General features: G+C 72.0%; 43 protein-coding genes (1 of these 43 running past the window's edge). 19 read left to right on the plus strand and 24 right to left on the minus strand.

What is annotated here, in order from left to right; genetic code table 11:
• Positions 1 to 234 precede the first annotated feature (234 nt).
• Positions 235 to 2,388, minus strand: coding sequence for a DUF6049 family protein (locus IE317_RS38035; RefSeq protein WP_191316216.1), 2,154 nt, complete (start codon positions 2,386 to 2,388; stop codon positions 235 to 237).
• The gene (locus tag IE317_RS38040; RefSeq protein ID WP_191316217.1) at positions 2,385 to 2,939 is read right to left on the minus strand and encodes an NUDIX hydrolase; all 555 of its coding nucleotides are present in this window, start codon (positions 2,937 to 2,939) and stop codon (positions 2,385 to 2,387) included. Before IE317_RS38040 ends, IE317_RS38035 begins: the two co-directional genes overlap by 4 nt.
• 101 nt (positions 2,940 to 3,040) lie before the next feature.
• On the opposite strand from IE317_RS38040, the gene IE317_RS38045 reads away from it, so the two are divergent.
• The 3 genes from IE317_RS38045 to IE317_RS38055 are packed head-to-tail and all read left to right on the plus strand — an operon-like array spanning position 3,041 to position 6,652.
• On the plus strand, positions 3,041 to 4,477 hold the full coding sequence (locus tag IE317_RS38045; RefSeq protein ID WP_191316218.1) for a CCA tRNA nucleotidyltransferase: 1,437 nt from the start codon (positions 3,041 to 3,043) through the stop codon (positions 4,475 to 4,477).
• Positions 4,478 to 4,480: 3 nt separating this feature from the next.
• Positions 4,481 to 5,788 (plus strand): sensor histidine kinase, encoded by a 1,308-nt coding sequence (locus tag IE317_RS38050; protein WP_191316219.1) that lies wholly within the window; start codon positions 4,481 to 4,483, stop codon positions 5,786 to 5,788.
• Positions 5,789 to 5,800: 12 nt separating this feature from the next.
• The gene (locus IE317_RS38055) at positions 5,801 to 6,652 is read left to right on the plus strand and encodes a class I SAM-dependent methyltransferase (protein WP_191316220.1); all 852 of its coding nucleotides are present in this window, start codon (positions 5,801 to 5,803) and stop codon (positions 6,650 to 6,652) included.
• Here the strand turns inward: IE317_RS38055 and IE317_RS38060 are convergent.
• The 9 genes from IE317_RS38060 to IE317_RS38100 all read right to left on the minus strand — a co-directional run bounded on the left by IE317_RS38060 (position 6,639) and on the right by IE317_RS38100 (position 25,476).
• Positions 6,639 to 8,546, minus strand: coding sequence for a TNT domain-containing protein (locus tag IE317_RS38060; protein ID WP_191316221.1), 1,908 nt, complete (start codon positions 8,544 to 8,546; stop codon positions 6,639 to 6,641). The genes IE317_RS38055 and IE317_RS38060 overlap by 14 nt on opposite strands.
• Positions 8,547 to 8,580: 34 nt before the next feature.
• Positions 8,581 to 11,622, minus strand: coding sequence for an ADP-ribosylglycohydrolase family protein (locus IE317_RS38065; protein WP_191316222.1), 3,042 nt, complete (start codon positions 11,620 to 11,622; stop codon positions 8,581 to 8,583).
• A 16-nt stretch (positions 11,623 to 11,638) separates the two neighbouring features.
• Positions 11,639 to 13,882: an ADP-ribosylglycohydrolase family protein gene (locus IE317_RS38070; RefSeq protein WP_191316223.1), complete on the minus strand. Its 2,244-nt coding sequence runs from the start codon at positions 13,880 to 13,882 to the stop codon at positions 11,639 to 11,641.
• Positions 13,883 to 15,298, minus strand: coding sequence for a TNT domain-containing protein (locus tag IE317_RS38075; protein WP_229903135.1), 1,416 nt, complete (start codon positions 15,296 to 15,298; stop codon positions 13,883 to 13,885).
• Positions 15,295 to 15,732 carry a hypothetical protein gene (locus IE317_RS38080; protein WP_191316225.1) on the minus strand — a complete coding sequence of 146 codons (438 nt, stop codon included), beginning with the start codon at positions 15,730 to 15,732 and terminating at the stop codon, positions 15,295 to 15,297. The genes IE317_RS38075 and IE317_RS38080 overlap by 4 nt, the downstream gene beginning before the upstream one ends.
• Positions 15,729 to 23,171, minus strand: coding sequence for a WXG100-like domain-containing protein (locus tag IE317_RS44895; protein ID WP_444859554.1), 7,443 nt, complete (start codon positions 23,169 to 23,171; stop codon positions 15,729 to 15,731). The genes IE317_RS38080 and IE317_RS44895 overlap by 4 nt, the downstream gene beginning before the upstream one ends.
• A gap of 9 nt (positions 23,172 to 23,180) precedes the next feature.
• Positions 23,181 to 23,504 (minus strand): WXG100 family type VII secretion target, encoded by a 324-nt coding sequence (locus tag IE317_RS38090; RefSeq protein WP_191316226.1) that lies wholly within the window; start codon positions 23,502 to 23,504, stop codon positions 23,181 to 23,183.
• The gene (locus tag IE317_RS38095; protein ID WP_191316227.1) at positions 23,504 to 24,040 is read right to left on the minus strand and encodes a YbaB/EbfC family nucleoid-associated protein; all 537 of its coding nucleotides are present in this window, start codon (positions 24,038 to 24,040) and stop codon (positions 23,504 to 23,506) included. Before IE317_RS38095 ends, IE317_RS38090 begins: the two co-directional genes overlap by 1 nt.
• Positions 24,041 to 24,183: 143 nt before the next feature.
• Positions 24,184 to 25,476, minus strand: a complete 1,293-nt coding sequence (locus IE317_RS38100) for an MFS transporter (protein WP_191316228.1) — start codon at positions 25,474 to 25,476, stop codon at positions 24,184 to 24,186.
• 222 nt (positions 25,477 to 25,698) lie between these two features.
• On the opposite strand from IE317_RS38100, the gene IE317_RS38105 reads away from it, so the two are divergent.
• On the plus strand, positions 25,699 to 26,280 hold the full coding sequence (locus IE317_RS38105) for a YqgE/AlgH family protein (RefSeq protein ID WP_191316229.1): 582 nt from the start codon (positions 25,699 to 25,701) through the stop codon (positions 26,278 to 26,280).
• A gap of 163 nt (positions 26,281 to 26,443) precedes the next feature.
• On the opposite strand, the gene IE317_RS38110 is transcribed toward IE317_RS38105, so the two are convergent.
• Positions 26,444 to 26,863 (minus strand): SdpI family protein, encoded by a 420-nt coding sequence (locus IE317_RS38110; RefSeq protein ID WP_191316230.1) that lies wholly within the window; start codon positions 26,861 to 26,863, stop codon positions 26,444 to 26,446.
• 66 nt (positions 26,864 to 26,929) lie between these two features.
• On the opposite strand from IE317_RS38110, the gene IE317_RS38115 reads away from it, so the two are divergent.
• The 3 genes from IE317_RS38115 to IE317_RS38125 all read left to right on the plus strand — a co-directional run bounded on the left by IE317_RS38115 (position 26,930) and on the right by IE317_RS38125 (position 31,952).
• Positions 26,930 to 28,090: an esterase-like activity of phytase family protein gene (locus tag IE317_RS38115; RefSeq protein ID WP_191316231.1), complete on the plus strand. Its 1,161-nt coding sequence runs from the start codon at positions 26,930 to 26,932 to the stop codon at positions 28,088 to 28,090.
• 193 nt (positions 28,091 to 28,283) lie between these two features.
• Complete coding sequence (gene leuS, locus IE317_RS38120) at positions 28,284 to 31,124, plus strand: leucine--tRNA ligase (RefSeq protein WP_191316232.1); 2,841 nt, start codon at positions 28,284 to 28,286, stop codon at positions 31,122 to 31,124.
• A gap of 90 nt (positions 31,125 to 31,214) precedes the next feature.
• On the plus strand, positions 31,215 to 31,952 hold the full coding sequence (locus IE317_RS38125; RefSeq protein ID WP_191316233.1) for an SDR family oxidoreductase: 738 nt from the start codon (positions 31,215 to 31,217) through the stop codon (positions 31,950 to 31,952).
• Here IE317_RS38125 and IE317_RS38130 read toward each other — a convergent pair.
• The 5 genes from IE317_RS38130 to IE317_RS38150 form a co-directional block, all read right to left on the minus strand.
• A complete protein-coding gene (locus tag IE317_RS38130; protein ID WP_191316234.1) occupies positions 31,949 to 32,686 on the minus strand; it encodes a TetR/AcrR family transcriptional regulator in 738 nt (245 codons plus the stop codon). The two genes, IE317_RS38125 and IE317_RS38130, sit on opposite strands and share 4 nt — an antisense overlap.
• Positions 32,687 to 32,758: 72 nt before the next feature.
• Positions 32,759 to 33,370 carry a DUF3558 domain-containing protein gene (locus IE317_RS38135; RefSeq protein ID WP_191316235.1) on the minus strand — a complete coding sequence of 204 codons (612 nt, stop codon included), beginning with the start codon at positions 33,368 to 33,370 and terminating at the stop codon, positions 32,759 to 32,761.
• A complete protein-coding gene (locus IE317_RS38140) occupies positions 33,367 to 33,768 on the minus strand; it encodes a hypothetical protein (RefSeq protein WP_191316236.1) in 402 nt (133 codons plus the stop codon). Before IE317_RS38140 ends, IE317_RS38135 begins: the two co-directional genes overlap by 4 nt.
• Positions 33,765 to 34,508 carry an ESX secretion-associated protein EspG gene (locus IE317_RS38145; RefSeq protein ID WP_191316237.1) on the minus strand — a complete coding sequence of 248 codons (744 nt, stop codon included), beginning with the start codon at positions 34,506 to 34,508 and terminating at the stop codon, positions 33,765 to 33,767. Before IE317_RS38145 ends, IE317_RS38140 begins: the two co-directional genes overlap by 4 nt.
• Positions 34,505 to 35,917, minus strand: a complete 1,413-nt coding sequence (locus IE317_RS38150) for a hypothetical protein (RefSeq protein WP_191316238.1) — start codon at positions 35,915 to 35,917, stop codon at positions 34,505 to 34,507. Before IE317_RS38150 ends, IE317_RS38145 begins: the two co-directional genes overlap by 4 nt.
• Before the next feature lie 165 nt (positions 35,918 to 36,082).
• Between IE317_RS38150 and IE317_RS38155 the strand changes: the two genes are divergently transcribed.
• The 8 genes from IE317_RS38155 to IE317_RS38190 all read left to right on the plus strand — a co-directional run bounded on the left by IE317_RS38155 (position 36,083) and on the right by IE317_RS38190 (position 44,390).
• Positions 36,083 to 36,598, plus strand: a complete 516-nt coding sequence (locus IE317_RS38155; protein ID WP_191316239.1) for a YbaB/EbfC family nucleoid-associated protein — start codon at positions 36,083 to 36,085, stop codon at positions 36,596 to 36,598.
• A gap of 25 nt (positions 36,599 to 36,623) precedes the next feature.
• Entirely contained in the window at positions 36,624 to 36,947 is a 324-nt protein-coding gene (locus tag IE317_RS38160; protein ID WP_191316240.1) for a hypothetical protein, read from the plus strand.
• Positions 36,940 to 37,914, plus strand: coding sequence for a hypothetical protein (locus IE317_RS38165; RefSeq protein WP_191316241.1), 975 nt, complete (start codon positions 36,940 to 36,942; stop codon positions 37,912 to 37,914). The genes IE317_RS38160 and IE317_RS38165 overlap by 8 nt, the downstream gene beginning before the upstream one ends.
• A gap of 7 nt (positions 37,915 to 37,921) precedes the next feature.
• Complete coding sequence (locus IE317_RS38170) at positions 37,922 to 38,977, plus strand: hypothetical protein (protein ID WP_191316242.1); 1,056 nt, start codon at positions 37,922 to 37,924, stop codon at positions 38,975 to 38,977.
• A 326-nt stretch (positions 38,978 to 39,303) separates the two neighbouring features.
• A complete protein-coding gene (locus IE317_RS38175; RefSeq protein ID WP_191316243.1) occupies positions 39,304 to 40,173 on the plus strand; it encodes a ribokinase in 870 nt (289 codons plus the stop codon).
• Between the two features lie 28 nt (positions 40,174 to 40,201).
• Positions 40,202 to 40,939, plus strand: coding sequence for a hypothetical protein (locus tag IE317_RS38180; protein ID WP_191316244.1), 738 nt, complete (start codon positions 40,202 to 40,204; stop codon positions 40,937 to 40,939).
• On the plus strand, positions 40,932 to 42,578 hold the full coding sequence (gene ptsP, locus IE317_RS38185) for a phosphoenolpyruvate--protein phosphotransferase (RefSeq protein WP_191316245.1): 1,647 nt from the start codon (positions 40,932 to 40,934) through the stop codon (positions 42,576 to 42,578). Before IE317_RS38180 ends, ptsP begins: the two co-directional genes overlap by 8 nt.
• Positions 42,579 to 42,989: 411 nt before the next feature.
• Positions 42,990 to 44,390 (plus strand): MFS transporter, encoded by a 1,401-nt coding sequence (locus IE317_RS38190; RefSeq protein ID WP_191316246.1) that lies wholly within the window; start codon positions 42,990 to 42,992, stop codon positions 44,388 to 44,390.
• Between the two features lie 73 nt (positions 44,391 to 44,463).
• Here IE317_RS38190 and IE317_RS38195 read toward each other — a convergent pair whose 3' ends face one another.
• A complete protein-coding gene (locus IE317_RS38195) occupies positions 44,464 to 45,126 on the minus strand; it encodes a DUF1707 SHOCT-like domain-containing protein (RefSeq protein WP_191316247.1) in 663 nt (220 codons plus the stop codon).
• A 273-nt stretch (positions 45,127 to 45,399) separates the two neighbouring features.
• Between IE317_RS38195 and IE317_RS38200 the strand changes: the two genes are divergently transcribed.
• A complete protein-coding gene (locus tag IE317_RS38200) occupies positions 45,400 to 46,215 on the plus strand; it encodes a hypothetical protein (protein ID WP_229903137.1) in 816 nt (271 codons plus the stop codon).
• Positions 46,216 to 46,218: 3 nt separating this feature from the next.
• Here IE317_RS38200 and IE317_RS38205 read toward each other — a convergent pair whose 3' ends face one another.
• The 3 genes from IE317_RS38205 to IE317_RS38215 are packed head-to-tail and all read right to left on the minus strand — an operon-like array spanning position 46,219 to position 49,258.
• Positions 46,219 to 46,887 carry a response regulator gene (locus IE317_RS38205; protein WP_191316248.1) on the minus strand — a complete coding sequence of 223 codons (669 nt, stop codon included), beginning with the start codon at positions 46,885 to 46,887 and terminating at the stop codon, positions 46,219 to 46,221.
• On the minus strand, positions 46,884 to 48,020 hold the full coding sequence (gene macS / locus IE317_RS38210; RefSeq protein ID WP_191316249.1) for a MacS family sensor histidine kinase: 1,137 nt from the start codon (positions 48,018 to 48,020) through the stop codon (positions 46,884 to 46,886). The genes IE317_RS38205 and macS overlap by 4 nt, the downstream gene beginning before the upstream one ends.
• Positions 48,017 to 49,258: an AI-2E family transporter gene (locus tag IE317_RS38215; protein WP_229903138.1), complete on the minus strand. Its 1,242-nt coding sequence runs from the start codon at positions 49,256 to 49,258 to the stop codon at positions 48,017 to 48,019. The genes macS and IE317_RS38215 overlap by 4 nt, the downstream gene beginning before the upstream one ends.
• A gap of 225 nt (positions 49,259 to 49,483) precedes the next feature.
• Between IE317_RS38215 and IE317_RS38220 the strand changes: the two genes are divergently transcribed.
• Positions 49,484 to 50,464 (plus strand): hypothetical protein, encoded by a 981-nt coding sequence (locus IE317_RS38220; RefSeq protein WP_191316251.1) that lies wholly within the window; start codon positions 49,484 to 49,486, stop codon positions 50,462 to 50,464.
• Between the two features lie 208 nt (positions 50,465 to 50,672).
• Positions 50,673 to 54,302, plus strand: coding sequence for a PE-PGRS family protein (locus IE317_RS38225; RefSeq protein ID WP_229903139.1), 3,630 nt, complete (start codon positions 50,673 to 50,675; stop codon positions 54,300 to 54,302).
• Between the two features lie 229 nt (positions 54,303 to 54,531).
• Here IE317_RS38225 and IE317_RS38230 read toward each other — a convergent pair whose 3' ends face one another.
• Together IE317_RS38230 and IE317_RS38235 are read right to left on the minus strand one after the other, a co-directional pair.
• Complete coding sequence (locus IE317_RS38230) at positions 54,532 to 55,302, minus strand: dioxygenase family protein (protein WP_191316252.1); 771 nt, start codon at positions 55,300 to 55,302, stop codon at positions 54,532 to 54,534.
• Between the two features lie 67 nt (positions 55,303 to 55,369).
• On the minus strand, positions 55,370 to 55,762 hold the full coding sequence (locus IE317_RS38235; RefSeq protein ID WP_191316253.1) for a MarR family winged helix-turn-helix transcriptional regulator: 393 nt from the start codon (positions 55,760 to 55,762) through the stop codon (positions 55,370 to 55,372).
• 66 nt (positions 55,763 to 55,828) lie between these two features.
• Here IE317_RS38235 and IE317_RS38240 point away from each other — a divergent pair, with 66 nt between their 5' ends.
• Positions 55,829 to 56,281, plus strand: coding sequence for a MarR family winged helix-turn-helix transcriptional regulator (locus IE317_RS38240; protein WP_191316254.1), 453 nt, complete (start codon positions 55,829 to 55,831; stop codon positions 56,279 to 56,281).
• Here the strand turns inward: IE317_RS38240 and dnaB are convergent.
• Positions 56,278 to 57,671: the 3' portion of a replicative DNA helicase gene (gene dnaB / locus IE317_RS38245; protein WP_191316255.1), read on the minus strand. 16 nt of this gene lie beyond the right edge of the window; the window shows 1,394 of its 1,410 coding nt (coding positions 17-1,410); its start codon lies beyond the right edge, outside the window; the stop codon is at positions 56,278 to 56,280. The genes IE317_RS38240 and dnaB overlap by 4 nt on opposite strands.

Below are 57,671 nucleotides of genomic sequence, written 5' to 3' on the forward strand. Positions count from 1 at the left end.
GGCGGCGGCTGCTGGCGGCGGACCGGCTGCGACGTGCGCGGCGGCCCGTCGCCCCGTTGCGGTGGCGGGGGTCCTTCGCGCCGAGGACGGCCCGCACGCTCGGGTGGTAAGCCCGGCTCTCTCTCCAACGCGTGCCCAATCCTCGGTGCTCGACTCCGGTGCCGCGGCCCGGTGCCGCGCACGTGCGGACCAAGGGTAATCGCGAACCGCCCGGAACACTCAAAGGCCGAGCGATCAGGCCACCACGTCCCGGCCCGCGCGGGCGTCCTTAACCCGCCGGTAGATGCGCCGGGAGGCGAGCAGAAGCAGGGCCACACCTGCGGCGACGGTCGCGATGATGGTGATCGCGCCGTACTCCGTCGACGTCAGTTCGAACCGCGCGGATGACCCGAGCGGGGTACCGGTGGGCGTGCGCAACGACACATCGACGCTGAACCGGCCGGCCCGCAGCGCCTCCACCGGGAGGAAGTAGTTCTTGCCGCCGCTGGCCGGGAAAAACCGGTCCTGGGCGTCCGTCGGGCGCAGGCCGGTGTTGTTGTCCAGTGCGAACCGGGCGTTGATCCCGACCGGCAGGTCGTTGCTGACGTACACCGGCAGCGGCGAGTTGCCGGACGCCAGCGCGATGGTCTGCTTCGGCTGCGAGACGGTCACCCGCCCGCTGATCGCCGTCAGCTCGGCCTGGGCGTTCGTGGTCGCGGCGTCCGCCGGCAGGCCCCGCCACGCCGTGGAGGCGCCGCGCAGCTCCGCCAGCCGGACCGGCTCGACGACGTCCTCCGGCTTCACCCGTTTGGTCGGGTCGAGCTGCATCGCCGACGCCAGCCCGGTGGCCTTGACGTCGAGGTCGGCCAGCGTCGAGACGACGCCGGCGTCGACGCCCGCGGCCGGGTTCGCCCCGCTGTCGCCGACGGAACCGGACGCCTCGGGGGTGGCGGCGAGCAGCGTGGGAAGCCCGGTCGCGGTGACCACGCCGGCGCTTAGGAACTCGCCGACCTGCTGCAGGTACGTCGTGAACTCCTCGGCCGAGGCGTCCCAGCGCCGCGGCGGCGCGACCAGCAGGTGGTCCGGCCGCTGCTGCCCGGCGGCCTGGCCCAGCCCGGCGCGGAAGGCGAGCGCCCCGAGACCGTTCTGGCTCGCGACCGCCCGCTCGGTCGTCGCGGGCACGGTGACCGAGCCGGGCACGGACGGGACGCCGGTCATCGCGGCGGAGATCAGCGAGTCGGTCGGCTGCAGGCGAACCGCGCTGCCCTGCACGGTGACGCCGCCGCCGGCCGCGGCGGGCGCGAGCTTGCCCGCGTCGGTGAGCAGGGTCCGCACGCCCGCGTCGGTCAGCGCGGTGAGCACCGACGTGCTGGGCGTGCCGTCCGGCCAGAGCACGCCGGTCTGCGGGGTGACGTCGGTCAGCTCCTGGATGGTCGCGGCGCCGGTGGCCGCCCGGGTGACCAGGCTGGTGTCGCCGGGCCGGATGCGGGTGAGCGCGTCCAGGTCGGCGTCGGCGAACGGCAGCGCCACCACGCAGCGGCCGCCGACCAGCGCGCGGACCTCGGTCAGCCACGTCTTCGCGGCCTCGGCGCCCTTGCCGTCGATGTTCCCCGTCTCCGTGTGGACGAGGTAGCCGCGGGTCATCGCGTCGACCGTGGCGAGCAGGTCCGGGTCGAGCGCGAAGCACATCGACTTCGCGAGGTTGGCGTTGTTCCTCACGGCCGACGCCGCCGAGGTGACCAGCGCGTTCAGCCGGCCGTCCCCGCTGATCTCGCCGGCCAGCCGGTCGTCGGCCAGCACGATCGGGTTCCCGTACGGCGCCGCGTAGACGTGCGGAACGTTGCCGGTCAGCGGCCAGAGCAGGGTCATGCTCGGCGCGCCGCTCCGGCTGGGGGCCTGCTTGCCCGGCGGGGTCAGCACCGGCATCAGCATGCTGACCGCGCCGAGCCGCGCGGGGCCGCCGAACTCGGGGGTGCCGTTGACGTTGACCAGCAGCGGGTAGACACCGGGGCGGCTGAACCGCTCCGCCCGTGCCCCGGTCAGCGGCACGGTGATGGTCAGCGGCGCGCTCTGGCCCGGCTCCAGCACGTCGGCGATGGAGGTGAAGTCGGTCAGCGGGGTGTCCTTGACCACCGCGCCGGCCAGCACGTCGCCGATCCCGCGATCGGTGGTCGCCCGGTCCGCGACCTGCAGCCGGACCTGCGGCTTGGTGATCCGGCGGTCGCCGGTGTTGGTCACCGTGCCGGTGACGGTCAGCGCCGTCGTCGAACTCGTGATCACCCGCGGGCCGAGCCCGGCCAGGTCGACGCGCAGGCGCGCGCCCTCCTGCGCCTGGGCCACCGAGGCGCCGGCGAGGGCCGGGACGGCCAGGAAGAGGACGGACAGGAAGGCTGCGGCGAACCGCTTCACTCGGGGGCTCCCTCAGGGGCGTGCTCGTCTCGTCCGTGGACGTCCGGGCGCGCGAAAAGTTCCTTGTACAGCTGACTGGCCTTCCGGACGAGCTTGCGCTCGTCGGAGTAGGCGAGCTTGGTCTCCAGCTCGGCCAGCGGGACCCAGGCCACCTCGGTGACCTCGACGTCTTCGTCGGAGAGCTCACCGCCGAGCGCTTCGAGCAGGAAGTGGTGCACGGTCTTGTGGATGCGCCGCTTCTCGGCCACGAACCAGTAGTCGATGGTGCCCAGCGGCCGCATGACGCGCGCGGAGATGCCGGTTTCCTCCTTCACCTCGCGCACGGCCGTCTGTTCCACCGTCTCACCGTCCTCGATGTGGCCCTTGGGCAGCGACCACAGCAGTCTGCCGTGCCGGTCGAGCCGGCCGATCAGCACCGCCTGTTCGCGCTCCGCGTCCACCACGAGGCCACCGGCCGACGTCTCGTCGACCGTGGTCAGGCGCCTGCCGCGCTGGCGCCTGCGCCGCCTGCGCGGCTTCGAGGCGCCGGGACGGCCGGCTGATCCAGACATGCTGCGATGCTAGAGCAAACGGTTGCCCCGGTAGGCTGGCTTCCCGTGTCCGTGTCCGGCGGTGCCTGGAGCTATCGCACCTGGAACGTAGTGGGATTTTCGTGAACGACGTGGTCGACAAGCAGGTGGTGGAGCTGATGCAGGTCTCCCCACTGGCGGAGGAACTGGCGGAACGGTTCGCCAGGGCGGGGCACCGCCTCTACCTCGTGGGCGGCAGCGTGCGCGACGCGCTGCTCGGCCGGGCCTCCGGCGACCTCGACTTCACCACCGACGCGCGGCCGGACCGGGTGCTGAAGATCGTCAGCGGCTGGGGTGACGCGGTCTGGGACGTCGGGATCGCCTTCGGCACGGTCGGCGTGACGAAGAAGGGCATGCAGCTCGAGATCACGACCTTCCGCGCGGACAGCTACGACCGCGTCGGCCGCAACCCCGAGGTCACCTTCGGCGACAGCATCGAGGGCGACCTCCTGCGCCGCGACTTCACGGTCAACGCGATGGCCGTCGAGCTGGCGTCGAAGACGTTCATCGACCCGCACGACGGGTTGAGCGCCCTGCGGGAGCGGGTCCTGGACACCCCGGCGACCCCGCAGGAGTCGTTCGCCGACGACCCGCTGCGGATGCTGCGCGCCGCCCGGTTCGCCGCCCAGCTGGACTTCACCGCCGCGCCGCGGGTGGTCGACGCGATGACGTCGATGGCGGAGGAGATCGACCGGATCACCGCCGAGCGGGTGCAGGCCGAGCTGTCGAAGCTGCTGCTGGCGGCCGACCCGCGGCCCGGCCTGGAGCTGCTGGTCGGCACCGGGCTGGCCGACCGGGTGCTGCCCGAGGTGCCCGGCATGCGGCTGGCCATCGACGAGCACCACCAGCACAAGGACGTCTACCAGCACTCGCTGACCGTGCTCGCCCAGGCGATCGAGCTGGAGAAGACGCACGAGCCGACGTCGGAACCGGATCTCGTCCTGCGGCTGGCGGCGCTGCTGCACGACGTCGGCAAGCCGGCGACCCGGGAGTTCCAGCCGGGCGGCGGCGTCAGCTTCCACCACCACGAGGTGGTCGGCGCGCGGATGGCCCGCAAACGTTTGCGGGCGCTGAAGTTCTCCAAGGAGATCGTCGACGACGTCTCGCAGCTCGTGTTCCTCCACCTGCGGTTCCACGGCTACGGCAAGGGCGAGTGGACGGACTCGGCGGTGCGCCGGTACGTCACCGACGCCGGCCCCCTGCTGACCCGGCTGCACAAGCTGGTCCGCGCCGACTGCACCACCCGGAACCGCCGGAAGGCGGCCGCGCTGCAGGCGACCTACGACGACCTCGAAGCCCGGATCGCCGCGCTCAAGGCCAAGGAGGACCTCGACCGCGTGCGGCCGGACCTCAACGGCGAGCAGATCATGGAGCTGCTGGGCCTCAAGCCGGGTCCGGACGTCGGCAAGGCGTGGAAGTTCCTCAAGGAGCTGCGCCTGGACCGCGGTCCCCTGGAGCACGACGAAGCGGTCGCCGAGCTGAAGAAGTGGGCCGCGGAAAACGGCGTCGGGGACGCGTGAGCCGTGGCGGGCGGGGGCAGCTTCCTGGTGGCGCTGCTGCGGCGCGGCGCCCCCGCGATCGCCACCGCCACGAGTGAGCTGCCCGACGAGATCGCCGACCCGGCGCCGATGCACGCGCTGCGGCGCATCTCCCGGATGTCGGGGCCGATCGACCCGACCGAGCGCGACAGCCTGCTGCTGCGCGCGACGCGGTACGTCGTGCTCATCCCGCTGGCGTACCGGCTGCTCGCGGTGCCGGGCCAGTTCGGCGTCTACGTCCTCCAGCACGGCACGGCCGGGCTGCTACCGGTCGGGGTGTTCACGCTGCTGTCGGTGGCCCTGAACGTCATCGGCCTCCGCTGGATGTTCCGCTCGGCGCCGTTCCGCGGCCGGGACGCCGGGAAGCTCCTCGCCGTCGACCTGGCCTTCACGGTGCTGTCGCCGCTGCTCGTCGCGCTGACCGTGCCGGCGCCGGTGTACTTCGACGCGCTCGCGGTCACCAGCGTCCACCTCTACGGCGAGATCGGGCTGCTGACGCTGGCGCTGGGCCTGCCGAGCGGCGTGGTGTTCGGCTTGCTGAGCTTCCCGCTGCGGATGCTGGCGAACTGGCTCAACACCGGCCGGTTCCTGGCCGGGGCCGCCTTCTCGACGTACTCCGTGCTGCTCGCGGAGCTGTTCCTGGCCACCGCCGCGCTGGTGCTGACCGGCCTCGGCACGCGCCTGGCGCTGGCCTACGGCACCCGCAACGGGCGGCTCGCCGAGCGCGCCCAGCAGCACCGGAGGCTGCACGACACCGTGCTGCAGACCCTGGAAGCCATGGCGCTGTCCGCGCCCGGCAACGCCGAGGAACGGCTGGTGGAGATCCAGCGGCTGGCGCGGGCGCAGGCGATGGAGATCCGGCACACGATCGAGTCGGCCGCGTCCGAGCGGGCCGAGGCCGGCGCGCGGCCGCTGGGCGAGAAGCTCGCCGCGCTGGCCGCCGAGATGGCCCGCGACGGCCTGCGCGCCCAGCTTGTGGTGGCCGAGCTGGACGACGACACGCTCTCGGAGGTCCGCCAGATCGCCATCCGCGACGCCGTGCGCGAGGCGATGCGGAACACGATGAAGCACTCCGGCACCGATCGGGTCGTCGTGCGCGTCGAGGAGCGTGACGGCGGCATCGCGGTGATCACCCGCGACCACGGCAGCGGGTTCAGCGCCGCCGATCACCCGGCCGGGTTCGGCATCAGCGAGTCGATCACCGCCCGGCTGGCCGAGGTCGGCGGGACCTCGCTGGTCGAGTCGGGACTCGCCGGGGGAGGCACGCGAGTGACGTTGTGGGTCCCGTTCTGATATCTCCTGACCATGACCTCGATCGAGCTGCTCGCCGACGCCCTCGCCGCCTACCGCTCCGGCGACCGCGACCAGGCTGCCGAATTCGCCGCCCAGGCCGGGCGCGCCGGCTCCACCCTGGCCGACGAACTGCGGGCCCACCTCGCCGGAGAAGGCTCGGCGCCGGTGTACGACCAGCCGAGCGCCTTCACGGCCTTCATCCGCGGCGGCGGCAACGTCGAGCTGTACCGGGCCCTGAGCGCCGAGCTCGCCGCCCGGTACGACGCCGCGAAGCCCGAGTCGCTGCTCGACCTGGGCTGCGGTGACGGCCTCGCCGTGGTGCCCGCGCTGGACCAGGCCTCGCACCTCCCGCCGCGGATCGACCTGGTCGAACCGTCGGCCGCGCTGCTCGAGGGCGTCCACGAGCGGGTGCCGTCGGCGCAGTGCTGGCAGTCGACGGCCCAGGACTTCCTGGCCCGCGACGACCTCGGCTGGGACTTCGTGCAGTCGACGTTCGCCCTGCAGTCCATCGAGCCGGAGCAGCGCGCGGAGGTGCTGCGGACGCTGCAGCCGCGCACCGGGACGCTGGTGCTCGCCGAGTTCGACGTCCCCGAGTTCGAAGAAGGCTCGCCGGAGCACCTGCGCTCGCTCGTCGAGCGCTACGAGCGGGGCGTGGCCGAGTACGGCGAAGACGCCACGCTGGTCGCGCAGGGCTTCCTGCTGCCGGTGCTGCTCGGGATCGTCTCCGGGCAGCAGCGGACGAACTGGGAGCACCCGGCCGCGGTCTGGGCGGAGCAGCTGACGACGGCGGGCTTCACCGAGGTCGACGTGACCCCGCTCGCCGACTACTGGTGGTCGCCCGCCGTCCTGATCACTGCCTGCTGAGCGAGCCCGTCTCCAGGTGCTGGGCGAGCGGCCGGGGCAGCAGGTAGGCGACCGCGCCGCCGGGCAGCCCGCCCCACGGCGCCGCCACGCCGGTCAGCACGCGGATCGCGCGCTGCACCCGGTACAGCCGCTTCTCGCGGGCGCGTTCGAACGCCAGCGCCGTCTCGGCGAACCGCGAGCCGTCGGCGTGCACCAGGTTGCCGGTCTCGTTGCCGAACCGGACCAGCGTGGTGCCCGGAGCGAGGGTGATCAGGCGCTTGCCGCGGTAGAAGTTCAACGGCGGTTCGCCGCGCATCGGCAGGATCGGCCAGTCGGCGGGCAGGTCGGACTCCTCCGCCGGGCGCGGCGGCAGCATCAGCAGCACGCCGAGGAGGAACCGGGCCGCGTCGCCGAGCGAGCCGAACGCCACCGGCTCGTCGGACGGCGGCCGTGAAACCTCCCAGCCGTTCTCGGCGCGGCGCAGCGTCCAGACGCCCTCGGCCGGGATCTCGTTCGCGCCGATCCGGTAGGCCGCCGCGGGTACGCCGTGCTCGGCGAGCCGCTGCTGGAGCAGCTCCAGGGTCTCCGCGCCGCGCAGGGTCCGCACCGGCTCACCGCGGGCGACGCGGGTGAGCGCGCGCTCGTCCGGCAGGTCGGCGGTCGTCTGCGGTGGCCGCGGCTGGCCGAGGACCTCCGCTTCGGCCGTGGCGCGGACGAGCTCGGGGACGAACGGCGGCCGGAAGCCGGCGGCGCGGGCGTGCTCGACCAGCTCCGGCTCCGGCGGCACGCCGTACTTGCGCAGGTAGTGCGGCACGGCGGCGGGCCAGATCCAGGTGCCGTCGGTGTGGAAGGCGTTCGGCACGTCGGGCTTCGCGCCCGGGCCGCCGAAGATGTCCGGCAGCGGCGCGGGCCGGTGCAGCGCCACCGGCGCCCGGAACAGGTAGTCGAGCAGGCCACGGACCTGGTCCGGCGGCACCGGCGGCCGGTTGACCACCGGGCGCTCGCCCTCGGCGTGCGCATCGGCCACCCGCGCGTGCCGGAAGACGACGTCCAGCGGCAGTCCCGCCTTCGCCGTCAGCCACGCCGGCAGGTGCTTCGGCGTCCGCGGGAAGGTCGCCAGCTCCAGCTCGTAGGCGGCGGTCGACGGGCGGCCGCCGTCGTTGGGCGGCACCCGCCAGTCCGGCTCGCGGTCGGCGTCGAAGTCGAAGTCGAACTGCGACTGGGCGTCCAGGGTGAACGTGCCCTGGAACCAGGTGCCGGCCTCGGGCTCGAACATCGCCGCCCGCAGCCGCGCGAAGAGCCCGCCGAGCCGGGGCACCGCGGGCAGCGACACCGACACCGGGCCGTCCTCGTCGCCCACCGCGCGGACCTCGATCTCGGCGTAGTCGCCGACCTGCCGGAACTGCGCGCCGACCCGCGTCCAGCCGCCGGGCACCGTGTGCAGCAGCGTCCGGCCGATGGCGCGCAGCAGCGCGTTCTGGTCGCCGGTGCCCGGCTGCGGCCGCGCTTCCGACGTCTCGGTGAAGTCCAGGCGCGTCTGCCACAGCGCGGTGACCTGCTTGGCCGGCACGGTGACCGAGAAGTCGGTCAGGCCCAGCTGCGCCGCGCGGACGGCGTCGTCGCGGACCCAGCGCAGGGTCAGCTCCGGCCGGTCGCCCGGCGCGACCTCGAAGACCTCGCCGTCGTACTCGGCGAAGGTCCGCAGCGTGAACGTCGACGGCACTTCGCTCGCCGGGACCACCTTCGCCGGCCGTCCCTCGAATTCCTTGTCGAAGCCCTCCGGCGCCTCTTCCTCCGGCAGCACGGACAGCAGCACCGTGCCGTCCGTGGTCGACCGCTGCGCGCGGTAGGTCCCCTCACCCCACGTCGCATACAGGCCGTCCGGGCGTTCGGCCACCTCAACCCGGTAACGCACGTTTGTCCTCCCCGTCCCCAGTGACCACAGAAACCTAGTCGACCGGGTACCGAGCGAACCACCGGTCGTCGCCCGGCGCATCCGGGCCGAACTCGGTGAGCGCGTCGTCCGCCAGTCCGACGATGACTTCGCGGAGTTCCAGCCGGTCCAGCCAGCTTTCCCGCAGGGCTTCCTCGCCGTACATCGCGCCGACGAGGTTGCCGCAGACCGAACCGGTCGAGTCGCTGTCGCCGCTGTGGTTGACCGCCGCGAGCAACGCCGAGTCGGCGTCGGTGGTGGTCAGCGCGACGTACACCGACATCGACAACGCCGTCTCGCCGACGTTGCCCTGCCCGAGCCGTTCCAGCTTCTCCGGCGTCGGCGGGCCGTCCATCGCCAGGGCCGCGTCGAGTGCCGCGCTCTGCTCTTCGTGCGCCGGGTGCTTCACGAGCTCGGCCCGCGCGGTCGCGACCGCGTCGAGCAGCGGCTTTCCGTGCAGCAGCTCGTGCACGATCACCGCGAAGCACCCGGACGACAGATACCCGCTCGGGTGGCCGTGGGTCAGCGCCGCACTTTCGGCGCCGAGCCGGAACACCTCGGCGAGGTCGTCCGACCACAGCGCGATCGGCGCCGCGCGCATCACGCCGCCGCAGCCCTTCGAGTTGTTCACCGGACGGTCGATGGTGCCCCGGACGCCCGAGCGGCCGTACGCCTCCAGCTCGCCGAAGCAGGTCAACCCGGGTGCGCGGCGGCTGAACAACTCCTGGTGGGTGATCAGCCAGCCGTCCGGCTCCTCGGCGTCCGACTGCGGCCCGCGGGCCCGGTCCCACGGAACGCCCTGGGTGTGCAGCCAGCGCTGGTAGGCCAGCTGCAGCGAGTGGACGACGTCCGCGGACCCGGTCTTCCGCTGCTGGGCATGGGCCCTGATCAGCGCTTCGAGCGTGAAGAGGGTCATCTGCGTGTCGTCGGTGATCCGGCCGACGCCGCCGTACGCGGGGATGAAGTCGGTGATGCCGTCCGGTCCGGCGATCTCGCGGATCCGGGCGATCGAGTCGAACTCCGTCTTCGCGCCCAGCGCGTCGCCGATCGCCCCGGCCAGCAGGCTGCCCCGCAGTCGCGATCGCAAGTTCGGTCCCTTCGGTTCCGGGGTGAAGCGGCCGCTCGGGTACCGGCGCTCCCAGCGGGCGTGTTCCGCGGTCTCCGTCCGGAGGCCGTTGCGGTTGAAGTACCAGAAGACGTCACTCGCGACGTCGTCGAGCAGGCCGAGGTCGGGCAGCGAGGTCACCCACGGTAGGCCGGGGACGCCGACCCGGGCGCCGACCAGCGCACCCGCGATCGCGCCGGCCACCGGACCGGACCGCGCGGCGAGCCGGATCGCCGCCTCCGGGTGGTGGCCGCGCTTGGCCGCGGCGAACAGCGCGCGGCCGAGCACCGACCGGACGCTGCGGCCGTCGCCGATGGACTCCAGCTGCGTGACGTCGTCGGCGTCGCGGTCCGCGCGCAAAGCCAGCGTCGACGCCGCCAGGTCGCCGCCCACCTCGTGCAGGCGGAGGTGCACCGGCAGCGCGAACGTGTCCCGCGTCAGCAGCGCCTGGAACAGGGAAATCAGCAGCTCGACGCCCTCGGTGACCTCGGCGCCGGCCGCGCTGCCGACCAGCTCGCGGGCGACTTCCTTCGCGTACCGCTCGCCGTCGACGTCCGCCACGGCGACCGCGCTCGCCGGGGTCGCGGCCAGCGCGGTGGCCAGCAGCGCGGAGAACTCCGCGGGCGCCGGGCCGGCGTGCCGGGTCGCGACGGCGAGCCAGCCGACCGGGTCCGGTTCGGGCAGCGTCGCCGGGACTTCGCCGGTCGGCACCGGCGGCAGGCCGCGCAGCACGATGCCGGTGTGGAACAGCAGGTGCCGCGTCAGGCCACCCAGTGGCAGCGGGCCGGCCGGGTCGGCGCCGCCGCCCAGGGCGTCACCGATCGCGAAGCCGACGTACGCGCCGACGATCCGATGCCACGCGAAGCGGTCGGGCGGTGTCCCGAAGCGGGAGAACTTCCCGAACGTCCACGGCACCGGCCGCGGCCGCGCGTCTTCGTCGACGTGCGCGATCAGGCCGTTCGCGGCCAGGTCGGCGGGCCATTCCGGGGCCTGGCCGGCCCGGCGCCGGACGCCGTTGCGGTACTGCCACGCGAACCCGCGCAGGTACCGGACGCATTCCTCCGGCGTCAGCTCGAAGTGCTGGTCACGCGCGTGGTCCAGGGCGTACCGCAGGTGCCGGGCCGGCAGGTCGGGCGGCTCGACGCCGAACTCCGCGACCAGCGCGGGCAGCGCCTCGGTGACCTCGGGCCCGGCTTCCGGCGCGGGCTCTTCCACGATGGGGCGGCGCTCGCCGGTCGTGCCCAGCTCGGCGGCGCTGAGGCTGCGGACCAGCCCGGTGCCGGGGTCGAGCGTCAGTCCCGACGACGCCGGCAGGTCCCGGACCGGCACGCGCCACCGGCGGGGGTAGCGCCCGGGCACCTTCGCCGACGAGCTGTAAGCGATGACTTCGCGCTCGTTCTTGCCGGGGACCGGCCGCAGCAGCGGCTCGCCGTTGTCGAGCAGCGGCACGAGGACTTCGCAGTCCAGCAGGGCGCGGACGAACTCGGCGCGGCTGATCCAGTTCGCGGCCAGGTAGTTCAGCAGCTTCTCGGCGTCGGTCTCCGGCGCCGGGAAGCCGCGCCAAAGCGGGCCGGCGGTGTACTGCTCGTTGACCCGGTACTCGCCGTTCGCCCTGGTCCAGCCGCGGACGGCCCGCACCGGGAGGTCCAGCTCGGGGAACGCCTTCTCGTCGAACTCGGGGTCGACGTCCGGCCGCCACTCGGCCTCGGCGGGCGTGCTCGCCATCGCCGCCTGGTCGAAGGTGATCTCGCCGTCGTCCGGCACGAACACCACCGGGGCGGGGAACAGCCCGGCGCCGATGTCGGTGCCGTCCAGGTAGGCGGCCGCGTTGACCGTGAAGCGCCAGCCGTCCGGGCGGCGCGCGGTGAACTCCGGCCGGATCCGCAGCCGGTCGCCGCCGGGCCGCGTGCGCAGCCACTCCCGCGCGCGAGCGGCGGCTTCCTCTTCGTCCATTCTCCCCATCCTCGCGCTAATGCCGCGGGTACCGCTCGATCCAGACGTCGCCGAGCGCGCTCAGCGCCGAGTGCCGGTCGAAGTGCCAGTAGGCGTCCGATGCGACGTTTTCGACCAGGTACCGCAGTTCCAGCTGGTCGACCCACTTCTGCGGCAGCCCGGGGATCCCGGTGCGCGCGCCGAGCAGGGCACCGGCGATCGCCCCGGTGAGCGCGCTGCGGCCGGAGTGGTTGACGGCGCGAAGCAGCGCCTGCTCCGGGTAGTTCTCGAAGCCCGACAACGCGGCGAAGGCGCGTCCGAGCACCGAGAGCGTCGTCTTGCCGTCGCCGATCAGCTCGGGCATCCGCAGGTCGGGCAGCCCGTGCTCGCCGAAGAACGGCACCGACTCGGCGACCGTGTCGGCGATCGCCGTCCACTCCGGGCCCTGCTGGAACTGGTTGTCCGGGTTGAGCACCTCGCGGGTGGTGTTCCAGATCGGGAAGCTGAACGCCTCCTTGGTCAGCGCGTGCTCGAACAGCCAGGTCAGGTAGGTCGCACTGGCCAGATCCTGCTCGTCGGGGTGGGTGACGCCGGCCAGTTCGCGCACCGCCTGCCGCGCACCGCCGCTGAACCCGCTGCCGGGACCGGCCATGGTCAGCGCGGCGGGCAACGCGGGGATCAGCGCGGCCGGGCCGCTCATCGGCGGCGCGCCGGCCACGCCGGTCGCGAGCTGGTGGTAGGCGTTGAGCTCGGCGTCGTCGATGTCACGCCGGGCGTGCAGGTCCGGGACCTGCACGAGCCAGCCGTCCGGGGCGTCCATCGGCGCCCCCTGGGTCCGCAGCCAGCGCTGCAGCGCCCCGCGGACGACGTCGGGGAAGAGCTGCTCGGCTTCGCGGGATTCGGGCCGCTCGCGGTGCGGGCTGCGGATGACGGCCTCGGTGTAGAAGAGCAGCCGCTGCGTCAGGGAGCCGATCCGGCCCGGCTGGTCGAACGCCGGGATCAGGTCGGTGACGCCTTCGATGCCGAACTTCGCGTGGATGTCGTGCAGCATCATCCGGTCGACGGCCGCGCCGAGCGCCTCGCCGAGCGCGAAGCCGACGTACGCGCCCGTGACCCGCTGCCAGCCGTAGCGGAACCCGTCGAGGTCCCGCTCGAAGTACTTGCCGAACGTGTCGAGCCGCGGCACCGTGCGGCCGGCGTTGTCGTACGCCGGGGCCAGGCCGTTCGCGCGCAGGTCGTTGGGCTTGCTGCGCGGCGGCTCCGGCATGTTGAGCCGCTTCAGCCAGGACTCGCCGAGGATCGTCTTCGCGCACTCCTCGGCCGTCAGCTCGAAGCCGCGCCGGCGCGCCTTCTCGGCCGCCAGGAGCGGCGGCTTCACCGGGTCCGGCAGGCCCATCCGGGACGCGGTTTCGGTGGCGACCCGGATCAGGTCCTCCTCCGCCTCCGGGCAGCGGCCGTGCACGTCGATGCGCGGTTCGTGCCGGGGAAACCGCTTGACGATCTCCGCGAGCTCGCCGCTGGAGACGTCCTCGATGGTCGTCGGACCGCCGTTGATCACCAGGTTCGGCGGGTGCTCGAACTCGGCCAGCGTGGCGACGTCGACCTTCCACCAGCCGTGCTCGCGCGCGGGCAGGTGCCGGGTCGAGCTGAACACCTTGAGCTCGTTGCGCTCTTCGGCGAAGTAGAACCGGTCGGTCTTGCCGGTCTCCAGGTCGAGCGGGACGTACACCTCGCACCGGATCAGCCCGATGAGCAGCAGCTCCCGGGTCAGCCAGCCGACGCTGCCGAACGACAGCAGCGTCTCCAGGGTGTTCTCCGGCTTCGGGTAGCCGCGGCGGATCGGCCCCGCCTTGTACTCGGGGTTCTCCCGCTCTTCGCCGGTCTGGTTGCCCTCGGCGTCGACCTTCACCCAGCCCGCGACGGCCTGCAGCGGCACGCCCAGCTCACCGAGCCCGGCCTTCACGTACTCGGGGTCGACGACCTCGCGCCAGTTCTCCTGGCCGGGGAACGCCACCGGCACCGACAGCCCGCCGGGGTGCGGGTGCGCCTGCCGCAGCTCGCCGTCCGGCTCGCGGACGACGACCGACGGCGGCGGGAAGATCTCCTTCTCCGGCCGGCCCTCGTCGAGGAACGCGATGGTGTTGTAGGGCACCGACCAGCCCTCGGGGATGCGCAGCACCTTCTCGGTGTCCACCCGCAGGCCCGCGGGGCCGGAGACGTCCGGACCGTGCACCGCGCGCAGCCACTGGCCGACCTTGGCAATCGCTTCCGCCGCTTCCACCTACTCGATCCTCTCCAGGCTTCCGTCGGACTCGTGCTCGGCGATCGGCTTCGGCAGCACGAAGGCCACCGCGCCACCCGGCAGGTTCGCCCACGGAACCGTGATGCCGGTGATCACGTGCAACGGGCGTCTGAGCCGGTAGCTCCGCCGCACCCGCTCGCGTTCGAGCGGCAGCGACGTCGTGGCGAACCGTACCTCCCCGTGGTGGACGAGGTTGCCCGGTTCCTCGCCGAAGCGCAGGACGACCGTACCCGCCACCAGCCTGGTGATGCGCTTGTTGCGGAGCAGGGTGAGGGGAGGCTCACCCGGCGCCGGGTGCACCGGCCAGTCGTCGAGCTCCTTGGCGGTTTCCAGCGGTGTTTCGTGCCCGGCGGTCATCCGGGCCGGGTGCAGCAGCAACGCGCCCAGCAGCTGCTGCGCGGCGTCTTCGAGCCGGGCGAAGTACTGGGGTTCGCGCGGTTTCCCGCCGGCGTGCGCGGCGACTTCCCAGCCGTCGGGCGTGTAGTTGAGGCACCAGGCGCCGTCGGCGCGCTCGCCGACCCGGTACGCCTCCGGCCACACCCCGTGCTCGCCGAGCCGTTGCACCAGCACGATCAGCAGCTCTTCGTCGGCGAGCCGCGGGTCCGGCGTGGTCTCCAGCTCGGCCGCGACATCCCCGGCGGTCTTCTTCACGTCGGCGCGACCCGGCTTCGGCCGCGGCTTGCCCAGCAGGTCCGCCTCGGCGGTCCGCCGGACCAGCGGCTCGACGTACGGCGGCTGGAAGTGGTGGCGGCGGATGTGCGCGACCAGGTCCGGCTCCGGCGGCACGCCGTGCTTGGCGAGCAGCAGCGGGACGGCGTCGGACCAGATCCACGTGCCGTCGGTGTGGAAGCGCTCGTCGCCGGTTTCGTGCACGACGGCCTCGCGCTCGAGGTACTGCAGCACGAGCGGCACCTCGGTGTCGGTCAGCGGTGGCCGTTCGACGTCCGGGCCGCCGACGTCCGCGTGCCGGAACACCAGACCCAGCGGCAACTGCGCACGCAGTCGCCACCAGTCCGGGATGTGCTCGTCGGCCCGCGGGAACGCGGCGAGCTCCTCCGGGTACGCGGCCGGCTCGGGCGGGGTGGTCCAGAGCGGATCGTCGTCGAGCGCGAAGTCGAAGTCGAAGCTGCCGTCGGGGTTCAGGGTGAACCGCGCCTGCAGCCAGGTGCCGCGGCCCTCGGCGTACATCCCGGCCCGCAGTTCGGTGAAGAGGGCGGTCAGCTCGGCCGGCGTCGCCGTGTTGTGGCCCGCGGTTTCGGTGTGCCGGCCGAGCTGCCGGAAGTCGGCGACGGCCGGGGCGGCGGCGTCGGCCCGGTGCTCGCGCACGAGCTTTCCCAGCCGCACCAGGAGGGTGCGCTGCTCGTCGGGCGAAAGTCGATGTTCCACGTGAATCATTGCGCCAACGTCGAGGTGTAGCTGAAGGTCGGCGGCTCGCCGGCGTCGAGACGCGCGAACTCGTCCTCCCACATCCGGAAAGTGCGCCGGTACAGGGAAACCTTGAGTGCGGCCTCTTCGCGGCTGAGCGGCCGCCCCTCCTCGCGGGCGACCGAGTGCATGGCGCTGATCGTGTCGTAGAGGGCGAAGATCGGTCCCCCGCCGCGGAGGTACTCCCGCCGCAGGTCCTCGGTCCGGATGACGAACTGCTGCTCGGTCAGCGCGCCGATGTCCCCGGCCTGCGCGAAGAGGACGTCGTCGATCTTGTCGTTGTCCTCGACGAACCGGCCCGTCCGCCAGTTCAGGATGTAACCGGCCAGCCCGCCGTCGGCCGTCTTGTCGAGCCGGTACGGGCTGTCGTGGTGCCGGAAGTACGCCGGCGTCTCGATCGTCATTGCTCCGGCCTCTTGTTCAGCGCTTCCCAGAACTTCTCCCGCTCCCGCTTGAGCAGGGCGTTGATCAGGGCCTGCTCTTCCGCGGTGTACGGCCGCGCCCGCTTCTTCCCGGTCTCGGGATCGGGCCCGGGTCCTTCGTCGACGGCCCGGGCCTTGATGTCCCGGCGCACCTCGTAGAGCGCGTGGTCGTAGGCGGAAACCGCGTCGACCGCCTTGAGGTGCAACCGGAACTCGGCGACGTGCCCGTCGATGCGGACCTTCATCTGCAGGTCGCTGTACCCGGCGGGCTGCGGCTTCACGAACCGGTCCTCGAACTCGACGATCTCGATGTCGTCGCGCGCCCGGATCTTTTCCAGGGCGGCGTAGAGCATCTCGATCTTGTCGAAGCGGACGATGCCGCCGGCGATGTCGGTCAGCCGTGACGGGTCACCGCCGTAGTTGGACTCGATCTTGTCCTCGGCGCGGCCCCGGCCCTTGAGCGTCTTGCGCAGATCCGGCTCGCCTTCGGTCTCGGCGGCGATGTCCGGCACGACCTCGCGCAGCTTCGCCATCGCGACCTCCGCGCGTTCGTAGACGCCGTCCAGGTACTTCTTGAACTCCGTCGCGTTGCCGAGGTGTTCCCGCGGGTAGGGCGGCTGGCGGCGGTCGGCGTCCTCGTACCGGGCGTTGTCCGCGGTCGCTTCCTCGGACACCCGGCGTTCGGTCTCGCCCAGCTCGATGTGCTGGGGTTCGGCCGGGATCTCCTCCGGGAGCGTGCCGTGCTCGCGCTGCTCGTGGACGTCCCGCAGCGAGTCCTCGAAGATCCGCACGGCCTCGTCGTGCGCGAGCAGGTTGCCCAGCGCGAGCGGGCGCCGGGCCAGCGAGTCGGCGATGTAGGCGTTGGCCTCGTCGCTCAGCAGCCGGACCAGCTCGGGCCGGGTCGGCAGCTGCGCTTCGAGGTAGTCCTTGAGCGGGCCCAGGTCGTGGGCGCGGCCGAGCTCGTCCTTGGCTTCGACGTGCGCGTTGGCCAGGTCCGGGTGCGCCAGCGCGGCCTGGAGGTCCTCGCGGCCGAGGAAGCGGTCCGGCTCCGCGGCGCCGTAGCCGCCGTGCGTCTCATGGGGGCTGTGCCCGGTCTGGAGGTGCACCTCCTCCGGCGTCCCGATGTGCATCAGCTTGACGCTGGTCGCCGGCTGCGGCAGGTGCATGAGGTCGCCGGACTGCGGGTCGATGAACGCGACCCCTTCGCGGGTGTGCACGACCATCGCCACGTGCCCGTACTCGACGCCGTTCGGGCCCGGGTACTTCACCGCGACCACGGCGTGGTGGTCGACCGGCATGCCCCGCATCTCGCGGATGACGTCGTCGTAGTTGCCGCGCTCGGAGAACGTCTCGCCGAACCGGCCCTCGAGGTGTTCGAGGGTGCCGCGGCTGCCCATTTCGTGCGGCAGGATCGGCTCGGCCGTCAGGTCGCCGCCGCGCAGCCGGTCCAGATAGGCCTCGGGACCGCGCGTGCAGTTCGTCATGTACCCGTTCTCGAACGCGCCCGGCTGGTGGAAGCCCGGGTTGACGTCGCGCAGGTGCGGGTGGCGGTCGTGCACGTAGGCCGCGCGCTCGGACGGCGTCGTCCCGCCGGCGTGGATGGCGGGTTCGTCGGGCGGGTGGGTGGCCCGGGCCAGCCGCGAGTAGTCGTGCACCGACACCGGGGGCGGCGGCGGTTCCGCGGGAGCGTCGTGGACGTCGTGGACTTCCTGGACCGACGGCTGCTGCGGGGCGACGTGCTCCGGTTCGCCGAGGCCGCCGAGCCGTTCCATGATCGCGGCCTGCTTGCGGCGTTCGAACTCGGCGGCGTTGTGGTCGTTCTCGGCACGGCGCTCGGCCATCTTCTCCCGCGCGGCCTCGGGCTCGAGGTAGCGCGGGTGGCCGGGCCCGATCTCCTCGGCCACGATGACCCACTTGCGGCGGCCGTCCGGCGTCATCTCCAGCCGCTTTTCGTGGACCAGCAGCTGGGTCCCGGGCGGCGACAGGGATTCGCGCTCGCCCGGGTTCTCGGCGAGCTTCGAGATGTCGCGCAGGTTGTCCGACCGGACGTGCAGCTCGATGTCGTCGCCGAACTTCGAGGTCGAGAACTCGTCGGTCTTGATCGACGCACTGGAGAACGCGGGCTCGACGACCACCGAGCCCGGCTCGTACGGCTTGGCGACCAGGTCGGCCAGGTGCGGATCACCGCCGACGTCGTAGGCGCGGATGGTCTCGCCGGACTCCGGCACGATCTGGTTGAGGCCGTCGACGATCGCGCGGGTGTTCTGCTGGGCGAGGTCGAAACCGGGGTGGCCGGGGCCGCGGCGCAGTGCCTCGTTGACGTCGTAGGCGTACTCGCCGCGGGTGTAGCCGTGCAGCGCGACGGCACCCTCGTCGGTCACCGGCAGCCCCGCGGCGTCCCGGCGGGCCAGCGCGCGATCGTGGATTTGCTGGTAGATGTCCTCGTCGCCGACCGCCCGGCGGATGCTCTCGTGGTCGGCCGGGGTCCCGCGGTGCTCGCGGTCGAAGAGGTAGCCCTCGTCGTGCGGGATGCGCTCGGACGGCGGGTTGAGCCGGTCGCTGATCGGCGCGCTTTCGACGAGGTGGTGCGCCTCGCCGCCGCCGAGCGGCAGGGTGTGGATGCCGGTGGCGTCGTGCGGCAGCTCGGCGAGCCGCCCGCTGACGGGATCGGCGAACAGCACCCCGTGCTCGGTGTGCACGGCGGCGATGAGCCGCGACTCCCCGCCCGGCGTCTCGAAGGCCACGGCCGTCCGCGCGCCGACCGGACGTTCGCCGAGGTCACGGGCGACGTCGTCGAAACTCCCGCGGCTGTCCCACTGCCCACCGAGGCTCTGTTGCCGGGCCGGCCCGGCCACGACGTCCTCACCGTTCATCCGCCGATCGAAGGCGATCATCGATTCGGCGGCGTTGGTGCGGTAGCCGTTCTCGAGGGCCTCCGGGCTGTAGTGGTTGCGGGTGTTGACCCCGGCGAGCTCGGGTACGGCGTCCCGCACCAGGCGAGCGTGCTGCTGCGGCGTCTCGACGGACCCGGCGTGCAGCACGGGCTGCCCACCGGCAACGAGCGGCTCGGCAAGCTGCGACCAGCCACCGTCCGGCTCCCCGGTGGCCGGCGGCCGCCGTTCGGGCAGCGGTTCGGCGCCCGGCGGGTCGAAGGCGTTGAGCTTGCCGGCCAGATCACCGCTCGGTTTGTATTCGGGGTGCTCGGCGTAGAACTGCTCGAGCTCTGCATCGGCTTCACGCTGACGGCTCGCTTCCTCAGCGCGTTCTTCGGCCCGGCGTTGCTCGATGGCGTCGCGCGCATCGGTATCCCCGAGGTGCCCCGGCTCTCCGGGAGCGATTTCTTCGGCGTGCACGATGTAGTGCGGCTCGCCGGGCACGCGCGGATCGGCGTTGGGGTGCCCCGGACCTTCTTCGATGCCGGTGATCTTGAACTGCGACCCGGGCTTGAAGAGGACTTCGCGTTCGTCCGGGATGCTCGCCAGGTCCTCGACGTCTCGTCCGGTCTTGGACTGGATCCGCATCTCGACTTCCCCGGGGAACTTGCTCCGCGGGTGCAGGGCGTCGACCTTCGACGAGCTGAGGAACGACGGTTCGGTGATGTGCGCACCGTCGTGGAACCGCGCGAGGAAGGCCTGCAGCCGCGCGAGATCCCCCTTGAAGTCGACCCGCCGCGAAACAACCCCTTCGTGCGGCGGCAGTTCGTTCAGCCCGGAGACGAGTGCCGCAGCCTGCGGAGCGAGGTGGGGCAGCTCGGGACCGCCCATCCGAAGGGCGTGGTTGAGCGGCCCGACCATTTCGTAACGGGTGTAAGCGTGCACAGCGACGGCCCCGGCATCGGACATGCCGGGGTGCGCCTCGTCGCGCTTGGCGAGCGCCTCACGCCGGAGCTGTTCGTGACGCCACTCGCCGTCCACCGGGCTGCCGCGCCCGGAGTCCATGAAGGTGTCCTCGATCCGCCGCATCCCGGCGGGGTCATCGGTGTGGAAAGCGGGATCGGTGAGGTAGGGCTCGTCGTGCCCGCGCCCGGCTGGACGTTCGTCACTGAGCGCCGATTGCTCGGTGCTGTGGTCCCCTGCCGACGGTTCGCCAGGACTGTCTTGGACCGGTGCCCCCTGCTCAGGGAGCGGTTCGCCGGCATGGTCCTGCCCGAACGGCCGCCCCGGATTTTCGTCAGCGGATGTCCGCGGCTCGGTCGCGTGCGCCTGCCCAGCAGTCGACTCGGAGGGCGAAGTCCCGCCCTGGTCGGCCGAACGCTCGGCCGCCGGCTGGTGCGTGGGTTCGGTCGCCGCGGCCGGGCGGTCCGGTGCGGGCTGCTCGTGCGGCGGCTGTTCGGCGGTCGGCTGTTGCGTGGGCTCGGTCGTCGGAGACGGACGGTCGTGTGCGGGCTGGTCGACCGGTCGCTCGTGCGTCGGCTGCTGTGCGGATTCGGTCGCCGGAGCCGGAAGTTCCGGTGCCGAATGCTCGGCCGGCAGCTGCGTCCGCGGCTGTTCCGGCGCACGGTCCACCGGCCGCGGCGGCTCGAACGGCCCCCGCGGCAGGTGCTCCTGCGGCGGCTCGAACCGTGGCGGCGGAACCTGCGGCGGCCCGTCAGGCCGAGGCGGACCCAGCCGAGGATCGTGCGGCGGCATGGGCGGCCGCCCACCCGGCGGAGGCGGCATCGGCGGCCGTCCACCGGGGCCCTGGGGTCCGCGAGGCTGGTTCGGATACCCGGCGGGACGCTGCCCCCCGGACATCGGCGGCCGCTGCCCACCCTGCGGCGGCATCCCCGAGTGAGGCGGCATCCGCCGCGGATCCTGCGGCGGCTGCCCGTTCGCCCCCACACCATGAGGCGGCCGCCCTCCCGGCGGCACGGGAGGCTGCCCACCCTGCGGCGGCACCCCGCCAGGCTGAATCCCCCGCGGCGCCTGACCACCAGGCTGCCCACCCAGCGGCGCCTGACCACCCAACTGCCCCGGCTGCCCACCCTGCGGAAGCTGCCCACCGGGTTGAGCCGCGTATCCCTGCCGCGGCGATGGACCGCCCGGCGGCACCGAAGGCTGCCCACTGTGCGGGCGTTGCCCGCCAGACTGGCTCGCTTGGCCGCCGTGCAGAGGCTGACTTGGCTGGGCGCCGTGCGGTGGTTGGCCGCCGCCCGGGACCGCTTGGCCGTTGTTCAGGGGCTGGCCTGGTTGCCCGCCGTGCGAGGGCTGCCCACCAGCTTGTGCCCCGTGCGGCAGTTGCCCGCCGGCCTGGGTCGCTTGGGCGTGCAGGGCCTGGCCTGGTTGTGTGCCGTGCGGTGGCTGGCCGCCGTGTAATGGCTGGCCTGGCTGAGCTCCATGTGAAAGCCGCGGAGGCTGACCGCCCGGGCGATACCCGCCCGGTGGCATCGGCGGCTGGCCGCCCTGCAGCAGGCGGCGGGGGTCCTGCGGGGGGAGCCGTCGTGGCTGGTCACCGCCGCTCTGGGGGCCGCCCGGACGGGGACCCGGGCCACCCGCCCGTCCCGGACCGCCGCCGTTCGGCAGGCCGCCCGGCGGCGGTGGGGGTGTGAAGCCGCCCGGGGGTGGCGTTTGCTGTGGTGATGGTCCGTTCTGGAACGGCGCTTGTCCGGCCTCCGCCGCGAACGGCTGGTTCTGGCCGCCCGTGAATCCGGCCGCTCCGACGTTGTCCTGCGGGCGTCCGCGTCCTGGTTCCGGGCTGAATCCCGGTGGCGGTGGGGCCATGCCGTAGCCGCCCTGCGACGAGCCGCCACCGGCCGAAGCCGGGGCCTCCGCGACCGGCCGCTGGACCTGGTCGGCGCCGGGTCGTGACACCTCGGGTGCGCGGTGCTCGGCGACCGGCGGCGGCCCGTTGTCCGCGCGCGGCGCCTCACCACGTGACTCATGTGCGGAGGCCGACTCACTCCGTGATTCCGGCCCGGAAGGAGCACTGCGTGTCTCGGGGGCCGAGGAGGCCTCGTGACGCGCTTCCGGCGCGGACGCCGAGTCACGCCGCGGTTCCTCACTTCGCGACTCCGGCGCCGCCGCGGTCTCACGGCGTGGTTCGTCGCCCCGCGCCGGCGGCTTCGAAGACTCGCGGCGGGCTTCGGGCTCGGACGAGGACTCACTCCGAGACTGGGGCTCGCTCCGGCCTTCCGGCTCCGAGGCCTCGCGTCGGGCTTCAGGCTCCGGCGAGGACTCACTCCGGGGCTCGGGCTCGCCTCGCGTTTCCGGCTCCGAGGAGGTCTCGCGACGGGCCTCTGGCTCGGGCGAGGATTCCCCGCGAGACTCGGGCTCGCTCCGCGTTTCCGGCTCCGAGGAGGTCTCGCGCCGCGTCTCAGACTCGGACGAAGATTCACCCCGAGACTCGGACTCACCTCGAGATTCCGCCTCCGAAGAAGACTCACCTCGAGACTCCGGCTCCGAAGCCGAACCCGGCTCCTCCCGCCGCGACTCCCCCGACTCACCAGAATCTCCTGAGCCGTCCGAGTCGGCCCGCGGAATGTTCGCCTCGTGAACCGAGTGCAGCTGCTCCTTCGCGCCCCCGACCGCACCCCCGACAGCCCCGCTGGACGCACCCATCAGCAGCTGCTCCGGCGTCAACGACCCCAAATCCCCGGTCACCGCCGCCTGCCCGACGGTCTGCGCAACCCCCTCGACCGCACCCCGCGCCCCGGCCCGCATGGCCGCGTCTGCGACCTGCCCACCAGCGCTGTGCGAAAGCCCCTCCGTCGCCCCGCGTCCGATCGATCCCGACGCCGCCCCCACGACGCCGCCGACCGCGCCCGAGATCGCCGCGTCCGAGGTTTTCGACCAGTCCCAGTCCTTGCGGTCACCCTTGGCCATCTGCAGGCCCTGGATGCCCGCGTCCATGCCGAGGTTGATCGCCTCGTTCTTGAGGATCTCCATGCCGATCTTCTTGAGACCCTGCTTGAGCAGCTTCTCCAGCAGCTCCTTCGCGACCTGCTTGAACCCCTGCTGCGCCAGCTTCTCGAGCAGCTGCCGGAACAGCATCTGCACGGTCATCCGGGTCGCGATCTGGGCCGGCGCGATCCCCGCCGTCGAACCGCCGAACGTCACCGCCGCCGCCGCGATCATCGCCGCGATCTGAGCGGCCAGCACGATCAGCGAAATGATGATCATGTACTTCGTGTACTCGACGTCCAACGCCGTCTGATCACACGAATCGCCCAGGGCCTGAGCCGCGTCGGCCAGCTGCTTGAAGTACGCCTCGTCGCCCTCGACGAACTTCTTCCACTGCTCCGCGAACGCGTCGGCGCCGTCACCCGTCCAGTTGTCGCGGATGCCGGACGCCGCCTGGTTGCCCGTCTCCGACACCGGCCCGATCGTCGCCGACGCCGTGTGCCACGCGTCCCGCAGCGCGCGCAGCTTGGTCTCGTCGCCCTCCGGCCAGCTCTCCCCGACGACGATCGGCAGCAGCCACTTGACCGCGTCGGGCATCTCCATACCCACGCGTCAATGCCCCTTGCCGAGCTGGGACGTCACGTCTTCGTCGGCGCCCGAAAGGGCCTTCATCGACTTGGCGACGTTCTGCTGCATCCCCCGTAACCCCGCGACGAGGTTGGTGAACCCTTCGACGGCGCCCTGCGCGCCCGGCACGTAGTCCTTGGCGAACTCCTTGCCGGAGTCGTCGCCGCCCCAGCACTCACCCTGCGCGGCGAGGGCGGCCGAAAGCGCCTTCGCCGCGTTGTCCAGCGCGTCGGCCGCCGTCACCAGGCCGTTCGACGCGCGCAGGACCGCGTCCGGCTCCGCGGTGAACCCGGAACCCCCGTCCGGCATCAGTCGCCCCTCGTCATCCAGGACGACGGTGGCTCTTCGTCCTCGTCACGCGGCGGGCGGACGCGCTTGGGTGCGGGCTTGGGCGCGGGGATCGGCGCCTGCTCGTTGCGCAGGATCGAACCGCCGTCTTCGAACGACTCGGGGCGCGGCGCCGGGGGTTCCTCGACTTCGTCGAACGACGGGATCGGCGGCACCAGGCCGGCCAGCGACGGCGCACCCTCGACCAGGTCGGCGAGGTCGGGCAGGCCCTCGGTGATCGGCGCCATCAGATCCGCGATCTTCTGCTTGACCTGCAACGATCCCTGGCGCACCAGCGACTGGACGGTGTTCGCGAGCTGGGCGGGCGTCGTGCGCTCGAAGGTGTTCGGGGCGAATTCGAGTTTCGCGAGGCTGCCACCGGCGTCGATGGTGGCGCGGACCAGCCCGTCGGATGAACTCACCCGGGCGGTGGTCTCGGCGGCCGCGGCCTGGGCGTCACGCAGCTGTGCCGTCTGCCGCTCGAAGTTCTCCAGGAGGGTGTCCATCTGGTCCTTCATCGCGGCATTGCGTGCTTCGAGCCGAGCACGGTCGTCGCCCGCGGTGGTCACAGGTGCCCCCGGTGTCCCTCGAACCTACTAATGACTTGCCCGTCACCCTAATGCCAATGGAGCAGTCACCGTGACCGGTTCGAGTGTTTGCGTCAGCGAATCGCCCGTCGGCGAGCCAGCACGTAGCCCGCTCCGCCGACGAGGTAGCAGACCGTCGCCGCGATGAGCAGGCCCGGCGAACGGCCGTCGTCCGGCACCACCAGCGCGCCCAGCGAAACCGCTGCCACTTGGGTGATGTTGAACAGCGTGTCGTACAGCGCGAACACGCGGCCGCGGGCTTCGTCGGCGACGTCGAGCTGGATCGACGAGTCGACGCAGAGCTTCAGCACCTGCCCGGCGCCGCTGATGAGGAACGACGCGAGCAGCGCGAGCGGCAGCAGCATCGGCAGCCCCAGCGCGGACTGCGCGATCGCGGCGATCAACAGCGAACCGAGGACCGCGCGCAGCCGCCCGAACCGGCGGATCAGCCGCGCGGTCAGCAGCCCGGCGAGCAGCAGGCCGGCCCCGGCGAGCGCGGCGATCTGCCCGAGGCCGGGCAGGCCGGCGCGGAAGAAGCCTTGGTCGGTGAAGTAGTTGCGCATCAGGAGCACGGTGACCAGCAGCGACACCCCGAACGACGCCCGGTGCGTGAACAGCGCGACGAAGCCCGCGGTGACGCTCGGGGCGCGCCATGCGTGCCGGGCGCCGTCTGCCAGCCCGCGCGCGACGGCCAGCACCGGGTTCGGCGGCTCGTCCACCACCGTCGGCCCGAGCACGCCCCGCGCGAAGCCGCGGGCGATCAACGCCGAGACCAGCGTGCCGAGCACCGCGAACGCCGTGGTTTCCGCCGATCCGACGTCGTTGCTGCCGAAGAGCGCGCGCAAGCCGATCGCGCAGCCACCGCCGATGACGGCGACCACCGAGCCGAGCGTCGTGGCGAAGGCGTTCGCCGTCACGACGCTCTCCTCTTCCACGACGTGCGGAAGGGACGCCGAGAGTCCCGAGCCGATGAAGCGTGAAATGCCTTCCGCCGCCAGGGCCAGCGAAAACAGGCCGAGCCCGCCGAAACCGAGCCCGACCGCGGCGGACGCGCAGACGATCGCCAGCCCGCGCAGGAGGTTCGCGAAGATCAGGACTTTCCGGCGGTCCCAGCGGTCCAGCAGCGCACCGGCGAACGGCCCGACGACGGAGTACGGCAGCAGCAGCGCGGCGAACCCGCCCGCGATGGCCAGCGGATCGGCGGCGCGCTCGGGGTTGAAGAGGACGGCTCCGGCGAGGCCCGCGCGGAAGACGCCGTCGCCCCAGCTGGCGGCGAAGCGGGTGAAGAGGAGACGCCGGAAGTCCGGGTCCTTGAGCAGCTCCCGAGGCCCTCTTCGCGCTGTCGTCGTCCGGGCGCTGATCGTCACGGAGTCAAGGTTAAGGCCCGGTCGTGGGACACCGGTCAAGAGATCTGGGTGGCCGGCGCACTGAGGTCGCCTCTCGGCGGCTATGCGCAGTGTGGCTCCAGCCGGACGGTATTCCACAAAGGCGGTTATTCAGTGAGCCCGGGGGACACGGAGTGCGCCGGCCACGTGTTTCCAACGAGGCTCGTGGGGCGATTGTTCCCGGGCCTGGCCAAGGGTGGGATCATGGGTCCCGTGCCAGCGGACGCCGAGGTTGAACCGGGAACGCTCCTGGTCGCCGCCCCCACGATGGTCGACCCCAACTTCCGCCGGACCGTGGTGTTCGTCATCGATCACCGCGAAGAGGGCACGCTCGGCGTGGTCTTGAACCGGCCGAGCGACGTCGCCGTGCATGACGTCCTGCCCAATTGGGGCGGGCACGTCGCCGAGCCGCAGGCGGTGTTCGTCGGCGGGCCGGTCGAGAAGAAGACGGCGTTGTGCCTGGCCGCGCTGCGCACCGGCGAGACGGCGGCGAGTGTGCCGGGGGTGATCGCGGTCCGCGGCCCGGTCGCGCTGGTCGACCTGGACACCGATCCCGAAGTGCTGGTGCCGAAGGTGCGCGGCGTGCGCGTGTTCGCCGGGTACGCGGGCTGGGACTCGGGGCAGTTGGCGGGCGAGATCGAACGCGACGACTGGGTCATCGTGCCCGCCCTGCCGAGCGACATCCTGGCCTCGCCGGACGGCGACCTGTGGAGCCAGGTCCTGCGCCGCCAGGGCATCCCGCTCGCGCTGCTGGCCACCCACCCGGGCGACCTCCAGCGAAACTGAAGCCACGCAAAAGGTTGAGTCACTCAAGCTTCTGAGTTGGTTAACAAGCGAAGCGGACCAAAGCTTAAGTCACTCAAGGTTCTGAGTCGCCCAACAGGCGAGCAGGCGAAATCTTGAGTCGCTTAATACATTGAGCGACTCAAGAAGTTGAGCCACTCAAGGATCAGGCGTCGTCCTTCTTGAAGACGCCGCAGCCGCCGGCTCCGCACGCGCAGCCGCTGCAGCCGGCCGGCGCCGCCGGAGCCGGGGCGGGCACGGTCAGCGCGGCCCGGTTGCCGAGCACCCCGCCGCCCATGACCAGCACCAGCATCGCGAGCACGCCCGCAACCGCGGCCGAGACGAGGCCGCCGGTCGTCGGCATGGCCAGCCCGGCCAGCCCGGTGAGCACGGAGATCGCACCCCCGGCCATGGTCGGCAGGCCCGCGACGCGGTTGGCCAGCTTGAACGCCTCTTCACTGCGCAGCGACGCCTGCGTGCGCACCCCGGTGCCGCCTTCGCGCGTCAAGCGCTCGCGGAAACCGAGGAACCCACCAAAGCCGACGAGCAGACCCAGCACGATCGGAACCAGCGCGATAGCGAACACGAGGTCAAGGATAAGCGTGACGTCCCGGCAACCTGCCGGATACCCTGATCGACTGTGCTACAGGCCATGTCACCGCGTGTACTGCCCACCGTCCTGACCGCTGCCCTGATCGGGGGAATCCTCGCCGCGACCCCGGCGAGCGCCACCGAGAGTCACCAGCGCCCCATCCGGCTGCTCGGCGAGCGGATCGTCCCCAACGCCCTGCAGTTCCAGGGCACCACGGTCGGCGGCCTGTCCAGCATCGACTACGACCCGCGGGCCGGCGGCTACGCGCTGATCTGCGACGACCGGTCGGCGATCAACCCCGCCCGCTTCTACACGGCGACCTTCCCGGTGTCGGCGGCCGGCGTCGGCGACGTCACCCTCACCGGAACGAAGCCGCTCCTGCGCCCCGACGGCACGCCGTACCCGCCGCTCACGCAGAACGACCCCACCAAGCCGCAGAACGAGCAGACGATCGACCCCGAAGAGCTGCGCGTCGACCCGTGGACCGGCGACTACTACTGGTCGCAGGAAGGCGAGCGGACGGCGACGACGCTGATCGACCCGTCGATCCGCGAAGCCCGCCGCGACGGAAAATACGTCCGTGACCTGCCGATCCCTGCGAACGAGAAGATGACGCCGACGGCAGGCCCGCGGCAGAACCTGGTGCTCGAGGGCATCACGTTCGCCGGCTTCGGCTCGCTGCTGGCCAGCGAGGTCGAGGGTCCGCTCCTGCAGGACGGCCCGGAGCCGACGACCACCACCGGCTCGCTCTCGCGGATCACCCTGCAGTCGCGCTTCGGGCCGGTCCTGGCCCAGTACGCCTACCCGCAGGAGCCGCTGTTCGCCGCGCCGGTGCCGTCGACGGCGTTCGCCACCACCGGCGTCTCCTCGATGCTGGCCGTCGACCAGGCCGACCCCTCGAAGTTCCTCATGATGGAGCGCTCGTTCAGCACCGGCGTCGGCAACAAGGTGCGCGTCTACGAGATCGACACGACGGGCGCGACGAATGTCCTGAACGTGAAGTCCCTGGCCGACGCGAAGCACGTCAAGCCGGTGAAGAAACGGTTCCTCTTCGACGCGGCCGACCTCGGGCTCTCCACTGTGGACAACCTGGAGGGCATGACCTGGGGACCGAAGCTGCCGAACGGCGAGCGCAGCTTGATCTTGGTCAGCGACAACAATTTCTCGCCGACGCAGGTCACGCAGTTCGTCGCACTGGCGGTCCCCTCCGAACGGCTTTGACCAGCAAGTTACGATGTGCACATGAACACGGCTCGGCTGCTCCTTAGCCTGCCGCGCTGACCGGGCCCGGCCTGGCCGGCGCGGCGACCCCTCATGCCCTGGTGGCTGAGGGGTCGAGTTGTTTCTGGAGCGGCTGTATCGATGAGCTCTCGGCGGGAAAGAGTGCCTCGAGCTTGAAACGAAGGAAGACGTCATGACTGAGGCGACAGGGACCGACGTCCCGGCGCACCGCTACACGGCCGCGCTGGCGGGTCAGATCGAGCAGCGCTGGCAGGACCACTGGGCCGACCAGGGGACCTTCCACGCGCCCAACCCCGTCGGGCCGCTCGCCGTCGAGGGGCAGCCGGTGCCCAGCGACAAGCTGTTCGTCCAGGACATGTTCCCGTACCCGTCGGGCTCCGGCCTGCACGTCGGGCACCCGCTGGGCTTCATCAGCACCGACGTCTTCGCCCGGTACCACCGGATGATCGGGCGCAACGTGCTGCACACGATGGGCTTCGACGCGTTCGGCCTGCCGGCCGAGCAGTACGCGGTGCAGACCGGGCAGCACCCGCGCAAGACGACCGAGGAGAACATCCGGACCTACCTGCGTCAGATCCGGCGCCTGGGCCTGGGCCACGACGAACGCCGTCGCATCTCCACGATCGACCCCGAGTACTACCGCTGGACCCAGTGGATCTTCCTGCAGATCTTCAACAGCTGGTACGACGCCGAGGCGGGCAAGGCGCGCCCGATCGCCGAGCTGGAGGCCGCGTTCGCGGACGGCTCCCGCCCGACGCCGGACGGCCGTGACTGGGCGTCGCTGAGCGCGTCCGAGCGGAAGAAGGTGATCGACGACCACCGGCTGGTGTACATCTCCGAAGCGCCGGTCAACTGGTGCCCGGGCCTGGGCACGGTCCTGTCGAACGAAGAGGTCACCGCCGACGGCCGCAGCGAGCGCGGCAACTTCCCCGTCTTCCGCCGCAACCTGCGGCAGTGGATGATGCGGATCACCGCGTACGCCGATCGCCTGGTCGACGACCTGGACCTGCTGGACTGGCCGGAGAAGGTCAAGTCCATGCAGCGGAACTGGATCGGCCGCTCGCACGGCGCCCGCGTCACCTTCAAGTCCGGTGAAGAGGGCATCGAGGTCTTCACGACCCGGCCGGACACCCTGTTCGGCGCCACGTACATGGTGCTGGCGCCGGAACACCCGCTGGTCGACAAGCTGACCGCGGCCTCGTGGCCCGAGGACGTCGACTCCCGGTGGACCGGTGGCGCGGCGACGCCCGCCGAGGCCATCAAGGAGTACCGCGTCGCCGCGTCGCGGAAGTCCGAGCTGGACCGGCAGGAGAACAAGGAGAAGACCGGCGTCTTCACCGGCGCGTACGCGACGAACCCGGTCAACGACAAGCAGATCCCGATCTTCGTCGCCGACTACGTGCTGATGGGCTACGGCACCGGCGCGATCATGGCCGTCCCCGGCCAGGACGTCCGCGACTGGGAGTTCGCCGAGAAGTTCGGCCTGGAGATCATCCGGACCGTGCAGCCGTCCGAGGGCTTCGACGGTAAGGCGTACACGGGTGACGGACCGGCGATCAACTCCGGCTTCCTGGACGGCATGGACGTCGCCGAGGCCAAGAAGACGATCATCGACTGGCTGTCGGAGAAGGGCGCCGGCACCGGGACCGTGCAGTACAAGCTGCGCGACTGGCTGTTCTCGCGCCAGCGCTACTGGGGCGAGCCGTTCCCGGTGGTCTACGACGAGAACGGCGAGGTGCACGCCGTCCCCGAGTCGATGCTGCCGATCGAGCTGCCCGAGGTCGCCGACTACTCGCCGGTGACGTTCGACCCCGAGGACCGCGACTCGACGCCGTCGTCGCCGCTGGCCCGCGCGACCGACTGGGTCGAGGTCGAGCTGGACCTGGGCGACGGCCCGAAGAAGTACCGCCGCGACATCAACACGATGCCGAACTGGGCGGGCTCCTGCTGGTACCAGCTGCGCTACCTGGACCCGACGAACTCGGAGACGTTCTGCGCGCCGGAAAACGAGCAGTACTGGATGGGCCCGCGCCCGGGCGAGTACGGCGCGGACGACACCGGCGGCCTGGACCTGTACGTCGGCGGCGTCGAGCACGCGGTGCTGCACTTGCTGTACTCGCGGTTCTGGCACAAGGTGCTGTTCGACCTGGGGCACGTGACATCCAAGGAGCCGTACCGGAAGCTGTTCAACCAGGGCTACATCGAGGCGTACGCGTACACGGACGCGCGCGGCGTCTACGTCCCGGCCGAGCAGGTCGAGGAGCGCGACGGGAAGTACTTCTTCAACGGCGAAGAGGTCACCCAGGAGTACGGCAAGATGGGCAAGAGCCTGAAGAACGTCGTCACGCCGGACGAGATGGCCGAGAACTACGGCGCCGACACGTTCCGGTTCTACGAGATGGCGATGGGCCCGCTGGCCATGTCCCGCCCCTGGGCGACCAAGGACGTCGTGGGTGCGCACCGGTTCCTGCAGCGGCTGTGGCGCCTGGTCGTCGACGAGACGACCGGCGAGCTGCGGGTGTCCACTGAGGACGCTTCCGAGGCGGATCGCAAGGTGCTGCACAAGACCATCGCGGGCGTCCGCGAGGACTACGCGGAGATGCGGTTCAACACGGCCGGAGCGAAGCTGATCGAGCTGAACAACCACGTCACGAAGGTGTACGGCGCCGCCGCGTCGACGCCGCGCGAGCTGGCCGAGCCGCTGGTGCTGATGCTGGCGCCGCTGGCCCCGCACATGGCGGAGGAGCTGTGGCACCGGCTGGGGCACGTGGACTCGCTGGTGCAGGGCCCGTTCCCGGTGGTGGACGAGAAGTACCTGGTGGAGGACTCGGTCGAGTACCCGATCCAGGTCAACGGCAAGGTCCGCTCCCGGGTGACGGTGCCGGCGTCGGCGTCTCAGGACGACGTGCAGGCGGCGGCGCTGGCGGACGAGAAGGTCGCGGCGATGGTCGGCGAGGGCTCGCCGCGCAAGGTGATCGTGGTGCCGGGGCGCCTGGTCAACATCGTCTTGTAACGCGCTGTCCGAAAGCTGCCGGTGCTTTCCCCCGGTTCTCGATTTGATTGAGCTGTCAACGAAAACGGCTCGATCGAAGGAGAACCGGGGATGACCCTCGACGGCAAGGTGGCACTGGTGACGGGCGGCAGCCGCGGCATCGGCGCGGCCACGGCACTGCGGCTCGCCGAGGACGGCGCGGATGTCGCGCTGACGTATGTGAACAACGCCGCGCGGGCGGCCGAGGTGGTCGAGCAGATCAAGAACCTCGGCCGCCGCGCGCTGGCGATCCAGGCGGACTCGGCGGACGCCGCGGCGGTTTCGGCCGCCGTTTCCGCGGTGGTGGCGGAGTTCGGCCGGCTCGACGTGCTGGTGAACAACGCGGGCGTCGGCTTCGTCGGCGCTTTCACCGAGACGGCGATCGAGGACGTCGACCGCGTGCTGGCGGTGAACGTCCGCGGCGTGTTCGCCGCGACCCAGGCGGCGGCCGGCGTCCTGGCCGATGGCGGCCGGGTGATCACGATCGGCAGCTGCGTCACCGACCGCGTGCCCGGCCCGGGCATGGCGTTGTACGCGACCAGCAAGGCGGCGATGGTCGGCCTGACCAAGGCACTGGCGCGCGAACTGGGCCCGCGCGGCATCACGGTCAACCTCGTTCACCCGGGCCCGACGGACACGGACATGAACCCGGCCGACGGCCCGTACGCGGCGGACCAGGCCGCGATGACGGCGTTCGACCGCTACGGAAAGCCCGCCGAAGTGGCCGCGGCCGTCGCGTACCTGGCTTCACCGGGCGCCGAGTACGTGACGGCGTCGGTGCTGTCGGTGGACGGCGGTCACGCGGCCTAGCTGCGGTCGAGCCCGATCTCCCGCGCCAGGTCGATGAGCATGGCCTCGAAGAGGACGTCCGGTTTGGACATCGGGATCGGGTAGTTGCCGAAGACCTCGAGCGTGACGTGCCCGTAGAGCCGGGCCCAGAACTGGATCATCAGGTACGTCACGCCGAGGTCGATCTTTTCGACGGGCACACCCTGGTCGGACTCGACGAGCACGGTGACCAGCGACTCCTGGAAGGTCTTCAGGTCGTCCCGCAGCTCATCGGGCACCCCGCTGGCCGACGGCAGCACGATGTCGTGCCGCGCGAGCACCCGCCCGGCGGCGGCGAGGAAGATCCGCCCGAACGGCTCGTCGACCCGGCTCAGCGCACTCCCCGACGTCGACCCGATCCCGCCGGTCGGCGACGCGAAAACCAGCGTGAATTCCTTCGTGTGGGTGAGCGCCCACCGCCGGAACCCCTTGCAGATGGCGAACAGCTGCAGCACCCCGTCGTCCGGCAGCTCGGCGATCTCCTCGGCGAGGTCGTCGGCCAGGTCGGCGCAGACGTCCAGCCGCAGGTTCTCGACGAGGTCATCGCGCGACTCGTAGTACCGGTAGAGCGCGGGCGCGGTGATCCCCAGCTCCCGCGCGATGGCGCGCAGCGTGACCGCCTCCGGCCCCTGCTCGACGAGCAGCTTCCGGGCGGTCCGCCGGATGTCCTGTTCGGTAGCCGCACGCGCGCGACCCCTGCGGGTGGGGTGGCTCATCCGAACAGTCTAGGTGGTTGGTACGACAGATTTTGCATCAACGCGATGTCCGCCGTAACGAAAAGGTGCAGCTCAGGCCCGCGCCTTGAGGTTGGTGAGCACCGTGTCGGCCACCCCGCGCCCGAGCTGGCAGGCGTCCTTACCCGAGTCGCTGCCCAGGACCAGAGAAACCGAATAGGCCAAGTCGTCCGCGACGCCGACGACGATCACGCAGCTGCGCTGCCCGCCGGCGCCCACGTCGACGTACCCGACGGCCGGATAACCCTGAACCGGCGCCAGGTCGTCGACCCAACGGCTGGCCTTCGGCTTTTCGACCTTGTAGGTGAGGCTGAGTCCTTGGCCGGTTTTCGTCTCGTAGGCGACCAGGATCCCGGCGCCGCTGCCCGAGGTGCTGGCCCAGTCGCACATCGGACCCAGCTCGGAGTCCTTGGGTTTCGCCGTGCCGGGCTGTCCGAGGTAGTCCGTCAGCTGTTGCTCGGTCAGGGCCGAATCACACGGGCTGCCCTCCAGGACCTTCGCCGGCAACGGGTTGTCCACCTTCGGTGCGCCGCTGTTCGGCAGTTCGGCACTGCTCGACGGAGCCGGGCTGGCCGTCCCGGGTGTCCGGCGGTCGCCCGTGCAGGAGGTGAGCACCGCGATCCCGGTGATCACAGCGGCCGTAGTGGCGAGAACCCGTCGGATCATTCGAGCGACCCCTTGATCTTCTTCGTCGAATCCGCGGCCGCTTGGTCTGCCGCCTGGGTGATACCGAGTGCTTGCTTCATCCGGTCAGTCAGCTCTGTGTAGTAACCGAGTTGGTGGCGCAGATGGATCTGGTAAGAGCGGCCGGCCGGGTTGATGCCGTTCTGGCCGTCCACCGCGTCTTGGCTCACCGGCTCTTCCGCCGGTGGCTTCGCCCGGCTCAGGATTTCGGCCTCGCGGATCTGCGTGCTGAGCTCGCTGAGCTGGTCTTCGGCCTTCTTGAGCATCGCCCGCATCTCATCCGCGCTCATCGCGAACCCCTGCCCACCGGCAGGCGGCGGCCCCGAGCTCGGCATGTCCGTCGCCCAGAAGCCGATCCCGCTGAAGATCGGGTCCGTCATCGTCCTCCCCCTAACCCGTTCAGGGTCGCGTACAGCACCTCGGTCAGCGCAGCCCGGGTCCCCGGCTGGAAGCTGACCATCCGCTCGCGTCCCGGATACACGTACGTCAGCACCCGGCCGGTCCCGGCGATGTCCACGGCGGTGATCGGCGCGCTGCGCGAACCCCGATTCACGGCGTAACACTGGTGCAGCCCCGTCCGCCGCGCCGCCATCAGCCGGCGTGCCCACGGCAGGGGGTCGGGGCCGCGATCGAGCGTCGGGTCGGCGAGGTCGTACGACTCCTCCACCGCGCGGCCCGAGAACCGCGCCTCCGGAATCGACACCGCCGAAATCCGCGCCGGCGGCACCGGCGGCAGCACGTCCACCAGCGACTCCGCGAGCCGCGACGGCTCCACCACGTCGATCCGGACCGTGTCGTCCTTCCGGATCAGCCGGAGCGCGTCCGGCCCGGAGGCCGACACGAGCGCCGCGCCTGACTCGTCCGCTTCGATGTCGCCCAGCCACGCCGTGAACTGGTGGGCGCCCCTCGCCAGGACGTGCAGGACGTCGCGGAACTCCCGCGTCAGCGTGCCGCCCGCCGCCAGCCGGAGCGAGGTCAGGACGGCGAGGACCTGCTCCTCGAGCCGTTTGCGGGTCTCGTCGCCGAGCCAGAGGTTGTCGGCGCCGAGGACCGCCGGCGGTGGGCCGTGGCGTTCCCACTCCCACGCGGTGAGCAGGGCCGCCTTGGGCAGGAAGATCACAGCCCGATCACCGGGGGCACCGTCCGCTCGTCGGAGCCGCCGAAGATGCTCTCCGGATCCGCCTCCACCAGGTACGACGCGCGCTGGTGCTCCGTGTCCTCCTCACCCTTCCCGCCCTTGGCGCCCGGGCCCATGCCGCCCATTCCCGGCGAACCCGGCTTGCCCGCCGCGCCGCCGCGGACTCCACCGGCCGCACCGGGACGTCCTTCGCCCGGGACGCCGGCTCCGGTCGCCGCGCCGGGACCGCGCGCACCCGACGCCGAGCCGGCGCCGCCGCCCGCGCCGGACGACGAGCCCGGCCCGAACCCACCACCACCAGGGCCGAAGCCGGGACCGAACCCGCCTCCCGAGCCGGGGCCGAACCCGCCACCAGGACCCGAGCCGGGACCGAACCCGCCCGGGCCCGTCCCCGGTGGCTGGTAGCCCGGCGGGTACTGCGTCGACGGCGGCACATAACTCTGCGCGCGAACGCTGTCGTCGACGCCGGACGGATGCGATCCCGGCGGCGTGACCTCCCCCGGCGGCGTGACGTGGCCCGGCGGCGTGACATGGCCCGGCGGTGGCGGTGGCTGGACGACCGGCGGGTGGACCGGCGGCGGCTGCACCTGGGCATCGATCGACCGGTCGTCGTCGCCATCGGTCGGCGTCCGCTTCCGTGGCGGCGGTTCGACGGGCTTCTTCGGGTGCTCCACCGTGAAGTCGCCGCCGTTGTACTCGCCGAGCTGGCCGTAGTCGATCGTGCGGGCCGCGGTGTTCGAGCTGGACTGCTGCGAATACGCGTTGTACCGCTCGACGTTCTCCTGGGCCTTCTGGTTGTACTGGTTGATCTTGTCTTCGGTGTCGGTGTCCCACGGCGTCACGACGTCCCAGGCGCTGCGCGTCGGCGGCTGGTCGGTGACGTCCTGGTGCAGCGAGTGCTTCAGCTGGTTGAACTGGTCGATCTGCGCCTGGGCCAGCGTCGAGTTGCGGTCCAGTGACACGGACGCCGACGCCGCCGACGCCGTCAGCGGCTGGAGCCGCTCCCGTGCCGCGTCCGACGAGCCGCCCGTCCACGCGGATTCGAGACCGGACGTTAGCTCGCGCGTGCTCTGCTCGAGCCGGCGCTGGTAATCCGACTGGTCGACGCCCGCCCGGCGCACCTCCTCCAGCGAACCGGTACCGCGACCGTGCTGTACGGCCTGGACCAGCTGGCCGGGTGACAGCCCGGCGGCCTGCGGGTTCACCGCCCCGGTGCCGGTCTGCGAGCCGACGTACGCCCCCGCGACCGCACCGGGAATCCCGCCCGCGACCAGGCCGATGCCGGCGCCGGTCAGGACGTTGTCGAGCCGCTCGCCACCCGACTGGACGGCGTGCGCGATTTCCGACCCGACGTGCTTGGCAGCGTCGAGCATGTCGCCGAACAACCCCATCGAACCGCGCTCCCCTCGCGTTCGATTCCTCTGCGTCACGCACAATACCGCAGCGGTTACCCGCTGTGTGAAGAATCGGCCAGGTCGGGAGCTCCCGTCCGCTGTCGGACCGGTGTGCCACACTCGGTGCCCGTACGGCTACTGACGTGAACAGGGGAGGTTCGCGTGTCGAACCCTGAGCAACTGCTGGCGAGCTTCGACGCCAAGATCGCCGAGGCCAAGCAGCGGGGTGACCGCATGCAGGCGGAGATGGCGGCGGTCTCCGTGGCCGAGCGCAGCCCGGACGGCCAGATCGCGGTCAAGGTCAACCACCTCGGCAACCTCGTCGGGCTGGAGATCGGGCACGCCGTGCGGGAGAAGGCGAACCTCGCCGACGAAATCCTGCGGACCGTCCAGCGCGCGCAGAGCAAGCTGGCGGGCGCCGTGCAGGCCGGGATGCCGTCGATCGCGGGCACCGAGACCATGAACGAGCTGGTCGACCAGCTCCACCGGGAATTCCCGGAGCCGGAACCGCAGGGTTTCGTGGACGGCGGCCCCGCGATACCGGCAAACGACGGGGCGCGCTTCATCGCCGAGGAAGAGCCGCCGTCGCCGCCGAAGCCGAAACCGGCGCCGCCGCGACCCACTACCGAGGCCGGCACCGACGACGACTACTTCAGCGACGGCGACTACCTGCGCTGACCAGGGCCACGAGGGAGGGGAACACGTGAACGACCCGCAGCCGGACATCCGGATCAAGCCGGAGCAGTTGCTGTCCCACGCGAAGAAGCTCGAACCGTTCGTCGACCGGTTCGCGAAGACGCTGGACGCGGCGGCCCAGGTTGTCGACCCGATGGCGTTCGGCCTCATCGGCCAGGCCTGTGGCCTCGGCGCGCTGTGCGGCGTCGCCCAGACCCTGGGGAGCGACTCCATCGGCCACGCGAAGAACGTGGCCCAGGAGCAGATCGACCGCGTCCGCACCTGGTCCCAGCACGTCGACTGGCGCGAGCAGGACGTCAAGGCGAGCTTGGAAGGCATCCACCTTGACTGAGAACGCGTTGGTGACCGAGGCCAAGAAGAAGGTCGAAGAAGGGTCGTCCGCCCTCGAAGGCGCCGGGATGGCGCAGGACTTCTGGGACGCGGCGACGAAGGCGGCCGACGGCGACTGGACCGAAGGCCTGCTCAACCTCGGTTTCGGGGCCGCCGGGGTCGCGGAGTTCCTGCAGGACCCGATCGCGGGCCTGGTCGGCATGGGGCTCGGCTGGCTGATCGAGCACGTCGAATTCCTGCGCGCCCCGCTCGACTGGGTGACCGGCAACCAGGAACAGCTCGACGTCATGCAGGAGACCTGGAGCGGCATCAGCGACGAGATCGGCGCCGTCGCCAAAGACCTCCTGGACACGGTGAAGGCCGACAGCGCGGAGTGGCAGGGGCAGGGCGCGGACGCCTATCGCGCGTTCACCGCCGAACTCGGCGACATGTACTCCGGCGTCGCCGGCGGGGCGAAGGCCATCTCCGTCCTGATCGACGTCTGCAAGAGCATCCTGAACGTCGTGCGCAGTGTGCTGCGCGACCTGCTCACCGAATGCATCGGCAAGCTGATCAGCATCCTCATGCGGTACCCCGGCCCCGCGGCTCCCGCGGGCTTGGCGGGCGAAGGCACCGTGGAGATCGCCAAGTGCGGCGAGCGGATGTCGCAGTGGCTGCGGAAACTCGTCCGCGCGTTCCAGCGGGGCATCAGTCAGTTCAACCACCTCAGCGGGCTCTTCAGGACCGTCGGGCAGAAGTTGCTCGCCGCCCTGAAGGACGCGGTGCACGCGGCGCCGGGCATCTTCAAGGACGGCGTCAAGGAGCTGCCCAAAGCCTTCGCCGAAGAAGCGGGCAAGGAAGCGGGCAAGAAGACCGCGGCGGCTTACGACGAGGCGGACAAGAACTACCGCGAAAACCACTACAACGAGAAGAAACCCGAACCCGTCTTCCAGCAGCAGGGCGGACAGCGCATCTCCGGGTCGATCTGACGCCGTGGTGTCGACGACTCCCGGCGAGCCGGAAACGGCCGCGGTGCAGGTCCGGCTGCCGATCCACGACTCACCGTCGGCCTTGAGGACCACCCTCGGGTGCCTGACGTTCTTCGGCGTCGTGTTCGCCGTGGTGGCCGGTTTGCTGGCGTGGACGCGCGGCGGGGATCGGGTCGTGCACGTGGTCGCGCCCGCGCTCGGCCTGCTGGCCTTGCTGTGTTTCGGCTACCGGCCGTTCGCGAGGTGGTACATCCGCCGCCACGGCGCGATGGTGACGGCGAGGGTCGAATTCGGGCCCGACGGGCTCCGGCAGCCGCTCGAGGACAAGACGACGCTCGTCCTGCCCTGGGACGACGTCCGCCGGTTCGACTTCCGCGAGGGGCAGCCGGGCGGCCGCGTCGCGCTCGCCGTTTCCCTTGTGGACGACGACGCGATCCGGAACCTGAACCGCGACCTCCGGCACAAGTCCGAAGTCGGCTTCATCCTGTCGTCGGCGATGGCCAGGGAAGAGGCGGAGAAGGCGTCGGCGGCGATCGAGCGGTACCGCCCCGGCCTCGGGCGGTGGACGTCCAAGAACGTCCGGCGCGGCGGCTTCGGCGTCCCGAATCCGGTGCGGCGGCTGGTCAAACGCTGGAGCGCCGATCAGGCGCGCACGCTCGTCCGCGCCGAGCAGGCCTCCCCCGGCCGGTTGTTCATCCTGTGGGCGGCTTGGCTGGCCGTCATCGCCGACTTCGTGGCGCCGGCCTTCTACGACATCCCGCCGGGCATCCCGCTGCCGGTCGCCCTGGCGATCTGGGCGCTGCTCTACGTGACGCGCTACCGCGGCGACCCGGGTGAGTTCGCCCTGACCGCCGACGCGATCACCTGGCGCCCCAAGGAAGGCGATCCGGTCCGGGTGGGGCGCGCCGATCTCGCCCGGCTGACTGCCGAGCCTTCGGGGAAGCAGGCCACCCGCCACTACGTCTCGGTGCACGCGATCCTCCGCCGAGGTGAGGATCGCACGCTGGCGACGAAAGTTTCGCCGGGCGCGGCCAAGAACGCGGTGCGGCTGGTGAACGCGTGACAAAGGAATCCCGCGTATCCGCGGGGCAGGGGCGCCGCCGACGCCGATCACTCGGGGGGCTACGTGATCGACGCCGGCGACCCGATGCCCTGCCCGGCTCGCGCCGGTCGGGGCAACGTCACCACGTCTCCGCGATGACGCACCAGGAGAGCGGGACCGAGGTCACGAAGTGACGGCCGGGGGACGGGCATCCCCCGATCGAGTGACAGGCTTCCGCTGCTCGCATGATTGTCGCACTCCGCCCCGGATAAGTTACAAAAACCTTCACTTTCACCTTGTTCGCCGGTGCTGACCTGGTCCGGACCGGTTTCTGGCACAGTGCGGGTATGAACTCCGACGTCCTCGTTGTGGGATCCGCCAACGCCGACCTCGTCGTCGCGGTGGATCGCCGGCCTGCCGGCGGGGAGACGGTACTGGGCGGCGACACCGTGCTTTCGCCGGGCGGCAAGGGCGCCAACACGGCGGTCGCGGCGGGCCGGCTCGGGGCGGACGTCGCGCTGCTCGGCGCCGTCGGTGACGATCCCTACGGCAGGCTGCTGCTCGATTCGCTCCGCGCCGCCGGCGTCGACACCGGGCTCGTGCGGACCAGCGAGCGGCCGACCGGCATCGCCTACATCACCGTCACCCCGGACGGCGAGAACGCCATCCTCGTCTCCCCCGGCGCCAACTCCGGCCTGGAACCCGCCGACGTCGACGCCGTCTTCGACGGGGTGGAGGTCATGGTCGTCTCGCTGGAGGTGCCGCTGCCGACCGTCGAGCACGCCGTCGCGCGGGCCGCCGAAAAGGGCGTGCGGGTGCTGCTGAACCTGTCACCGGCGGCGGACCTGTCCCCGGAGACGCTGGCCAGGCTCGACGTCCTGCTGGTCAACGAGCACGAGGCGGCCTGGCTCACCGGGCCCGGCGCGGAGTTCCGGAAGCTGCTCGACCTGGGGCCGCGGGCGGCCGTCGTCACGCTCGGCGCGGCCGGCGCCGTGGTGGTGGAGAAGGACGCCACGACCGAGGTGGCGTCGCCGAAGGTCGAGGCCGTCGACACCACCGGGGCCGGGGACGCCTTCGCGGGCGCGCTCGCCGCGTCGCTCGCCGACGGTGCCGACCTCGTCTCCGCGGCGAAGCGGGCCGTGCGGGTCGCGGCGTTCAGCGTCACGCGGCACGGGGCCCAGCCGTCGTACCCCACCGCCGCCGACCTGGGGGAATGATCACGCTGGCGGTCGTGTTGCAGGTCACATGGGCGACTCGTTCGGTTCGGCCTGGTGGCGCGGCTACGCCGCTCAGCTGCGGGCGATCGCGGACGCTCGCCGCCCCGACCGGCTCGCCATCATGCCGCTCGACGAGACCCTCAAGGCGCTCGGCAAGCAGACCGAACTCGACGAAGGCGTCTACGACGTCCCGCTGGAGGGCATCGTCGGCACGGTGGCCCGCGCCGGGGACTTCGACCGCGAGTTCCGGCCGCGCAACCGCGCACTGCGCGACCGCTGGGAGTACCTGACGCGGACGACGGCGGACCTGCCGCCGGTGCGGCTCGTGCGGCTCTCGGACATGTTCTTCGTCGAGGACGGCCACCACCGCGTCGGCATCGCGCGGGCGCGCGGCACGCGGACCATCCGCGCGCGGGTCCGCTGGATCAGCACGGTCGCTTGCGCGCTGCGCTGCCTGACGCTTGCCGACCTGCCGTCGAAGACCGCCGAGCGGATGTTCCTCGAGCGCGTGCCGCTGCCGGACGACGTCCGCCTCGGGCTGTGGCTCGACGACCCGGCCGACTGGTTCCGGCTCGCCGACTCGGCCGAGGCCTGGGGTTTCCGCCGTATGCTGGCCGGACGGCCGGTGCGCAGCCGCGAGGAACTGGCCGGCTCCTGGTGGCGCGAGGAGGTCAAGCCGGTGCTCGACCAGGTACGGCAACGCGGTTTGTGCCCGCCACCACGAGATATCCAGGCCTACCTGAGCTATGGTCTAGACCATGCCTGAGTTTGATGCCGCCGCGGACGCCCTCTCGGGGGTCGCCGTCAGCCCCGGCCGCGCGAGTGGTCCCGTCGTCCGTGTCGCGGAGCCGCTCGGCGAGCCCGCTGCCACCCCGGCCCCGGCCGACCCGGCCGCCGAGGCCGCCCGGATCGCCCCCGCGGCCGCGATCGTCGCCGGCCGGCTGGAGAAACAGGCCGAGACGGCCACCGGCGAGGCCGCGACGATCCTCATCACCACCGCCGCGATGGCGGCGGACCCGGCGCTCGCGTCGCAGGCCGAGACACTGGTGAAGACGCAGAACCTGCCCGCCGCGCGAGCCGTCTACCAGGCCGCGGAGGGCTTCGCCGAGGCGCTGGCGGCGGCCGGCGGGTACATGGCCGAGCGCGTGCGGGACGTCCGCGACGTCCGCGACCGGCTGATCGCCGAGCTGCTCGGCATCGCGCCGCCGGGGGTGCCCGAGCTGGCGTCGCCGAGCGTCCTGGTCGCCCGCGACCTCGCCCCGGCCGACACCGCCGGCCTGGACCCGGCGAAGGTGCTCGCCCTGGTCACCGAGGAGGGCGGCCCCACGAGCCACACCGCGATCCTCGCGCGGGCCCTGGGCATCCCGGCCGTCGTCGCGGTGCGCGGGCTGCTGGCCCTGGACGCGCAAGCGCTTGCGGTCGACGGTGACACGGGCACGGTCGAGGTCGCGGACCCGGCGGCCCCGGTCGTCACGGCGGCGGTGGCCCAGCTCGCCGACTGGAACGGCACCGGCGCCACGGCCGACGGCCACCGGGTGAAGGTCTACGGCAACGTCGGCTCCCCGGCCGACGCGCAGGCCGCGGCGGACGCGGGCGCCGAAGGGGTCGGCCTGTTCCGCACCGAGTTCTGCTACCTGGACGCCGCGGACGAGCCGACGGTCGCCGACCAGCGCGCGGCGTACACGGCCGTGCTTTCGCCGTTCCGCGGCAAGCCCGTGATCGTGCGGACCCTCGACGCGGGCGCGGACAAGCCCCTGGCGTTCCTGTCCCCGGAAGCCGAACCGAACCCGGCGCTGGGTGTGCGGGGTCTGCGCGTGGCGTTCGACCGGCCCGAGGTGCTGGGCCGCCAGCTCGAGGCCATCGCGGGCGCGGCGGAGGATTCGGGCGCCGAGGTGTCGGTGATGGCCCCGATGGTGGCCACGGTCGAGGAAGCGGCCTGGTTCGCGGAGCGGGTGCGGGCGGCGGGCATCGCCCGCGCGGGCGTGATGATCGAGATCCCGGCGGCGGCGCTGAGCGCCCGCGAGATCCTGGAAGCGGTGGACTTCGTCTCGGTGGGCACGAACGACCTGGCCCAGTACACGTTCGCGGCGGACCGCCAGCTGGGCGCGGTGGCCAAGTTGAACGACCCCTGGCAGCCGGCCCTCCTCCGGCTGCTGAAGCTGATCGGCGACGCGGCCAAGGCCACGGGCAAGCCGGCGGGCGTCTGCGGCGAAGCGGCCGCCGACCCGCGCCTTGCGCTGGTCCTGGCGGGGTTGGGCCTGACGAGCCTGTCGATGAACGTCCCGGCGATCCGAGCGGTGGGAGCGAGTTTGGCGGCGGCGACCCTCGCGGAGTGCGAAGCACTGGCGGAGGCCACCCTGGCCACCTCGAACCCGACGGCAGCCCGCACGGCGGCCCGCCCCTGAGGCTTTCGCGCCGGAGGTAAGTTCGGCCGCCATCGGCCCTGGTGTGCGATCCGGCTCGGCCGTTCGGGCCTGCGGTCCGGTGCGGCCTGCTGCTCGGGTCTGCGGTCTGGCTCGGCCTGCCGCCCGGACGTGCCTGACTCGTTTCGCCCCAGCACGAATCATCCCCACCCGCGGGGGCGCCCCCCACTTTCAGTCTATCGGTCATCACCGACAGTGCCGATTTGTGCGAACCTGAAGCAGCGTGGTTGTCCACATTGATCGAGGGGTGTGGGCAACCCGCCTCAAGCCGGTGAAGGCCGTCCCGGGGCTCCGGGGCGGCCTTCACCGAAAAAAAGTTCCGGGCCGTTGTCGATCCCGTGGCCGGCCGCTCGACGAAGAGGTGAGAAGCACCCGCGTCGAGAGGACCTCACCATGACCGCCACCATCTCCGGCCCGGCCGAAGCTCCGGCCGAAGCCGTCAGGGCCGGGCGCCGGGAGTGGATCGGGCTGGCCGTGCTGGCCCTGCCCACGCTGCTCGTCTCGCTCGACGTCTTCGTCCTCGTCCTCGCGCTCCCGAAGATCGCCGCCGGGTTGCACGCCGATGGGACCCAGCAGCTCTGGATCATGGACACCTACGGCTTCATGGTCGCCGGGCTCATGGTCACCATGGGGACCCTCGGCGACCGGATCGGGCGGCGGAAGCTGCTGCTCATCGGGGCGGCCGCCTTCGGGCTCGCCTCCGTCGGGGCCGCCTTCGCCCCCAGTGCCGGGATGCTCATCGCGGCGCGGGCCGTTCTCGGGATCTCCGGCGCGACCCTCGCTCCCTCCACGCTCTCCCTCATCGGGACCCTCTTCAAGAACCCGCAGCAGCGGGCGCAGGCCATCGGCATCTGGGCCGGCTGCTTCACCGTCGGCGCCATCATCGGGCCGATGGTCGGCGGGCTGCTGCTCGAGCACTTCTGGTGGGGCTCGGTCTTCCTGCTCGGCGTCCCTGCCATGGTCCTGCTCCTCGTCATCGGCCCGAAGCTGCTGCCCGAGTACCGCGACGAGCAGGCCGGACGGCTCGACCTCCCCAGCGTCGCCCTCTCGCTCGCCGCCATCCTGCCCGCCGTCTACGGCATCAAGGAAATCGCGCGTGACGGCCTCCACGTCGTGCCCGCCACGGCTCTGGTCATCGGCCTGGCCGTCGGGTACGTCTTCTACAACCGGCAGCGCTCCCTGAAAGACCCGCTCGTCGACTTCAGCCTCTTCGCCGCGAAGGCCTTCCGCACCACGCTCGGCGGGATGCTCCTGTTCAGCATGCTCGGCGGCACCACCATGCTCTTCACCGCGCAGTTCCTGCAGCTCGCGCAGCACCTCTCGCCGGTCGGCGCCGCGCTCGGGCTGCTGCCCGGGATGGCCGGCTCCACCGTCAGCTTCCTCGCCGCGCCGCACCTCGCGCGCCGCGTGAAGACGAACGTCCTCATCGCCGGTGGGGTGGCCCTCGCCGCGGCCGGCATGGTGGTCCTCGCGGTCGCCGACCCCGCGGCTGGGCCCGTGTGGCCCGCGCTCGGGTTCGCCGTGACGTCGCTGGGTGTCGGGCCGATGGTCGCGCTGGGCACCGACCTCGTGGTCGGCTCGGTCCCGGAGCGCAAGGCGGGCGCCGCCGCGTCGCTGGCGCAGACCGTCAACGAGTTCGGCTACGCCATCGGCATCGCGACCGTGGGCACCCTGGGCAACGCCGTCGTCCGCGCGCACGGCTTCGCCGCCGGCCTGCACGTCGTCGCCGCGCTGGCCGCCGTCGCGTTCGCCACCCTCGTCTGGTTCGTGGCGCGGAACCTGCGGACCGCCTGAACGAGCGAAGGCCTCCCCACCCGATGCCTGGGTGGGGAGGCCTTCTTTGACGCCGGGGGCAGAGGGGCCCCGGCTAGCCGAAGAGCCCGCGCCGCGGGTGCCGGACGACCAGCGAACCGCCGTGGACGCGGCCGCTCAGCACGTACCGCGGGTTGCCCATCCGCCCGTTGCTGCGCGTCTTGTCCTCCATCGAGCCGAACTTGACGTCGCCGATCGAATTGAGGTCCACCGCCGCGTGCTCCGGGATGATGATCTCGACCGAGCCCCACTTGGCGTCCAGCTCGATGTGCACCACCGGCGACTGGACCTGGGCCTCGGTGAAGTCCAGCTTCGTCGAGCCGTACTTGTTGCGCACCACCAGCTGGGACGGCACCACCCACGGGCCGCCGCGGTGCAGCGACGAGTACTTCGCGTTCAGCTCGACGCGCTGCCCGGTCGGGAAGCCGCTGTAGCCTGCCGGAGCCGCGTACGCCGGAGCGGCGGCGAGGGCCGCGGCCGGGTGATAAAGCCCCGCGAGGTCGGCCAGCACGGCGTTCAGTTCGCCCCGCGTCCGCGACGCCAGCGCGCGGTCGGTGCGCTCGGTGAACTCGTCGAGGTCGATCATCCCGCGGCCGATCGCCTTCTGCAGCACGCCGACGACGTGCTCGCGCTCCTGGTCCGACACCCGGAGATCGCGCTCGCTCAACGGCTTGGTTTCGGTCACCGGTTCCGCCGCCGCGGTCTCTTCCTCGCCCATGCCCACGATGGTAGAACCGGATTTCACCAGGGAGATCGGGGGAAAACCCTGAACGGACCCGTAATCCGCGCCGCCGCCGTCGCGGCTGCCGTCCTGCTGGCCGGGTGCAGCGCCGAACCGCCGGCGCCGCCGCCCGCGCCGCTGGCGGAACTCTCCGGCATTCAGGCGACCGGCGGCATCGGCGTCACCGCGCTGCTGCCGACCGCCGGCCCCACCCTGTTCGCCGCCGACCGCGGTGCTACGGGAACACCACCCGGCTACCCCGGTGGTGACGTGCAGGTGGACGTCGTCCGGGCCGGGAAGCACGTCGTCCTGACGGCCCACCCGCGGTACGCCCGAACCCCCGAGCCCGCCGAACTCCTCGAGTACACCGGGCCGTCGAGCCCGCCGCGTTCCCTCGGCCGCGCCTGGTCGGCGGGGCCGGACACCGCCGGCGAAGGCGTGTGGCTGATCCGGCCGGACACTCCGGACGACTGCCGTCTCCAGCACGTCTCGCTCACCGCGGGCGAGCTCGGCCCCGGCCAGCCCGCCAGCTGCCGCACCCAGGTGCGGACCGAGACCGCGCACGGCCTGCTGATCACCATCAACGCCGGCACCCCCGAGTCCACGGACGCCCTGATCGACCCGGCGACCGGCCGCACGGTCCGGCAGGCACCGCGCATCCTCGGCGCCGCCGGCGACTGGCTGCTGCTCGACGGCCTGACCGACCTGACCCTGGTCGACCTGCGGGACAACAGCAGCCGCAAGCTCAGCCGGCCCTCGATCGGCCCGGCGCCCACCGTGGTGCCGTCGCGGGAAGGAACGATCTGGGCCGTCGACTTCGGGAACCCCGCCTACCGCGGCACCAGCACGCAGACGCGGGACATCTGGCTGCTGCGCCCGAGCGGGCCGACCTGGGACCACGCCCCCGGGATGCCGTACGTCACCGAGCACCTGAAACGCGGCGGGGGCTTCGACTGGTCGGAGGCCGGGGACCTCGTGCTCGCCGACGGCGTCCTCGCCGCCTGGCACCCCGGCGAACCGCAGTGGCGGTTGAGCCAGGCCGCGCTGCCGAAGGGCGACTGGTCCGGCTTCGCGGTCATCCCCTGACGGTCACTCCCCGTCGAGGCCGTGCTCGATCGCGTACCGGGCCAGCTCGACGCGGTTGTGCAGCTGCAGCTTCCGCAGCGTCGACTGCACGTGGTTTTCCACCGTCCGGTGCGACAGCACGAGCCGTTCGGCGATCTGCCGGGCGGTCAGGCCCTTCGCGACCAGGCGCAGGACGTCGGTTTCGCGCTCGGTCAGCCGCGGCGGCTCGGCGCCCGCCGCGCCCTCGGCCGACGCGTCGGCCATCCGCCGGTACTCCCCGAGCACCAGCCCGGCCAGGCCCGCGGTGAACACCGGGTCGCCGGCGGCGGTGCGGTGGACGGCGTCGACCAGCTCCACCGCGGACGCCGACTTCACCAGGTAGCCGGACGCACCGGCCTTCACCGCCTCCAGCACGTCCTTGTGCTCGCCGCTGGCCGAGAGCACCAGCACCTTCGTCGACGGCAGCGCCGCGGTGATCTCGCGGGTCGCGTCCACGCCCGAGGTGCTGCCCAGGTTCAGGTCCATGAGGACGACGTCCGGCTGCACGGTCCGGGCGATCCGCAGCGCCGCCTCGGCGTCCGGCGCGGTCGCCCGCACGTCGAAGCCATGTTCGGTCAGGTCGCGGGCCACCCCGTCGCGCCAGATCGGGTGGTCGTCGACCACCATCACGGAGATCCGCGGTTCGTCGCTCATTTCGCACCCCTCGTGCTCGGCACCCTGACCTCCCACTCCGTGCCCCGGCCGGGCCCGGTGTCGAGGGTCGCGCTCCCCCCGAGGTCGCGAACCCGCCCCCGGATGGATTCCACCACGCCAAGGTGCCCGTCCGCGGCGGCTTGCTCGAGAACGCCGTCCGGTATGCCCGGTCCGTCGTCGCGGATGCTGACCACCACCTCGTCACCGAGGTCCTCCAGCAGCACCCACGCGTGCGCGCCCGGCCCCGCGTGCTTCTCGACGTTCGACAGCGCTTCGCGGGTCACGGCGACCAGTTCGCCGGTGACGTGCGCGGGCAGCTCGACGTCGTCCGCCGGGGCCGAGACCTGCACCGACGAGGTGGCGAGGACCTGCAACGCGGCGCGCAGGCTCATCGTGCCGCTGTCGGTCAGCTGCCCGGGCTCGGTCGTCACCAGCGACCGCAGCGCGATCTCCTGCTCGCCGGCCAGCCGGGCCAGCTCGGCCGCTTCGCCGCCGACCTCGTTGCCGCGCTTGCGGACCCGCGCGAGCACCTGCAGCACGCTGTCGTGGATCGATCGCGCCAGCCGCTCCCGCTCGGCCGTCGCCGCTTCCTTCCGCAGCGCCTGCTCCAGCCGCGCCACCGACCGGCGGGCCATCGTCGAAGCCATGCCGACCAGCAGGCCGGCGGCGGCGAGCAGGACGCCGTCGCGGGCGACGTCGAGGTCGAACTTCTCCCGCGCCAGCCCGGTCGCCACGCCGACGACCAGCCCGGCGAGCACCCCGCCGGCCGCGCCGAACCGGGCGCCCGCGGCGACCGGCGCCACGGCCGCCCACACCGTGGTGATGAGCGGGACGTTCAGCGCGAACTGCGCGTCGCTGAGCACCCACGGCGAGGTCAGCAGCAACCCGGTGGTCAGCACGAGGTCGAAGACGACCAGTGCGGGCGGGCGCGTCCGCTCGCGCAGGTAGAGGAAACTGCTCACGACCGACCACACGGCCATCACGCCGAGGATCGTCCACGCCAGCCACTCGCGCCGGTACTCGCCGCTCTGCACGATCACCGTGCCGCAGGCGAACGCCCAGGTGAGGAAGCGGAAGGCGAGCACGCCCCGCCACATGGGCGTGACCGGATCGGGCGTCCTCCGGACGGTCACGGCTTCTCGTCGCGCTTCGGTGGTTCCGCCGTGGAGGAGTCGGCTTCGGCCTCGCCGACCGTCGCGATTTCGGCCTTCGGCGACCCGGGCTCGGCGTCGTTGGGCTGCGCGGCCTGGTCCTTGAGGACGTTCACCTCGGCCGGGTCGGGATCGGTTTCGTGCAGCAGCGAGCGGACCCCGGCGTTCAGCACGGCCAGCAGCGGCACGGCCAGCAGCGCGCCGGCGATCCCGCCCGCGACCAGGCCGGCGGTGATGGCCAGGACGACGGCGAGCGGGTGCAGTTTCACCGCCCGCCCGAGGAGCAGCGGCTGCAGGATGTGGCTTTCCAGCTGCATCACGCCGATCACGATGGCCAGCACGATCACCGCGCCGATGAAGCCGTTCGTGACCAGTGCGATCAGCACGGCGACCCCGCCGGTGATGACCGCGCCGATGATCGGGATGAACGCGCCGATGAACACCAGCGTGGCCAGCGGGATCACCAGCGGCACGCCCATGATCCACAGGCCGACGCCGATGCCGACCGCGTCCACCACGGCCACCGCCGCCGTCGCCCGCACGTAGCTGACCAGCGACGCGAACCCGCGGCGCCCGGCGACGTCGACCCGGTTGCGGACCCGCTTCGGCACCCCGCGGACCAGGAACGACCAGATGCCGTCGCCGCCGCTGAGGAAGAAGATCGTGATGAACAGCGTCAGCAGGAAGCCGGTGAGGATCTCGCCGACGGTGCTCGCGGTGGTCAGCGCGGTCGTCGTGATGGACGCCTGGTTGTTCTGGATGAACCCGATCGCCTGGTTGATGAAGTCCTGGATCTGTTCCTGCCGCAGGTGCGGCGGCCCGAAGAGGAGCCAGTTCTTGATCTGGTCGAGGCTCGCGTTCACCTGCTGCTGCAGCTGCGGGAGGCCGGAGGAGAACTGCGTGACGACGAACGTCAGCAGGCCGCCCAGCACGGCCAGCCCGGCGATCAGCACGATCGCCGTCGCGAGCCCGCGGGGGAACCGCACCGCCACCAGCTTCTGCACCGCCGGGGCCAGCAGCGCGGACACCAGCAGGGCGATGGACAGCGGGATGACGACCACCGACAGGTAGCCGATCAGCCAGACCACGGCGTACAGGGCCGCGGCCACCACGATCAACCGCCACGCGAGTGCGGCACTTATGCGCAGGCCCCGGGGGATCAGCCCGGTGACGTCCTCGTGCTCCGGCAGGAACGGGTCTTCGCGTCGCGCGTGGGTCACCGGCCCACCGTAGCGGCAGGACCACCCGATTCGGCCGTTTTCGCACGGCCGCGTCCGACACAGGTGGCAGCCAGGCATGATCACCGACCGTCAAATCGGCCTACACGGTGTGTCTTTCACACGATGGGGGCATCAAGCCGTGTCGAGGGTGCGCGCCGCGCCGCCGGTTTGATTAGGTCGCTTTCGCAACGGCCGGATCACGAACCCAGCACGAGGAGACTTCGAGTGGCGACCACGGCGAGCGAGGGGCAGGGCGCGAAGCGCGTCGGCCGTCTCGTGTCGCGTGCGCTGCTCGTGCTCGGCGGCGCGATGGCGGGCACCGCCGCCGCGTGGCTCGTCTCCGGCGCCGCCGCTTCGGCCGACACCGTTCAGGTGGGCACCGCCTCCGTCACCCCGGTCACCGACGCCACGGCGGCCGGGATCGGCGACGTGAACCACGGCGCCGGGCACTTCGCGGGCGAGATCGCCGGCGGCGTCACCGACGCGGTCTGCCACCAGGACGCGACGACGTGGAGTGAGCCGCAGGCCCCGCGCCCGTGTGGCAGCACCGACGCCGGCACCGCCGGCCGCGAGGTCTCCCAGCGCGTCAGCGCCTCGGTGACGGAGCTCGCCGACGACGCGGTGCTGAGCCCGGCCCAGCGCACCCTCGGCGCGTTCGAGCACATCGTGCGCAAGCCGGAGGACACCCGCCAGGTCATCGAGGAGACCATCGCCCCCGCGCCGGACGCCGACTTCGGCCGCCACGTGTGGCAGCTGCTCGACCCGGCCGGGCACGGCGACCTGGTCCCGCTCCACACCCTCCCGGGCCTCGCCCCGGTCGAGGGCGAGCCGGTGACCTCCGGCACCGGTCAGGTGGCGGGCACGCCCGCCGTCTCGACCGTCGAACTTCCCGCCGCGCTGCGAGCCGAGCTCGCGATGCCGGCGGGTGGGCAGCACGACGACGTCACCGGTGCCGCGGGTCACTTCCGCGACCGGCACCGTGACCTGCCGTCGCCGCTGGCTCCGGCGCAGCTTCCGATCGCGCCGGCCGTCCCCACCGCCCCGGGTGGCACCACGGCCCCCGGTGGACACCTCGACGGCTTCAACTTCGGCGTCCCCTTCTGGACCACCGAAGCCGCCGACTCCGCCGTCGCGGCGATGAGCCGCGCCGGCCTGCGCCACTCGCTGCGCACCCCGGGCGAACAGCCCGGCGTCACTCCTGACTGAACACCTCCCTCCACGGGTCGCTGACGCACCCACGTCCGTCGTTCTCTGACGGCTTCGCGTCCGCGCAACACCCGTGACACGGCGGTGCGCTTTCGTGCGCCCGCAAGAAGTTCCACCTCCCCCCTGGTGCGGCTCGGACCTCTTCCGAATTCGACGGGCGCACCCCCATGAACCCGCAAGGGAACCCGAAATGAAGGAGAAAAACCCCATGCAGACGTGGGCAAAGCGCGGACTCCAGACCGCATTTGTCACGGGTGGGTTGCTGATGCTGGGCACCGGCATCGCCTCGGCTGACGAGAACGTCAACCCCGACACCCCTGCCTCACCGCTCGACCTGAACGTGACGGTTCCGATCCAGGAAGCCAACAACGCGGTCGGCGTCCCCTTCGGCCAGCTGGACCTGCCCGAGGGGCAGACGGAGCTGAGCACCAAGCCGGCCACGCAGGCCGCGAACGAGGCTGCCAAGCAGTTCGACGACGCCAGCCCGATCAACGAAAGCACCCTGGGCGGCCGGTTCACCCCGAGCCACGACAACCTCAAGCGCAACAAGGTCACCGGCGACCTCGTCGTCCCGATCCAGATCGTCGACAACGCGATCGGCGTGGGCGGCGACGCGCACGTCGTGGGCACCGACCACTCGCAGAGCTGGGGCCACGACCAGGACGTCAAGACGACGGGCCAGGACTCCAGCCTCGCGGGCAACGCCGTGGTCTTCGACTGGGCGCTCCCCGTCCAGATCGCCGGCAACGGCGGCGGGGTCGCCGGCGGCACCGGCCGCGTGACCGGTGGGTCGGCCAGCCAGAGCACCACCGAGACCGGCGACGTCGCCACCAGCGGCGACGGCTCCTCGCTCTCCGGCAACGTGGTCGCGGGCCAGTTCGCCACCCCGGTGCAGGTGACCGGCAACGCCGCGTCCTACCTGCTCGGCAACGGGCAGAGCCACGGCTACTCCGCCGACACCGTCGCCACCTCCGGCGGCTCGCTGCTGAGCTCCGGCGACCGGGCCTCCGGGTCGGGCAACGTGATCGGTGCGCCGATCGCCCTGCCGGTCAAGTTCAACTGCAACTCCGGCGCGGTGTGGGGCTCGCTGTCGAACTCCGACGGCTGCAACACCTCCGCCGACGCCACGGCCGGGGCCGACCGCACCGTCCGCGGCGGCGTCCCGACCTACCTCGAGACCAGCGGCAACGACTCGTTCCTGTCCGGCAACGCCGGGGCGGCCTCGCTGTCCCCGATCGCCAACGTGGCGGGTGTCGCGGGCTCGTGGATCGGCAACGCCTCGGCGGGCATCCCCTGCGCCGGCAGTTCCTCCAGCACTGTCGACTCGGGTGGCCTCGTCAAGACCGCCGGTGACAACTCGAGCGGGTCGGGCAACATCCTGAACCCGTCGCTCGCGCTGCCGGTCGAGGCCTTCGGCATCGGTGGCACCTACATCGGCCAGGCGAACGCCACGCACGACAACACGACCGACGCCAACGCCGGCAACGGCAGCTTCACCCGCGGCAACGGCGCCTTCCTCGGCGGCAACATCGTCAACACCCAGGCCGCGGGCGCGCCCGAGGTCTTCGGCATCGGCGGCAGCCACATCGGCAACGCGACCGGCACGGCGACCGAGGACAAGAAGGTCACCGCCGGCGGGTACGACGGCACGATCGGCCACGACTCGTCCGGCTCGGCCAACATCGTCCAGGTGCCGGTGGGCCTGCCCGCCGAGGTCTTCGGCATCGGCGGCTCGTTCATCGGCCAGGGCTCCGGCGCGGCCGACGAGACCAAGGTCGTCTCCGGTGGCGGCGGTGGCAACACCGACGACGACAACGGCTTCCTGAGCTCGAACCTGGGCGCGGTCCCGGTGTCGACCCCGGTGCAGGTCGCCAACGTCGGTGGCGCCTTGATCGGCCAGGGCCACGGCAAGGGCTCGACCGACACGACGTCCAACGCGGGCGGCGCGCTCAAGGCGGCCGGCCCGGCGGGCGCCGCCGCGGGCAACATCGTCGAAGCCCCGGTCGCGCTGCCCGTGCAGGCGATGGGCGTCGGTGGCGCCCTCGGCGGCATCGGCACCGGTGAGAACGACAACATCACCGACGCGACGGCGGGCGGCAACGCCGTGACCGACGGCCGCGACGGTGCGGTGACCGGCAACGTCGTGAAGGCCCCGATCGCGGGCGCCGGCTCGGTCTTCGGCGATGGGATCGCCGCCGCCGCGCTGGGCACCGGCAAGGGCACCAACGACGTCGAGTCGGAGGCCGGCGGCAACGCCACCACCAGCGGCGACCGCGGCAGCGTGGCCGGCAACATCGTCGGCGTGGACCCGCTGGCGGCGGCGCAGGTCTTCGGTGACGCCGCCGGCGCGGCGGGTGTCGCCAGGGGCACCGGCATCAACATCACCGAGGTCGAGAACTCGGGCGACGACACCACCTCCGGTGTCGAAGGCGCGATCTCCGGCAACATCCTCGACCTGCCGCTGACCGCGATCGCGCAGCTGTTCGGCGACGCGGCGGCCGTGGGCGGCGTGGGGAACGCCGCCGGCGACAACACGCTGACCACGGAGAACGGCGGCAAGGCCGCCACCGCGGGAGACCTGTCCAGCGTGTCGGGTATCAACGGCTACCACGCGTTCGCGCTGCCGGTGCAGATCTTCGGGGTGCCCCTCGAGCTGCTCGGCGTCGCCACCGCGTACGCGACGGACATGACCCGCATCGACGACGAGGCCGCCGCGAAGGCCATCGCGTTCCCGGCCGAGGGCTCCGAGCTGGCCGCCGACGAGCTGCCCTCGCTGGCCGCGTTCCGCAGCGGCCTGCCGGCCCAGCGCGGGCTGCCCGCGGTCGACGGGCTGCTGGGCCAGCTGCCGGTCGCCGGCCTGCTCGGCGGGCTGCCGTCGCTGGACGGGCTGACCCACTCGGTGCACACCAGCAACCTCTCCACCCAGGGCCTGCCGACCCAGGGTCTGCCGATGCGGGCCCTGCCCGCGGTGACCGGGCTCGCCGGCCACCTGCCGGCCGCCGAGCTGCCCACCCAGGGCCTGCCCGCGCTGCCGGTCGCGGCTCCGCTCGGCGAGCGTGCCGCCACGCCGAAGGTGAACAGCCGGCTGCCCGCCGCCCCGGCACTGCCGAAGGCGGCCGTGCCGGCCCTGCCCGCCGCGGCACTGCCGGTGAACGGCCTGTCGTCGCTGGGCAACCTCGGCGGTCACGGTGCCGAGCGTGCGGACGTCCCGGCTGCGGGCCTGCCCGTCGCGGTGCCGGCGCTGCCGAAGGCGGCCGTGCCGGCCCTGCCCGCCGCGGCGCTGCCGGTGAACGGCCTGTCGTCGCTGGGCAACCTCGGTGGCCACGGTGCCGAGCGTGCGGACGTCCCGGCCGCGGGCCTGCCCGTCGCGCTGCCGGCCCTGGGTGGCGTTCCGGCGCTGCCGAAGCCGGCCCTGCCGACGCTGCCCACCGCCGCGGCGCTGCCCGCGGTGACCGGGCTGTCGGCGCTGGGTGGGGCCCTGCCGGGGCACACCGAGCGTGCGGACGCTCCGGCGGCCCTGCCCGTCGCGCTGCCGGCCCTGGGTGGCGTTCCGGCCCTGCCGGCGCTGCCCACCGCGCTGCCCGCGGTGAACGCCCTCTCGTCGCTGGGCTCGCTCGCGAGCCACGGCACCGAGCGTGCGGACGTGCCGGCCACCGGCCTGCCCGTCGCGGCCCCGGAGCTGCCGGCCGCCCTGCCGACGGCGCTGCCCGTCGCCCAGGCCGTGCCGGTGAACGCCAAGCTGCCGGTGCTGGACAGCACCCCGCAGGTGCCGGCGATGTCGGGCCTGGACTCCACCGGCTTCCTCGCGAAGCTGATCGGCCTGATCAAGCGCAAGTAGTGCGGTGAAGCCGGCGGGTTCTCCGAAACGAGAACCCGCCGGCCCACGATCCCCGTGGTCACGCCGCCAAGCGCTCCACGCGCCGCGAGGGCGACCTCGCACGGAGCACCCCGGCGACGGACCGCGGACGCGGGCCTCCCGCGAACACCGGAAAGCTCTCCTTCCCTGGAGACGACGAGCCCCAGGAGCCGATTCGGCTCCTGGGGCTCGCTTGCGTCTTCAGGGGTGGTCAGGAGAACTGGAGAGAACGCTTCGCCAGGCCGTGCCAGAAGCCGTCGATCACCGTGCGCCCGGATCCCTCGTCCGAAGTGGCGCCCAGGGAGACGAACAGCGGGGCGAAGTGCTCGATGCGCGGGTGCGCGAGCGCCGCCGCCGGCGCTTTGTGCCGGAAATCCAGCAGGGTGTCGACGTCCCCGTCGCGCAGGACCTCGGCACCCCAGTGGTCGAACTCGGCCGACCAGGACGGCGGCGTCCCGTCGGTGGCGCGGGCCATGCCGCTCAGGTTGTGGGTGAAGAAGCCGCTGCCGATGATCAGCACGCCTTCGTCGCGCAGCGGCGCGAGCTTGCGGCCGAGGTCGAACAGCTCCCGCGGGTCGAGCGAGGGCATCGAAACCTGCAGCACCGGGAGGTCCGCGTCCGGGAACATCTCGACCAGCGGCACGTAGGCGCCGTGGTCGAGGCCGCGCTCCGGGGCGTCGTGCACGGGCGTCTCGGTCGAGCGAAGCAGCTTCCGGACCTTCGCTGCCAGCTCCGGTGCGCCGGGAGCCGCGTACTTCACCTGGTAGTAGCGCGCGGGGAAGCCCCAGAAGTCGTACACGAGCGGCACGGTCGTCGTCGCCCCGATGGTCAGCGGCGCTTCCTCCCAGTGCGCCGACACGACGAGGATCGCGCGGGGCTTCGGCAGGTCGGCCGACCAGGCGGCGAGCTGGCGGGTCCACGTGGTGTCGTCGGCGAGCGGCGGCGCTCCGTGGCTGAGGTAGAGGACCGGGGTGCGGGTCATCGACGGCTCCAGATGTTGAAAGTTCAACTACTACCGTACCTGACGCCCGCGGGCCCCGGGATATTCCTCAGGCGGCTTCGAGGTTCGCGGCGCACCTTTCGAGGGTTCGCAGCGTGGTGCGGTAGTCGTCGTCGCTGATGCCCGCCATGGATTTCGCGCGGAACTGCTTGACGTGCGCTTCGACGCGGGCGTGGGCTTCGCGGCCGTCGGCGGTCAAGGTGCCGTCTTCGGTGACCCACCCGCGGGCGCGCAGGTCGGCCACCTTCGGCGCCATCGATCCCTCGCCGGCGACGAACGGCGCCATCGCCGTGTCGACCTGCTCCGGCGTGCGGGCGCCGAGGGCGATCGTGTTGAGTACCTGCCAGTGCCGGCGGGTCAGCGACTCCGCGTCGAGGGCCAGGGCCATGGAGGATTCGAGGAGCTCGTGGAGGTGGCGCAGCCACCAGCCGAGGGGTTTCATGAGGACTCCAACATATCAATGAGCAACTACATGTAAAAGTACATGTAGTTCGGAGGTGGAGCAACCATGACGGACGCGGTGGCCGACGTCGAGCGCGCCATGATCGCGATCCGCCGCAGCCAGCAGCGGCGAGCCCTCAGCCGGATCGGCAAGGCGAGAGGCCGGGGCGCGCACGACCCGGTGTTCGAGCTGCTCGACGTCGTCGAAGAGCTCGCCGAACGCGGAGAGCCCAGCACGGTGACGGCGCTGAGCGCGGCGATGGGCGTCGACCAGCCCCGCGCGAGCCGGCTCGTGGCGCGCGCGGTCGAGCAGGGCCTGCTTCGCCGCGAAGCCGATCAGCGCGACGGACGGCGTGCGGTGCTCGTGCCGACCGCGGCCGGCCAGGAGCACCTCGACGAGATGCACGCCTTCCGCCGCGGGGTGTTCGCGGAGGTCATGGCGGACTGGCCGGAGGAGGACCGCGAGACGTTCGGCAGGCTCCTCACGGCGTTCGTCCGCGGGTACAGCGCTCTCGGCTAGTCGTGCGAGAGGTCGACGAAGCGGCTGTAGTGCAGCTGGTGCGCGACGGTGATCGTCGCCGTCGGCCCGGCGCGGTGCTTCGCGATGATCAGATCCGCCTCGCCCGCGCGCGGGTCGTCCCGCTCCCAGGCGTCCGGGCGGTTGACCAGGATGACGAGGTCGGCGTCCTGCTCCAGTGAGCCGGACTCACGCAGGTCGGACAGCATCGGGCGCTTGTCCGTGCGCTGTTCCGGACCACGGTTCAGCTGGCTGATCGCGATCACCGGGACCTCGATCTCCTTCGCCAGCAGCTTCATCTGCCGCGAGAACTCCGAAACTTCCTGCTGCCGCGACTCGACACGCTTGCCCGACGTCATCAGCTGCAGGTAGTCGAGGACGACGAGCTTGAGGTCGTTGCGCTGCTTCAGCCGGCGCGCCTTCGCACGGATCTCCATCATCGTCATGTTCGGCGAGTCGTCGACGAACAGCGGTGCCTCGGAGACCTCGCTCATCCGGCGGGCCAGCCGCGTCCAGTCGTCGTCGGACATCTTGCCGCCGCGCATGTCGGCGAGGCGGATCTTGGCCTCGGCCGAGAGCATGCGCATGACGATCTCGGTCCGGCTCATTTCCAGCGAGAAGATGACGCTGGTCAGGCCGTGCCGGATCGACGCCGAGCGGGCGAAGTCCAGGCCCAGTGTCGACTTGCCGACACCGGGACGGGCGGCGACGATGATCATCTGACCCGGGTGCAGCCCGTTGGTCAGCTCGTCGAAGTCGGTGAACCCGGTCGGGATGCCCTGCGACTGGCCACCGCGCGAGGCGATCGCGTCGATCTCGTCCATCGTGGGCTGCAGCAGCTCTTCCAGCGCGACGTAGTCCTCGCTGGTCCGGCGCTCGGTGACGTCGTAGATCGCGGCCTGCGCGCGGTCGACCACCTCGTCGATGTTGGCGCCGTCGGCCGCGGCCGCGCCGTAGCCGTACTGCACGATCCGGGTGCCCGCCTCGACCAGCCGGCGCAGCACAGCCTTCTCCGAGACGATCTCGGCGTAGTAGCCGGCGTTCGCCGCGGTCGGCACCGTCGCGATCAGCGTGTGCAGGTACGGCGCGCCGCCGACGCGGCCCAGCTCGCCGCGCCGCTCCAGCTCGGCCGACACGGTGATCGGGTCGGCCGGCTCGCCGCGGCCGTAGAGGTCGAGGATGCAGTCGTAGATCGCCTGGTGCGCGGGCCGGTAGAAGTCGTCGGGGCCGAGCGCCTCGATGACGTCGGCGACCGCGTCCTTCGACAGCAGCATGCCGCCGAGCACGGACTGCTCGGCCGCGATGTCCTGCGGCGGCTGGCGGTCGAAGCCGCCACCACCGGGACCGGGGTCGCTCGGACCCGGGTCGGACTCCGCGTACATCGGACTGCGGT

The organism is Amycolatopsis bullii (assembly GCF_014654205.1).
Classification (GTDB): Bacteria; Actinomycetota; Actinomycetes; order Mycobacteriales; family Pseudonocardiaceae; genus Amycolatopsis; species Amycolatopsis plumensis.

Coding starts and splice junctions, on each gene's coding strand:
- IE317_RS38040 (WP_191316217.1), bottom strand. CDS start 2,939: ATGTCTGGATCAGCCGGCCGTCCCGGCGCCTCGAAGCCGCGCAGGCGG.
- IE317_RS38055 (WP_191316220.1), top strand. CDS start 5,801: ATGACCTCGATCGAGCTGCTCGCCGACGCCCTCGCCGCCTACCGCTCC.
- IE317_RS38065 (WP_191316222.1), bottom strand. CDS start 11,622: ATGGACGAAGAGGAAGCCGCCGCTCGCGCGCGGGAGTGGCTGCGCACG.
- IE317_RS38075 (WP_229903135.1), bottom strand. CDS start 15,298: ATGATTCACGTGGAACATCGACTTTCGCCCGACGAGCAGCGCACCCTC.
- IE317_RS38080 (WP_191316225.1), bottom strand. CDS start 15,732: ATGACGATCGAGACGCCGGCGTACTTCCGGCACCACGACAGCCCGTAC.
- IE317_RS44895 (WP_444859554.1), bottom strand. CDS start 23,171: ATGGAGATGCCCGACGCGGTCAAGTGGCTGCTGCCGATCGTCGTCGGG.
- IE317_RS38090 (WP_191316226.1), bottom strand. CDS start 23,504: ATGCCGGACGGGGGTTCCGGGTTCACCGCGGAGCCGGACGCGGTCCTG.
- IE317_RS38095 (WP_191316227.1), bottom strand. CDS start 24,040: ATGAAGGACCAGATGGACACCCTCCTGGAGAACTTCGAGCGGCAGACG.
- IE317_RS38105 (WP_191316229.1), top strand. CDS start 25,699: ATGGGTCCCGTGCCAGCGGACGCCGAGGTTGAACCGGGAACGCTCCTG.
- IE317_RS38115 (WP_191316231.1), top strand. CDS start 26,930: ATGTCACCGCGTGTACTGCCCACCGTCCTGACCGCTGCCCTGATCGGG.
- leuS (WP_191316232.1), top strand. CDS start 28,284: ATGACTGAGGCGACAGGGACCGACGTCCCGGCGCACCGCTACACGGCC.
- IE317_RS38125 (WP_191316233.1), top strand. CDS start 31,215: ATGACCCTCGACGGCAAGGTGGCACTGGTGACGGGCGGCAGCCGCGGC.
- IE317_RS38130 (WP_191316234.1), bottom strand. CDS start 32,686: ATGAGCCACCCCACCCGCAGGGGTCGCGCGCGTGCGGCTACCGAACAG.
- IE317_RS38135 (WP_191316235.1), bottom strand. CDS start 33,370: ATGATCCGACGGGTTCTCGCCACTACGGCCGCTGTGATCACCGGGATC.
- IE317_RS38140 (WP_191316236.1), bottom strand. CDS start 33,768: ATGACGGACCCGATCTTCAGCGGGATCGGCTTCTGGGCGACGGACATG.
- IE317_RS38150 (WP_191316238.1), bottom strand. CDS start 35,917: ATGGGGTTGTTCGGCGACATGCTCGACGCTGCCAAGCACGTCGGGTCG.
- IE317_RS38175 (WP_191316243.1), top strand. CDS start 39,304: ATGAACTCCGACGTCCTCGTTGTGGGATCCGCCAACGCCGACCTCGTC.
- IE317_RS38180 (WP_191316244.1), top strand. CDS start 40,202: ATGGGCGACTCGTTCGGTTCGGCCTGGTGGCGCGGCTACGCCGCTCAG.
- ptsP (WP_191316245.1), top strand. CDS start 40,932: ATGCCTGAGTTTGATGCCGCCGCGGACGCCCTCTCGGGGGTCGCCGTC.
- IE317_RS38190 (WP_191316246.1), top strand. CDS start 42,990: ATGACCGCCACCATCTCCGGCCCGGCCGAAGCTCCGGCCGAAGCCGTC.
- IE317_RS38195 (WP_191316247.1), bottom strand. CDS start 45,126: ATGGGCGAGGAAGAGACCGCGGCGGCGGAACCGGTGACCGAAACCAAG.
- IE317_RS38205 (WP_191316248.1), bottom strand. CDS start 46,887: ATGAGCGACGAACCGCGGATCTCCGTGATGGTGGTCGACGACCACCCG.
- IE317_RS38225 (WP_229903139.1), top strand. CDS start 50,673: ATGCAGACGTGGGCAAAGCGCGGACTCCAGACCGCATTTGTCACGGGT.
- IE317_RS38230 (WP_191316252.1), bottom strand. CDS start 55,302: ATGACCCGCACCCCGGTCCTCTACCTCAGCCACGGAGCGCCGCCGCTC.
- IE317_RS38235 (WP_191316253.1), bottom strand. CDS start 55,762: ATGAAACCCCTCGGCTGGTGGCTGCGCCACCTCCACGAGCTCCTCGAA.
- IE317_RS38240 (WP_191316254.1), top strand. CDS start 55,829: ATGACGGACGCGGTGGCCGACGTCGAGCGCGCCATGATCGCGATCCGC.